The organism is Nonomuraea sp. GTA35, assembly GCF_041950525.1.
Taxonomy (GTDB): Bacteria; Actinomycetota; Actinomycetes; order Streptosporangiales; family Streptosporangiaceae; genus Nonomuraea.
Genome location: NZ_JBGNUV010000011.1, coordinates 337,393 through 393,953 on the forward strand (window position 1 = coordinate 337,393; position 56,561 = coordinate 393,953).

Consider the following 56,561-nt stretch of genomic DNA (forward strand, 5'->3'; position numbering starts at 1 on the left):
CGCGCCATGGTCGACTTCCCGGAGCCGGACTCGCCGACGAGGCCCACGATCTCGCCGTCGCCGACCTCCAGGCTGACGTCCTTCAGCACGGTGTGCGAGCCGTATCGCACGCGGACGTCGTGGAAGCCGAGCACGCTCACGCGGTCACCTCCTCGGTGCGGGCGGGAAGGGGCTGCCCGGCCTTGTGGCACGCCACCCGGTTGCCCGCCGTGTCGGCCTCCAGCACGGGCTCGACCGACCTGCAGCGGTCGTCGGCGAGCGGGCAGCGGGCCGCGAAGGCGCAGCCGGCCGGCACGTGCGCCGGATCGACCGGCAGCCCGGGGATGACGGCGAGCGGCCGGGTCAGGTCGGTCTCCATGTCCGGCACGGCCGCGACGAGCGCCCGCGTGTACGGGTGCCGGGCCAGCGTCCGCAGGCCCCGCGCGGGCAGCTCCTCGACGATGCGGCCGGCGTACATGACGAGGACCCGGTCGCACACGTCGGTCACGACCGAGACGTCGTGGCTGATGAGCAGGAGGGCGGCGCCGGTGTCGCGGCGCACCTCGGCGAGCAGGCCGAGGACCTGCTGCTGGACCGTGACGTCGAGCGCGGTGGTCGGCTCGTCGGCGATGATGAGCCGCGGCGTCCCCATGAGACCCATGCCGATCATGGCCCGCTGGCGCATGCCTCCGGAGAACTCGAAGGGGTGCTGCCTGGCGCGCCGCGCGGGCTCGCGGATCCTGACCGCGCGGAGCCGGTCGACCGCGCGGGCGAAGGCCGCCTTGCGGCTCAGCCCCTGGTGGAAGCGGCTCACCTCGGCCAGTTGCGGCCCCACCCGGTGCACCGGGTTGAAGGACGTCATCGGGTCCTGGAACACCACGGCCAGCGACGTGCCGAGGCGCTTGCGCAGGGACGCGGAGTCGGCGGCGGCCAGGAGATCCTCCCCGGCGAAGGCCAGGTGGCCCGCCTCGACGCGGATCGGCTCCTCGAGGAGCCCGGCCACCGCCAGGGCCGTCATCGACTTGCCCGAGCCGGACTCGCCGACGACGCCGACGGCTTCGCCGTCCCGGACGGCGAAGGTGACGCCGCGTACCGCGTGGATGGGGTTGCCCGCGCCGGCGATCGTCACCCGCAGGTCGTCCACCGACAGGATCGTGCCCTCGACCGGCGCTGTCACGGCGGGCCCTGTCACGGCGGGCCCTGTCACGGCGGGTGCGAGGGTCTGGCCGGCGGCGGTCCTGATCCGGCTCCGGCGGGCGGTGCCGGGGACGTCGCCGAGGCCGAAGGCGGCCGCCAGGGCCTCGCCCGTGAGGTTGAACGCCAGCCCGGCGACGATGACGGCGAAGCCGGGCCCGAGCGCGGCGAGGGGGTTGGTGTAGATGCCGTTGAGCCCGTCCTGCATGAGCTTGCCCCAGTCGTAGGAGGGGGCCTGGACGCCCAGTCCGAGGAACGAGAGCCCGGCGAACGACAGCAGCACCCCGCCGGCGCTCATCGTCGCGTTGACGATGAGCGGCTCGGCGATGTTCGGCAGCACGTGGCGGCGCAGGATGCGAAGCCGGCTCACGCCCGCGATCCGGGCCGCGGCGATGTAGTCCCGCTCCGAGATTCCGGCGATGAGCGTGTGGCACAGCCGCGCGAACGACGGCGCCCCGGCGAGCCCCACCGCGAACGCCGCGCCGCGCTCGCCGACGCCGAAGACGACGGCGAAGAAGAGCACGAGCAGCAGCCCGGGGAAGGCCACCAGCACGTTGACGGCCCACGTGACGAGGCGGCCCAGCCGCGGCCCGGCCAGCATCGGCGCGGCCCCCAGGACGAGGCCCAGCACGATGCTGATCGCCGTCGCCCCGAGCGCCAGCACGATCGAGAGCCGGGTGGCCACGAGTACCCGGGAGAACAGGTCCCGGCCGAGGTTGTCGGTGCCGATCCAGTGCTCGGCCGACGGGCCGGCGAGCAGGTTGCCCGTGTCGACGGCCGTCGCCCGGTCGCCCCACAGGATCGGCCCGAGCGCGGCCACCGACAGGACGATGACCAGCAGGCCGAACCCGGCCAGCCCTACGGGACGGCGCAGGAGGTGTGCCGCTCGCATCTCAGGCGGCTCCGATCGTCGAACGGGGGTCGAGCAGCGCGAGCAGCACGTCGACGAGGGTGTTGATGAGCAGCACCCCGACGCCGTAGACCAGGACGGTGCCCTGCACCAGGGGATAGTCCTTGGCGACGATCGAGGAGACGATCGTGGAACCCAGACCTGGCCAGGCGAAGACGTTCTCCACCAGCACCGTCCCGGCCACGAGGGAGCTCAGCAGCATGCCGCCGAGCGTCAGGCTCGCCGTCACGGCGTTCGGCAGGGCGTGCACGAGCTGCACCCGTACGGGGGTGAGCCGCTTGGCCCGCGCCGTCCGGATGTAGTCGGCCTCCATCACGGTGAGCATCTCGACGCGGACGACGCGCGAGAGCACCGCGGCGGGGCCGATCGCCAGCGCGAGCGTCGGGAGCACGTAGGAGCCGATGTCGTCGAGGCCCGCCACCGGGAAGAGCCTGGTCTGCACCGCCAGCAGGTAGACGAGGCCGACGGCGAGCAGGAAGTCGGGGATCGCGCTCAGCACGACGCTCGTCCCCGTGAACGCCAGCTCCGTGCGCCGGCCCTTCCCCCGCCGCGTGATGACCGCCATCACCACGCCCACCGGCACGGCGACGGCCAGCGACAGGACGAACGCGGCCACGGCGAGCTGCACCGTCGCCGGCAGCCGCTGGCCGATCATCTCGCCCACGGGCAGCCTGCTGGTGATCGAGACGCCCAGGTCGCCCTGGAGCAGGCGCCCGAGGAAGCCGGCGTACTGCTGCCAGAGCGGGTCGAGCAGGCCGAGCTCCTCCTTCGTGGCCTGCACCAGGTCCGCGGGGGCGGTCGGCCCGAGCGCGGCCCGCACCGGGTCGCCCGGGACCAGGTGGATCATCAGGAACGAGGCGGTCACCAGGACCCACAGGGCCAGCAGCAGCCGTCTCGTCCGCCGCAGCGCGAAGCGGAACCACGGGTGCGACCACAGCCCGGCCGCCCGGCCGCCGAGGCCGGGCGCGGCCGTCGTCGGGGTCTTCATCGTCAACCGAGCATCCGGATGCTGGTCGGGACGATGCTGCCGACGATGGAGAGCTTCGCGCCCTTGACGAACGTCGGGACCACGTTGTTGGCGAACGGCACTACGTCGGCCGCCTTGTAGAGCGCCTGCTCGGCGGCGAACCAGTCCTTGCAGCCCTCGGCGCCGTTCGCGCGCATCGCCTTGGTGGCGCTGGCGAGGTAGCCGGCGTTGTCGATGGAGGCGAAGTTCGTGCCCTTCGGGGCGGTGGTGCCGGAGACGAACGGCATGACCTGGTCGGGGGTGCTGACGTTGAGCGGCATCCAGACGATGTCCCAGGCGCCGGTGCCGAAGACGGCGCCGGACGCCTCGGTCTGGGTCTGCTGCTTGGCCGCGACCTCGATCCCGGCCGCCTTCCACGCCGCCACCGCCAGCTCGGCGGCGGCGCCTCCGCCGGTGCCGAGCGAGTTCGGGTAGATGAAGGTGAGCGAGAGCTTCTTGCCGTCCTTGGCGCGGATGCCGTCCGGGCCCTTCGTCCAGCCGGCGGCGTCGAGGGCGGCCCCGGCGGCGGCGACGTCGAAGGACGGCACGTGGCCGGTCACGGCGTCGCCTGCGCAGCCGAGCGGCTCCATGGCGGCCAGCTGGGTCGGGGGCGCGCCCTTGCCGGAGGTCAGCGCGACCTGGAGCTGCTTGAGGTCGAGCGCCTGGGTCAGCGCCATGCGCACGGCCGGGTCGGCGGTGGCGTGACCGTCGCCCTGGTTGTACCACTGCTCGCCGATCAGCGCCTGCATGCCCACGGATTCCAGGCCCGCCCCGGCCAGGCGGCCGGCGTCTGGGCCGGTGATCTGGACGGCGTTGATGGTGCCGGCCAGCAGCTCGTTGGCGGACGTGGTCTCATTCGCGACGATCTTGACGACCACCTTGGCCGGCATGCCCGCCTCGGCCGTGGTGGCGCCGCCGGGACCCCACGTGTAGCCCTTGCGCAGCTCGTAGGTGTACCGGGTCGACGGGACCGCCTCGGTGAGGACGTACGGGCCGGTGCCGTTCGTGCCGGCCTTGAGGGTGGAGCGGTCCTTCATGCCGGCGTCGCACACCATCGGCAGGTTCGCGAGCGCGGTCAGCACGAACGGGGCCGGCGCGGCGAGCTTGAGGGTGACCGTCGAACCCGAGGCGGAGGCGGTCGTCCCGGCCGGGATGAAGACCCCCAGGAACGGGCTCTTGTTGTCCGGGTTCACCACGTACGTGATGTTGTCGACCACCGTCTGCGCCGTGAACGCCGTGCCGTCGGCGCAGGTGACCCCGTCCTTCAGCCGGAGGGTGACCGTGGTGCCGTCGACGGTCCACGACGCGGCCAGCTGCGGCTGGATCGAGCCGTCCTTCGCGACGGCCACCAGGTTGTCGTAGGCGAACTGCGTCAGGCCGAACAGGGCGCTCGTCGCCGACCCCTGCGGGTCGAGGGCGCCCGGGTCAGAGGCCAGGTTGAGCGTGAAGGTCTTGCCGTTGGCGTAGGCGGCGGAGGCGCCCGAGCCGGCGGGGCCGGGCGCCTGGCTGCCGCAGGCGGCCAGGCCGACCGAACCGGTCAGTGCCAGGGCGAGCGCCGCGAGGGCCCTCGTACGGGTGGGGGTCATGCGTGGGTCCTTGTTTCCGGAGGGGGTGAGCGGGAGGTCTCAGGCGCGGGCGACCACACGGCCGTAATGGAGGTACTTCGCCAGGCCCGCGTCGTCGCGGCCGATGAAGGCGAAGACGAGGTGGATGCCGCGGACCGGCTCGAGCGAGATCAGCGAGTCGCCCTCGAAGGCCACGAGCCGGGTGCGCATCGGCTGATCGCCGATCTCGGCCATGATGTCCTTGGGCACCCGGTCGAGCCAGATCGCGCCGTCGGCGTCCTGGCTGACGGTGATGTCGTAGATCGTGTCGCGGTAGCGGCCCAGGTAGGGGGCCGGGTCGATCGCCCTGGGCTCGGCCGGCGGCACCGGGCGGCCCGGCAGGGTGACGCCGGTGAGCTCCTTGAGCAGGTGCGCCAGCACGTCGGCGAAGATGCCGAAGACGTCGCCGCCGTTGGTCAGCAGCGCGATCGCGACGCCGTGCTCGGGCGCGACCCGGAGGAAGGCGGCCTGGCCGATGGTCCCGCCGTCGTGGCCGATGACGGTGTGCCCGTCGTGCTCCTCGATCTCCCAGCCGAGCCCCCACGCGGTGCCCATGCCGGCGAGCCGGGGCAGTTTCACCTGCGGCTGCCACATGGCGGCCACGGTGCCGGGCCGGAGCACGGCGGAGCCGTCCGGCGCGGTGCCGCCGGCCAGGTGCATGGCGACGAAGGCGAGCAGGTCGCGCGGGGTCATGGCGAGCATCGAGCCGGCCGGGGCGTTGGAGCGGGCGAGCGCCCAGGTCGGCGCCGGAACCGTCGCGCCGTCCTCGCCCGGCACGTGGCCGACGGCGGCCCGGTGCAGGATCGCCTCGTACGGGCTCGGCGCGACGTGCGTGAGCCCGAGCGGCGCGACCAGCCGCTCGGCCAGCACCTCGTCGAACGGCTTGCCGCGCAGCACCTCGACCAGGCGGCCGAGCACCACGAAGCCGGTGTTGTTGTAGGAGAAGACCTCTCCTGGCGCGAAGAGCTGCGGGATGTCGTGGATCGAGGCGAGGTACTTCTCGATCGCGTCCTCGCCCCGGCCGGTGTCGGTGAAGATGTCGCCCTCGAAGCCCGCGACGTGGCACAGCAGCTGCCGGGTGGTGATCGCGGCGGCCGCGGCCTCGTCACCGACGCGGAACTCCGGCAGGTACGCGCGCAGCGGCGTGTCGAGGTCGACCAGGCCCTCGTCGACCAGCTGCATGACCAGCGCGCTGGTCCACAGCTTGGTGATCGAGCCGATCTGGAAGACCGAGCCGGTGGTCGCCTCGACGCCGGTGGCCCTGCTCAGGACACCACCGGCGGCGGTGAGCACCTGGCCCTGGGTGAGAACGGCGACCGAGGCGCCCGGCACCCCGCGCTCGGCCACGATCCGTGCGAAGTGTTCGTCAAGCCAGCTCTGCACACTTTCCGGCGACATCATGCCGCTGAGGCTAGAAGGCGACCCCTGCCGCCGTACTCAGCCGATCGGACAACCCGGCCCGGCGGAGGTTGTCCGATCCGACAACAGCACTCCAGGTCGCGTACCAGGGCCGGCGAGGCTCCGCATTCCGGCCGCGTCCACCCAGCGGGAGACGCTTCGGGGGCATGTCCAACCCGGAAATGGTGACAAGATGAGCTTCGACCGACATGAGCAGATCGCGCACGACGCCGATTTCTTCGGCACCCACGGCTTCTGCGTGTGGCGCGGGCTGCTGGGCCGGCCGAGGTCGAGGGCCTGCGCCGGGAGGTGGATGACGCGCTGGCCGCGAACCACGCTCTCCCGGCCGCCCCGGTCTCCACGCCACCGACGCGGAGGGCTTGATGACGGGCGATCGCACACCGCTGAGCCGGGAACTGCTCGCCGAGCGTCTCCTGCCCGCCGCGCTGTGCGACCTCTTCGGGCTGGACGCGGCCGGTGCGGACGTCACCCCGGTCGGCCGCGGGGCGATGGGACGGATCTGGCGCCTGACAGCCGGCGGTGCGGCCTACGCCGTCAAGGAGCATCTGTGGGGCGTGGACGAGCGGGCCGTGGCCCGCGGCGCGGCGTTCCAGCAGGCGGCGGCCGCCGCCGGGGTGCGCTCCCCGCGTAACGTCCCCACTTCGGGCGGTGGGTTGGTGGGGCACCTGCCGGCGGCCCTGGGCGGCAGCGGCGTCCGCCTCCATGACTGGCAGGAGGGCCCGGCGGCCCGCCCGGACGAGGCGGGAACCCCGGAACGCCTGGGGGAGCTGCTGGCGCGCCTGCACGGACTGGCCCTGGCGGCGCCGGACCCGCCGGACCCCTGGTACGAGACCGTCGAGGAGGTGGACTGGGACCGCCTGGCGGGCGCCGCGGCGGCGCGCCGGCCGTGGCAGGAGCAGCTCGCGGCCTCGCTGCCCGGCCTGCGGCGGCTGGCGTCGCTGGTGACGCCCTCGGATCCGGACGACCGGATCACGTGTCACCTGGATGTCCAGTGCTCCAACGTGGTGGTCACGGATCGCGGCTGGGTCCTGCTGGACTGGGACGACACCGGCGCCGGGTGCGCCGACCGGGAGCTGGCCAGGGCCCTGCTGGGCTGGTTCACCGCCGGCGGTGTCGACGGGGCCGCGATCGGCAGGACGATGGCCGCGTACCGCGCGGCGGGCGGAACCGCGGTACTGGACCCGGACCGCTCGTTCGCCATGCAGGCCGCGATCTGCGTCAACTTCGTCGCCGCGCAGGCGCGGCTCGCGCTGGACGACACCTACGCCGAGCACCACGCCGACGCCGAGGAGCGCCTCATGAACGTGCTGACGGCCTTGCCGGATGTCGCGACCTACGACGAGGTGGTGCGCTTCGCGGCGACGGGTGGCGGCCGGTTCGGCGGGCGACGGTAAGGAGCACCGATCCACCGGCTTTCGGCCGGTGCGGGCGAGTACGTCCTCAGAGTGAGCGGTATCAGGGCCGGCGGATGCTCCCTCTGCACACCCGGACAACCGCACAGGCGGTTGCGGTGGCAGGGGGAGACGATGTTCTCAGCGGTCGAGTACGCCAAGCGTTACGAGACGGTGCCCGACAAGCAGACGGTCGAGCAGTTACAGAAATTCGTGGACGTCTCCGGGCTGAGTGGGGACGAGCAGTTCGTGGTGGCGTTGCTGAACGCCGTCTCGGCGCCCGACTTCCCTCTCGCGGCCACGATGCGGGAGATCCGCAAGGCGCTCGCGGAGGCCGCGGAGATCCGGGAGCTGGGGGACTGGTGGAAGGAGAAGCTCGACGCCTATGTCGCGAACATCGGCGAGGAGCCGTTCGAGATCGCGACGTTCCTGCGGGAGTGCATGAGCGGCGGGCTCTCGCTCGATCACAAGGACGCGGTGGCGGGGCAGACGCTGCTCCTGCCCACGCCGCTCCTCCTCGTCCGGCAGCCGGTCTTCGAGGAGCGGGCGAACGTGGCCGGCCTGCTGGGCGGCTACCGGTACCAGACGGACGTGATCGAGGTCGGCATGGGGCTGTTCGAGATGGCCGCCGGGCTGCGGACGGAGAAGGACTTCAGGGGCGCCTCCAAGCTGGGCATCCTGCAGTTCGCCACGAGCGACCGGGTCGCCACCTACGAGGGCGTGACGGTCAGCAACAGGTTCACCAACGCCTTGGACACCAGTGATCGGCCCTGGTACAAGGGCGTGCACGCGCCGATCGCCCCAGGCGCGCCGACGGCCGTGGCGCCCAACGACGCGCCGCGATGGGGTCTTCCGAAGGTCTGGGCCAAGGGGCAGAAGCTTCGTGGCATCACCATCAGGGACACCTTCGTCACCCACGCCGTCGTGGAGGTCGCGCAGAACAAGTTCCACAAGTTCTTCACCTGCGAATGGGCCTTCACGGTCGACTACGACGCCTCGGACCCCGGCGCCGCCAGGGCGAGCTACCAGGTGACGGGACAACGGTTCGAGAGCGGTGAGATCGCGCTGAGCGGCCAGGAGCCGCTGACGGGCGGCTATCGGGATCAGGTCACGACGTAGGCAAGCAGGGGAGCGCGCAGGTCGCTCGTGGCTCAACCGCCATGGATTCGGCCCCGAACGGTCAACGGCCGTTCGGGGCCGATTCGGTTGGGCTGCTCAGCCGGCCGGCCAACCCGTCCGGGCACGTCCGAGCCCGTCCGTGCCGGTCTGAGTGCGTCTGAGCTCGTCCCGGCCCCTGTTGGACACCGGGAGCGCGGGTCTTCACTGGCGGTGACGCGGCGATCGGCCGCACGGACGAAAGGACCTGTCGTGATCGACAACGAGCGCAACGAGCCGTACGAAACCCCACAGCTGATCGAGATCGGCGAGTTCGGGCAGCTGACCCGCGGCTACGGAATGCTCAACATGGACGGGATCTACTACTACCCGGGCTGAGGCCACCGTGCCCATCGAGTCCCGCAGGGCCCGGTGCGGGTCCGCACAGCCATCACATCCCAGGAGAAAGGCATCAGTCATGATCGGTAACGAACCGTACGAACCCCCGCGGATGCTCGACATCGGACAGTTCGAAGAGCTGACCTGCGGTTCGGCGGGACCGCACCTGGACGCGTGGTTCTACTTCGGGTGAGACGAGGAGTCCGGTGCGTAAGCTGAGCGGTGGGGAGTTCGCGGTGCTGCCCGACAGCGCCGCGGGCGAAGCCCTCACTGAGACGTTGCACGGCGCAGTCGTGCTGAGCTACGCGTCCGGCCGTCCCTGTCTGCTGGCCGCCTCGCCAGGCGAGATCGTCACGGCGGAGGTCGGCCACGCGCGGCTGGCGGTGATCGGCACGTGTCCGGTCACCGCCGGCCGGCTGCGGCGGACGGCGGCGCGGCTCGGGTGCCTGGCGGACACCGATGCGGTGGCCGCGGCCCTGCCCGGCAGTTTCCATCTGGTCGCCGTCGTGGGCGGGCAGGTCCGGGTGCAGGGCACCGCCTCCGGCATGCGGCGGGTGTACTACGCGCGGACCGGCGGGGCGGTGGTCGCGTCCGGCCGGGCGGCGCTGCTTGCCGCGCTGACCGGGGCGGCGGTGGACGAGCAGGCTCTGGCGATGCGGTTGCTGATGATGGTGCCGCCCGCGCTGGCCGAACCGCTGTGGGAAGGGGTCGCCATGGTGCCGCCCGGCGAGGCGGCCCACATCGACGCGGACGGGGTACGGCTGCGCTCCTGGTGGCGGGCGCCGGAGCCGGAGGTGCCGCTGGAGGAGGGCGCTCCCGTGGTGAGGGCGGCCCTTGAGGAGGCCGTGGCGGCCCGGATCGGCGAGGGCGCGGTGGTGGCCAGCGACCTGTCCGGCGGGCTGGACTCCACACCGGTCAGCTTCCTCGCCGCCGCGACGGCCGGGCAGCGGTCGGCGAAGCTGATCACGCTCGCGCTGGCCATCGACGATCCCGAACATGACGACCCGCGGTGGGCGGCCCGGGCGCGGGCGCACCTGCCCGGCGAGCATGAGGTGGCCCGGTCCGGCAACCTGCCCAGGTGGTTCGCCGGAGCGGCCGAGGTCGTTCCCGGGCTGGACGAGCCGACGCGGTGGCTGCGCGCGCTGGCCCGCGATCTGGCGAGTTCGGCGCTGCTGGCCGGGCGAGGAGCGGCCGTGCGCCTGACCGGGCACGGCGGTGACGAGGTCACCCTGCTGCCCGCCTGCTACCTGCACGACCTGGCTCGCCGCCACCCTGCGGCGCTCTGGCCCCACCTGCGCGAGCAGCGGTCCCGAGCCCGCTGGCCGCTGTGGGCGAGCATCCGCGAGCTGGCCGACCGGCGTCCCTACGCCGCGTGGCTGGCCGATCAGGCGCGGACGCTCAGCGCGCCGCTGTCCCGTTTCCGGCCGGACTTCGGCTGGGAGCACCCGCTACGCCTGCCCGACTGGACGAGCGAGGCCGCCAAGGACGCGGTCCGCCGGCAGCTCGTCACGTGCTCGGCCGAGCCGTACTCTCCCCTGCGCGCCCAGCACCTGAGCCTGTCGAGCGTCCGTTCCATCGCCGCCTCCGTCGACGGCGCGCAGATCATGACGGGCCGCGTGGGCGCCACCGTACACGCCCCCTTCCTGGACGACCACGTCGTCGCCGCCTGCCTGGCCGTACGGCTGGACCAGCGGGCGGCGCCCGGCGCCTACAAGCCGCTCACCCGGGCCGCGATGCGCCCGGTCATGCCGGCCGAATGCCTCGAACGCACCACCAAGGGCGAGTTCTCGGCCGACATCTACCAGGGCCTGCGCCGCCACCGTGACCAGCTCCTGGCCCTGCTCGACGGTTCGCTGCTGGTGGAGCGCGGCCTGGCCGACGCCGCCGCCCTGCGGCGGGCCTGCGTACGCACCCCGGCGGAGGGCGGGCCGGGCGTGCTGGCGCTTGACGTCTTCATCGCCACCGAGAACTGGCTGCGAGCCCTGCTCGCCCACCCCGCACAGGAGGAGTCGTGCGTGTGAGCCTGCACCCCGGCGTCACTCTCACCCCGATCGACGAGGTCGCCGTGCTCCTGGACGAGCGCACCGGCCGCTACCGCCAGCTCAACGCCACCGCCACGCTCGTCCTGCGCAGCCTGCTGGCGGGACACGGCCCGGCCGGGGCCGCCCGCGAGCTCGTGCGAACCCATCCGGACGCGACGCCCACCGCCGAGGCGGACATCGCCGCGCTCGTCGAGCAGTTGCGTGCCGCGAACCTCATCGTCGAGACCGCCGACGGGGAGCAGGCGCGATGAGCGTGCCCATGGTGCCCGTCGACCGGCCCCGTCTCAGCCGGCACCGCCGTCTTCCGGCGCTGGCCGCGGTGGCCGTCGCGCACCTGATCGCCCGCCTGCCGCCGGGGCGGATCCGCGCGGTGCTGACGTTCGCCCGCCGCGGCGCCGTCCCGGCCACCGCCCTACAGGCCAGGGCCGCCCGGGACGCCGTCATCGCCGTCAGCCTCTCCTGCGCCGGGCAGGGCTGCCTGCCCCGCTCCATCGCCGCGGCCCTGCTGTGCCGCCTGCGCGGGACCTGGCCCACGTGGTGCGCCGGCGTACGCGTCCACCCGTTCGCCGCGCACGCCTGGATCGAGGCCGACGGTCGTCCCATCGGCGAGCCACCCGTTCACCACCATCGCACCATCGTCGTCGCCCCGGTCGGTGCCGAGGGGTGACGGCGTGATCCGCATCGCGTCGAGCGGGTGCCGGGGCCGATCGCTCCGGCCGCCGGCTCAGGCGACCCGGGACGAGCTCGCCGCCCAGGTGTTGCAAGCGCCAGGTTTGCCCGCCTTGTACCCCTTGTCGAGCCAGTAGCGGCGGTTCTCGGTCTTGCCCTGGAACCTGTTCTTCCAGAACTCCGGCACCTTGATGACGGGCTTCCAGTCCTTGACCTGGCGCCCCACCGCCTTGGCGGACACGCCGGAGAAGCAGTCGATCTGCAGGTAGTAGCGGCGGTTGTGCTCGTTCATGACCGCCTCGGACGCGCCGTTCTCCAGCGCCCACCACGCCCGCCCGATGCCGCTCTGCCCGGTCACCACCCCGCCCCACGTCCGCACGACGGACGTGAACACGGCCACGTCGTTCTTGGCCTTGATCCAGTCGTCGGCCAGCCGGACGCGGATCTGCGTGGCGCAGATCTCGGAGAAGGAGCCGGTCACGTCCATGCCGGTGGAGCAGGACTCCTTGTCGTCGGCGTCCTTGAACACCACCTTGACCGGGGAGAAGCCCTTGATGGCCGGCTTCCACGCCTTGTTCAGGCAGCCGACGAGGGTGGTGACGTACTTCCTGGTGGAGGCGCTGCTCGTGCCCTTGTTCAGCTTGCAGGCCACCTTGGGCAGCTTGGCCGCCTTGTAGAGGGCGTTGTGGGTCAGGTCGGGAGCGCCCTTGACCGGTTCGGCGAGCGCAGGGGCGGAGAGGAGGGCCAGGCCCATGGCCGCGCCGGCGGATAAACGCATGATCATAGAGCGGGATCCTAGGGGGTGACAGGGGATGCGGCGCTATCGGAGCGCGTTGTGCAACTGGACGCGGGAGGTGGCGCCCAGCTTGGCGTAGATCTTCGCCAGGTGCGCGCCCACCGTGCGGTGCGAGATGTAGAGGCGCTTGCCGATCTCCCTGTTCGTCAGCCCCTCGGCGGCCATCTGCGCGATCTGCAGCTCCTGCGCGGTGAGGAGCTCGCTGGTGGCGGCCTGCCGTTCGCTGCTGCGCTCGCCGGCGGCGCGCAGCTCCCGCCGGGCCCGCTCGCCCCACGGGGACGTGCCGAGGGCGTCGAAGGTGTCCCGGGCCGCGCGCAGGTGCTGCCGGGACTCCGCGGCGCGGCGCTGCCGGCGCAGCCACTCGCCGTAGGCCAGCTCGGTGCGTGCCCGCATGAAGGGCCGCCGCGTCAGGTCCGCGGCGAGCGCCGCGCGGAACAGGTCCTCGGCCTCGTCCTGCCCCGCGAGCACCGCCCTGGCCAGCCGCAGCCCGTCGTGCAGGGACGGTGACGTCGTGGTCCGCGCCGCCGCCTCCATCCGGGCGAGCACGCCGGCCGCGTCGCCGGGACGCTCGCCACGCCGGGCCGCGTCGGCGAGATCGGCGACCGTGTGGCAGCTCAGGGCGAGCTGGTACGCCGGATCGGTGACGTCGTGCATGCGCAGGAGCCGGGCGAGCGCCTGCGGGTAGTCGCCCGCGCCGAGCGCCGCGAGTGCCCGCGCGTGCTGGGCCGTGGCGAGCACGTTGCGGGCGCTGACCCGGGTGCCGAGCCGTTCCGCCTCGGCCGCCAGCTCGTCGGCCTGGTCGAACAGGCCGCGCAGCGCGGCGATCTTCGCCTGCGTGGCGAGGACGAGGCCGAGCAGGAACGGCTGGCCGGTCTCCTCCGCCAGCCTGCCCGCCTCCTCGGCCGCGGGCAGCGCCACCGTGAGGTCGGCGAGCTGCGCCGCCGCCCACGCCTGCGCCGCGAGCGCGCGGGCCAGCAGTTGCAGGCGGCCCTGCTCGCGCAGGCCGGCCAGCGACGCGGCGGACTGCGCGATGGCCACGTCGAAGGTGCCGACGAGCACCGCGACGCTGCCCACCAGCCGCGCCGTCCGCGGGTCGGGGACGGACCGCGCGAGCAGCCGCTGCGAGCGCTCGATGACCACCGCTCCGCGGGCGACGGGGGCCGCGTAACCGAGGATGGCGATCAGCCGCGCGTCCAGCGGATCGAGCGGGAGCCGCTCGGCCACCTCGACGATCCGGTTCCTGGCAGGCATGCCGGGCTCGGTCCAGAAGCAGCGCAGCGCGGCGCTCCAGAGGATCCGCACCGCGAGGTCGATGTCCCCGTCGGAGGCGACGGACTCGGCGAGGTCCGCGAGCGCCGAGGCGTCCATGCTCCCGCCGCGCAGGCCGTCGTCGAACGCGGCCCTGATCCAGGCCAGGCGCGCCCGCCGTTCCCGTGACAGCTCCAGCTTCCCCGCCTGGTCGAGAAGCCGGTCGACGATCTCCGGGTGGCCGAGCTCGACCGCGCCGTCCGCGGCGCGCAGCAGCCGGTCGGCCCGCCGGTCCGGATCCACGCTCAGCCGCGCGGCCTGCTCCAGAGCGGCGACGACCGCGGCGCCGCTGCCACGGCGCTGTGCCCGGGCCGCGACCGCCTCCAGCGCGGTCGCGATCTCCTCGTCCGGCCGGTCGCTGGCGGCCGCGAGGTGCCACGTCCTCCGGTCCGGCCGGTCGGCCAGCACTCCGGCCAGGGTCCGGTGGATGTCGCGGCGCCGCGCGGCACCCGCGGCCTGGTGGACGGCGGAGCGGATGAGCGGGTGGTGGAACGCCGTCCGGCTCTCGTCGTCGCTGAGGAGGCGGGCCTCGACGGCGGGCGCGAGGTCGGCGGCCGTGACGGGCAGGCCCGTGAGCGCGCGCGTGGCGGCCAGCGCCTCGTGCGGGTCCGCGCTGTCGTTGAGCGCGGCGACCTCCAGCACGGCCCGCGTGGCCTCCGGGAGCGCGGCGAACCGCCGCGTGAACGCCTCCTCCAGCCTGGCCGTGAGCGGCAGCCACGGCCCGGTGAGGACGGCGGTGTCGCCGGTGCCGTCCACCGCGGCGGGCAGCTCGATCAGCGCCAGCGGGTTGCCCCGCGCCTCGGCGAGCAGCCGCCCGCGCACGGCGGCGGGCAGGTCGCCCGCGTGGGCGTCGAGCAGCGCGGCGGCGTCCTGCTCGGACAGCGGCGGGACGACCAGATCCGGCAGTCCAGCCCCGTCCAGCGGCGTCGCCATGCCGGTGCGGGCCGAGGCGAGCAGCAGGATCGGCTCGGACTCCAACCGCCGGCCGAGGAAGGCCAGCACCCCCGCGGTGGACGGGTCGAGCCAGTGCGCGTCCTCCACGATCAGCACGACCGGGCCGGCCTCGGCGGTCTCGGCGAGCAGGTTCAGCACGGCGAGGGCGACGAGATAGCCTTCCGGCGCGCTCGCCTCGACGATGCCGAGCGCCGCCCGCAGCGCCCTGCGCTGGCTGGGCGGCAGCACGTCGAACTGGTCGCGCACCGGCCGCAGGAGCTGGTGCAGCCCGGCGTACGGCAGGTGCGCCTCGGCCTCCACGCCGGCCGTGGTCAGGACGCGCAGGCCGGCCCCGCGCGCGGCCGCGGCGGCCTGCCTGAGCAGGGCCGACTTGCCGATGCCCGGCTCGCCCCGCAGCAGCAGTGACGCGCCGCCCTCGCCCACCGCGGCGATCAGCCCGTTGAGCCGGCCGATCTCCCGGTCCCGTCCGATGAGTCCCACGCTGCACAGGCTAACGACCCGCTCTGACCTCCTCTGATGCGGCCGGGCAGCCGCGCGATGGTCACATGACCGATGCGGCGCGGGCCGTGCGGCTCGTAGCGTCACTCTGATGACCGGCCGCTCGGGCATTCGGCATGGCCCGAGCAGGCGGAGAGGGAGGAACGCGATGCCCGCGACAACCGGCAGGACCACCGCGCCGGACGGTCTCGTGACGCCCCCTGCGGGTGCCGGCGGCAGGCCGCAGGAGCGCGGACGGGAAGCAGGCACGCGGCTCTACGGCCGCGACCCCGAGCTGCGGCTGCTGTCGGACCTGACCTCCCGCGGCCTGGCCGGGGCAGGGGGCGCCCTGCTGCTGCGCGGCGAGGCGGGCATCGGGAAGACCGCCCTGCTCGGCGCGGCCAGGGACGCCGCCGTCAGGCAGGGCGCCCGCGCCCTGTCGGCGGTCGGCGTGCAGTCGGAGGCGTCGGTCCCCTTCGCCGGGCTGCACCAGCTCCTCCGGCCGGTCCTCGACCGGGCCCCGGCCCTGATCCCCCGGCAGCGGCAGGCGCTGCTCGCGGCGTTCGGGATGGCCGAGGGCGTGGCGCCTGAGCTGTTCTCGGTCGGGCTGGCGTCGCTGGAGCTGATCAGCGGCCTGGCCGAGACGGCGCCGGTCGTCCTGGTCGTCGACGACGCCCAGTGGGTCGACGGGCCGAGCGGCGAGGTCCTGGCCTTCGTCGCCAGACGGCTGGACACCGAGCGGGCGGTCATGCTGCTCGCGGTGCGCGACGGGCACGACACCGTGCTGAACGACGCGGGCCTGCCCGAGCTGGCGCTGGCGCAGCTCGACGACGACGCGGCGGGCGCGCTGCTCGCCGCGCGCGCCCCGGGGCTCGCCCAGGCCGTCCGCGATCGGCTGCTGGCCGAGGCCGCCGGCAACCCGCTGGCGCTGGCCGAGCTGCCCGCGGCGCTGAGCGGGGACGGCGTCAGGCAGGCGTCGGCGCCGTGGCTGCCGATCACCCGCCGCCTGGAGCGCACGTTCCTCTCCCGCGCCGCCGGCCTGCCGGCCGCGGCCAGGACCATCCTGCTGATCGCCGCCGCCGACGACGAGGGCGACCTCGCCGAGATCCTCAGGGCCGCGGAGCTTCTGGACGGCACACCCCTCTCGGTCGGCTCGCTGGAGCCCGCCGTCCAGGCCCGGCTGATCGAGCTGGACGGCTACGACGTGCGTTTCCGCCACCCCCTCATCCGCTCCGCCCTCTACCAGGCCGCCACCCCGTCCAGGCGGCTGGCCGCGCACGCCGCGCTGGCGGCGGCGCTGGACGGCCACCAGGAACGCCGGGCCTGGCACCGCGCGGCCGCATCCCCCGGCCCTGACGACGACGCCGCGCTCGAGCTCGAGGCGGCCGCGCGCAAGGCACTCGCCAGGGGAGCGCCGCGCGCCGCCGCCGTGGCCCTGCGCCGGGCGGCGCAGCTGAGCGCCGCGGACGGGAGCCGGGGCCGCCTCCTGCTGCGTGCCGCGGAGATCGACTTCGAGCTCGGCGACGCGGCCGCCGCACGCCGGAAACTCGCCGAGGCCAGGTCGGCGAGGCTCGCGGAAGGGGAACGGCTCCGCCTCATCCTGTGGACGGAGGCCCTCAACGAGGAGAGCTGGTACAGCCCGGAGCGGGTGCGCGTCTTCGCCGACGTGGCGGACCAGCTCGCCGGCAGCGAGAGCGACGGCGCCGCGCTGGCGCTCAGGGCGTTGTGGCCGCTGTCCATCGGCTGCTGGTACGGCAACCCCGCCCAGGAGACCCGCGACCTCGTGGTCAAGACGGCGCGGCGCCTCGGGAGGGGCGACGGCGACCCCATGGTGCTGTCCATCGCCGCCTGCGCGGACCCGGTGAAGGAGGCGGCGTGGGTCCTCGGCGAGATGCCGGAGGTCGTCCCCGAGTCCGTCGCCGACCCCGCCGAGCAGCACGCGCTGGGCGCCTCGCTGACCGCCATCTGGGCCTTCGACCTCTCCTGGCCGTTCCTGTGCGCGTCCGTGGACGGCCTGCGCCGGCAGGGCCGGCTCGGGCTGCTCGGCGAGGCCCTCGCCTCCCAGGCGTGGGCGGCCGTCCACCTCGGCAAGCACCGGCTGGCGGAGAGCGCGGCGGACGAGGCCGCCCGGCTGTCGCGCGACACCGGACGGCCGCGCTGGGCGCTGGTGGCCGACCTGGCCCTGGCGACGCTGGCCAGCGAGCGCGGCGACCAGGAGCGCGCCAACGAGCTCATCCGGACGACGGAGGCGGAGCTGCTCTCGGTCGGCGCCCAGTCGATCCTCGGCTTCGCCCAGTTCGCCCGGGGGCGGCACGCCCTGGTCAACAACCAGCACGGCGACGCGTTCGAGCAGTTCGCCCGGGTCCTGGACCCGTCCGACGTGGCCTACCACCCGTACGTGGGCTACCTGGGGATCGCGGACCTGATCGAGGCGGCGGTCCGCACCGGGCGGGACGAGGAGGCGGAACGCCACCTCGCCGCGCTCGACGCCGTGGCGAAGCGGACGACCTCCCCGTTCCTGCGGGCCATGGCCGCCTACGCCCGCCCGCTCGTCGCCCCCGACGACGCGGCCGAGCCCCTCTACCAGCAGGCTCTGGACAGCGGGCTGTCGCGCTGGCCGTTGCACCGGGCGCGGCTCCTGCTGGCCTACGGCCGGTGGTTGCGGCGCCGGCGCCGCCTGCTGGAGTCCCGCCCGCCGCTGCGGGCCGCGATGGAGAGCTTCGACGCGCTCGGCATCGCGGCGTTCAGCGAGGACGCGCGGGCCGAGCTGCGCGCCGCGGGCGAGGCGGTCGGCCGGCCGGCGCCCGACACGCTGGACCGGCTCACCCCGCAGGAACTGCAGATCGCCAGGCTGGCCGCGAGCGGGATGACCAACCGGGAGATCGGCACGCAGCTCTTCCTGTCCCACCGGACCGTCGGCTTCCACCTCTCCCGGATCTTCCCGAAGCTCGGCATCACCTCCCGGGGCCAGCTCCGCCTGGCGGATCTCGGCGGCGACTGAGGCGCGCTAACCGGACGCGGCACCGGTGCCGAGGGCGGGCAGCAGCCGCAGGGCGTTGCTGGTCGTCAGCGCCCGCCAGGTGGTGCCGGGCGGTTGCGGCGCCTCGTCGATGGACGCGACCTGCGCGGCGGTGCCGGCGGGCGGCGTCCAGCAGTAGTCGCTGCCGTAGAGGATCCGCCGGCTGCCGAACGCGCTCACCAGGGCGGGAACCTGGTGGGGGAACGGCGTGCCCGCCAGGTCCCACCAGAGCCCCGCGAGCTGCTGCTGGACCGCCGGGACGTCGGGGCGGCCGTCCTGGAGTCCTTGGCCGTCCCTGCCCAGGAAGACGGTGCGGAAGAGCTCCATGCGGTCGGCGAGCAGCGGCAGGCTGCCGCCGCCGTGGGTGAAGATCCACCGGATCCGGGGCCAGCGGGTGAGGACCCCGTTGAACACCAGGTCGGCGGCGGCGCGCGCGGAATCGAAGACGAACTCCATCATCGGGCGCGGCCGCCGCGGGACCGGGTCGTGGCACGGCGACGTGGGATGCACGAACACGACCGCGCCGCGGCGGTCGAGCTCCGCCCACAGCGGCGCGAACCGGGCGGCGCCGAGATAGGCGCCGCCGGCGTTGCTCAGCACGGCCAGCCCGTGGCTGCCGAGCTCGTCGAGGGCGCGCGCGGCTTCGGCCAGGGCACCCTCGACATCCGGCAGGGGCAGGGAGGCGAAGTGCCCGAACCGTCCCGGGTGCCGGCGTGCCACCCGCGCGCCGGCGTCGTTGACCTCCCGGCAGAGCGCGCGGGCGGCCCGGTCGTCGCCGAAGTGCACGCCGGGCGAGGAGATCGACAGGATCGAGGTGGCCACGCCCCACTCGTCCATCAGTTCCAGGTGGGTCGCGGCGTCCCAGCGCGGCCAGCCGGGCATGCCGTCGGGCTGGAGGTGACCTGCCGCCCTGGCGGCGGCCACGTAGCCGTCCGTCACGAAGTGGGCGTGCACGTCGACGAGGCCCTCGGCAGGGGTCCGTTCGCTCACGATCGTTCTCTTTCCTTCTCTGGCCGCCGGCGGCGCGGGGCGGGCCCCCGAGGCGGTCCCGCGCCGCCGCGTGGCCTGCGGTCAGCGGGTGGAGAACCCGCCGTTGAGGAAGACGGTCTGGCCGTTGAGCCACCAGCCGTCGGTGAGCAGGAAACGCACCCACGGCACGACGTGCTCGACCTTCGTGAGCTCCCCGTGAGGCGTCTGCGTCCTGGAGTACTCGGCCTCGCCCGGCGCGGCCGCGTCCCAGAAGAACGACGTGTCCATCGGGCCGGGAGCCAGGTTGTTGACCGAGACGCGGCGGCCCGCCAGCTCCTTGGACAGCGCCCGGGTGAAGTGCTCCACGGGGGCCTTGCTGCCCGCGTACACCGAGTACCGGCCGGTGTAGGCGGCCAGCAGGGACGACACGAAGGTGAGGATCCGGCCGCCGTCCTCGATCCGCTTGGCAGTCTCGGCCATGACGAAGAACGCGGCCTTGGCGTTGACCGCGAAATGCGCGTCGTACTCGTCCTCGCCGACCTCGGTCATCGGGTTGCCCCTGGCGAGGCCCGCCGTGTTCACCGTGGCGTACAGGGCGCCGTGACGCTCGACGACCGCGTCGAGCACCCGGCGGATCTCGGCCACCGAGGTCAGGTCGGCCTCTATCGCGAACGCGTCCGCGCCCGCCGCGACGCACGCGGCCACGGTGTCCTCGGCCAGGCCCTTGTCGGCGCGGCGGTGGTAGTGCACGGCGAGGCTCGCCCCGGCGGCGGCGAGGTCACGTGAGATCGCCCCTCCGAGGTTCTTCGCGCCGCCGGTGACCAGGACGGTCTTGCCCCTCAGCGTGTTGTCGGGCATGGGATGTGTCCTTTCCTGCGTGTCGATCGGGGACCGCGGCCATCGTGGTCCGGCCGGTGCCGCGCCTTCTTCCGTCACCTGACCTGTCCGCCCGCAGGTCGGGTGACGGCCCTGGGCGCCGCGCCGCTGACCGGTAACCGGCCAGGTCATCTGGCAGAAGAGGGCTCGAAGCCGCCGGGAACACGATGGACGCGTTCCGAGCGAGGACCGTCCCGCCGCGGCGGGCGGCGCAGAAAGGCGACCCATGAACGATCAACAGCAGGGCAACCCGGCGGCAGGCGACCGGGTGGCGGTGGTGACGGGCGGATCAGGCGGCATCGGCCAGGCCGTGTGCCGGCGCCTGGCCGACGACGGGTACGCCGTCGTGATCGGCTACGCCGGCCGGCCGGCGGAGGCCGAGGCACTGGCCAAGACGATCATCGACGGGGGCGGGCGCGCCGTGGCCGCCCGCGCCGACGTCGGGGACGAGGACGAGGTCGCCGCGCTGTTCGGGACGGCCGTGTCGGCCTTCGGCGGCGTCGACGTCGTGGTCAACACGGCCGGCATCATGGTGCTCGCACCGGTCGCCGAGCTCGACCTCGCGGTCCTGGACCGCATGCACCGCATCAACATCCGCGGCACCTTCGTCGTCGGCCGGGAGGCGGCCCGCCGGGTCAGGTCCGGCGGCGCGATCATCAACTTCTCCTCGTCGATGGTGAAGATCGCCCTGCCCTCCTACGCGGCCTACGCCGCCAGCAAGGGCGCGGTGGACGCGCTGACGCTGATCCTGGCCAGGGAGCTGCGCGGCCGGGACATCACCGTCAACGCGGTGGCCCCAGGGCCGACCGCCACCCCGCTGTTCCTCGACGGCAAGGACCAGGCGTCGATCGATCGCCTGGCCGGGATGGCGCCCCTGGAGCGCCTCGGCGTCCCCGCCGACATCGCCGAGGTCGTGGCGTTCCTGGCCGGGCCGGCCCGCTGGGTCAACGGCCAGGTGCTGTACGCCAACGGCGGCGTCGTCTGACGCCCGCCGACGCAATCCGACGAGACATCACAGGAGCAGGAAGATGACGTCCAAGAAGATCATCATTGTCAGCGGCGCCTCCAGCGGCTTCGGCGCCATGACCGTCCGCGGCCTGGCCGACGCCGGCCATGTCGTCTACGCCGGCATGCGCGACATCACCGGCCGCAACACCGCCGCGGCGCGCGAGGCCGCCGAGTACTCGCGGGCCCACGGGGTGGACCTGCGGCCCATCGAGATGGACGTGTCCAGCCAGGAGTCCGTCGACGCCGCCGTGGCCGCCGTCGTGACCGAGCACGGCCGGATCGACGTCGTGGTGCACAACGCCGGGCACATGGTCCTCGGGCCGCTGGAGGCGTTCACGCCCGAGCAGCTCGCCAGCGTCTACGACACCAACGCCGTCTCCACGCAGCGGCTCAACCGTGCGGTGCTGCCGCACCTGCGCGGGCAGCGGGACGGGCTGGTGGTCTGGGTGGGCTCCAGCAGCACGAGGGGCGGCACCCCGCCGTACCTGGGCCCGTACTTCGCGGCCAAGGCCGCCGAGGACTCCCTCGCCGTCTCGTACGCGGCCGAGCTGGCCCGGTTCGGCATCGACACCGTCATCGTCGTCCCCGGTTCGTTCACCACCGGCACCAACCACTTCGCCAACGCCGGCCACCCGGCCGGCCACGACGTGGCGGCGGCCTACGAGGAGCTCTACGGCGACCTGATGGCCCAGGTCGCGGCCAAGCTCGCCGACCTGGCCCCGGCGGACGCCGACCCGTCGGAGGTGGCCCGCGTCATCGTCCGGGTGGTCGGCACCCCGAAGGGGCGGCGGCCGTTCCGGGTGCACATCGACCCCGCCGACGACGGCGCCGAGACCGTCAACCGGGTCGGCGACCTGGTCCGGCGCGAGTTCTACCGGCGGGTCGAGCTGGAGGACCTGCTCGGCCCCGCTCTCTCCTAGGAGGACCTGCTCATGTCTCACCATCTCGACACGCCGCTCGCGGCGCAGAACGGCCAGCTGTTCATCGACGACCTGTACGTGTTCGCCGGGCCGGGCAGCACGGTGTTCGTCATGGACGTCAACTCCGACATCACCGGCGTCTACGCACGCCCCGGCTTCCACCCCGAGGCGCGCTACGAGTTCAAGGTGCACCTCGACGGCGCCGCCTTCGAGGACCTGACCTACCGGATCTCCTTCGGCGCGCCGGACCGGGACGGGCGGCAGGCGCTGCGCCTGCACGAGCTGACCGGCGCCGCCGCGCGGGAGGACACGGCCCCCGGGGAGCCGGTGCTGGAGGGCAGGACCGGGGAACCGTGCGCCGCCAACGGCATCCGGTTGTGGGCGGGGCGGGCCGCCGACCCGTTCTACATCGACCTGTCGTTGCTGGCCCTCGTGAACGGCGCCGTCGCCGGGGGCACCGTCCCCGACCTGGCCGCCTGGAACCCGCAGGACGCGCAGAACAGCTTCGCCGGCACGACCGTGGAGTCCATCGTGCTGGAGGTGCCGCACTCCCATCCGCTCCTGCGCCCGGGCGCGCGGACCGGGGTGTGGTGCGCGACCAAGCTCGCCACCGACGCCGGCGGCTGGCGCCAGATCAACCGGGCCGGGTACCCGATGATGTGGCCGATCTTCTGGCCGGGCGACACGGACTTCACCAACCCGGCCAACACCCGGCACCCGTCGCAGGACTTCCCCGCCGACGGCGAGCACCTCGCCGGGCTCGTCGCCGCCGTCGCCGCCGGAGCCACCGGCGACCCCGGAGGCTACGGCCGGACCGTGGCCAGGGAGCTGTTCCCCGACGTCCTGCCGTACGTGGTCGGCACGCCCGCGACGTTCGGCTTCGCCGCGCGGAACGGCCGGCCGCCGGCCGACAACGCGCCCGAGGTCATGCTGTCCCTCGTCACCGGCACCGCCGTGCCCTCGGGCCTCACGCCGGCCGTCGCCGCGGGGCAGCGCGCCGGCGCCTTCCCCTACGTCATCCCGGCCTGAACCGAAGCCGTCCGCGCCCCCTGCTGCCGCCACCAGTTCTGCCGCGCCTTCGGCTGCCGAGGCACGGATGCTACGAGGAAGGAGGTCGTCCACCCCGGGGAAAGCGGCCGCGATCGTCGCCGCTTTCCCTTCTGGGGGGTGGCAGGATGCTCTGCCGTTGACGCCAGCGATGAGCCGTTCGTGACGGTCAGCCGGCCAAGAGCATGATCAGCGCCTGTCGCCACGGGCTACCCCGCTCCCGGGGCTCCAGCTCGGCGGGTCGCGCAGGCGCATGCCGGCACGGACCGGGGGCAGTTCGGTCGTGATCTTCCTTGTTGATCGGCAACGAAGACGGCGTTCCATCCGTTATCGCCGCGAATGTGCGCGATCATCTCGTTACAATGCCGACTCCGCTGAAGGATGGGGGTCCGCATGGCGCTGGAGATCAGGTTCCTCGGCCCGTGGCAGGTGCTGGCCGCTGACGAACCGGTCCGGCTCGCCGGGCAACGACGCATCGGTGTGCTGGCCAGACTCGCCCTGAACGCCGGGAAGGTCGTACTCGCCGAGCGGATCCTCACCGACATCTGGGAAGACAGCTCCACGGCGACCCCGGCCAAACAACTCCACATCGTGATCTCCAAACTACGCCGAACCCTCGGAACCCATGCCACCGAAGAGATCATCCAGACCGTGCCCGGCGGCTACCGGCTCGCGCTCGAACCGGACCACATCGACGCGCACCTGTTCCTGCGCCTGGCCGAACGCGCCCGCGTCGGCCAGAGGCAGGGGGCCGCGGCCACCGCGGACACCCTGTTCCGCGCAGCCCTGCAGCTGTGGCGAGGCGAGCCGCTGGCCGAACTGACCGCCCCCTGGGCGCGCATCGAGGCCACCCGCCTGGAAGAAGAGCACTTGGCCGTCCTGGAGGACCACGCCGATCTCCGCCTCGCCGCAGGGGACCACCACGCGGTGGCCGCCGACCTGGCCGTGCACGTGCGTGCCCACCCGCTGCGCGAACGCCCCGCCGCCCAGCTCATCCTCGCCCTGTACCGCGCCGGTCGCCCATCCGAGGCGCTCGCCGCCTACCAGGACACCCGCCGGGTGATGATCGCCGAACTCGGCATCGAACCCGGCGCCGAACTACGCAGCCTGCACCAGGCCGTCCTGGTCAAGGACCCCGTCCTCGACCTGACCTCCCCGGCCCAGCAGGTCACGGTCAGCAAGCCGTACCTGCCGGCCGAACTGCCCGCCGACACCGACGCCTTCACCGCCCGTACCGCCGAGATCGACCGCCTGCGCACCGCGCTCGCCCCCGCCGGCAACCCTGCTCACAGCCCCGCCGGCAGCCCCGCTCACGGGCCCGCCATCACCGTGATCGACGGACCCGGCGGCATCGGCAAATCCGCCCTGGCCATTCACGTCGCCCACGCCATGGCCGCCCGGTTCACCGACGGCGTCCTCTACATCGACCTGCACGGCGCCACCGAAGGCCTCCGGCCGCTGACGCCGCTCGAGGCGCTCGGCCGGCTCCTGCGCTCGCTCGGGCTGGACGGCCCCGCCATACCGGCCACGGTCGGCGAGGCCGCGGCCCGCTACCGGTCCTTGACGTCGGCGCGGAACGTGCTGATCATCCTCGACAACGCCCTCGACACCCGCCAGATCCGCCCGCTCATTCCCGCCGGGCCGAGGTGTGCGGTCGTCATCACGAGCCGGCAGGCCCTCACCTCGATCGACGGGGCGAGCCACCTGAACCTGCCCGGGCTCGACCCGTCCGAATCCACCGCGCTGCTGGCCAGAATCGCCGGCCCCGGCCGGGTCCACGCCGAGCCCGAGGCCGCCGGGCGGATCGTCCGGCTCTGCGGGGGACTGCCCCTCGCCCTGCGCATCGCGGCGGCGCGTCTGGCCGCCCGCCCCGACTGGACACTGTCCTACCTCGCCGACAGGCTCGCCGACGCCACCCGCCGCCTGGACACGCTGGAGCACGCCGACCTGGCCGTACGCGCCGGCATCGCGGTCAGCCACCGCCACCTGAGCGAAGAGCCGAGCGGCCAGGACGCCGCGCACGTCCTGCCGCTCCTCGGCCTGCTCGACACGCCGACCCACACCCCGGCCGCCACGGCGGCGCTGGCCGACTGGCCCGAGGCACGAGCGGAGGCGGCTCTCGAACGGCTCCTCGACGCCCGGCTGCTGGAATCCGCGGGGCACGGCCGGTATCGCTTTCACGATCTGATCCGCTTGTACGCCCGCGAGCTGCCCACGGCGGGGCGTGCGGCCGCACTCCGCCGCGGGCTTCACCACTACCTGGCCACGGCCAACACCGCTACCGGACTCGTGCACGTCCGGCTCGAGGAGCCCGCCTACGCGGCCGAGCGGCCCGGTGTCGCGCTCGCCGACGCGCGGGAGGCCGGCGAATGGACCGAGGCCGAGCGTGACAACCTGCTGGCCGTGGCCCGCCAGGCCACCGACCCGGGCACCACCGTCGGGCTGGCGATCGGTCTGCACTGGCCGTTCAACTACCGCGGCTGGGTCACGCAACTGGCCGACGTCCATCGCAACGCGGCCGAGGTGGCCGCGCGGTGCGGCGACTGGGCCGGGCAGGCGCAGGCGGAGAGCTTCCTGGGCTGGATCCTTCGCGACCAGGGACGCTACGAGCAGGCGATCGGCCACCTGGAACGAGCCGTGGCGTGCTGGGACAAGACCGCCCTGCCGCATCGGAAGATGAGCTCCTTGAACAAGCTCGGCGTCGTCCACACCATGATCGGGCAGCTCGACCTGGCCGTCGAGAACCTGGCACGCGCCCTGGACCTCGCCGAGAAGGCCGAAGATCGTTACGCCCGGGGCGCCGTCCTCAACAACCGGGTGCACGTGCTCTACCGGCAGGGTCGGTTCGAGGAGGCCATCGAGCAGGCCCAGGCGGCCGTCGTGGCATGGGACGGCGTCGGCATCCTGTACGGGGAGGGGGTGTCCCGCGCGACCTTGGCCCGCGCCTTCATGCACGCCGGCCGTCTCACCGAGGCGGCCGACATCTACCAGGTGGCGCTGACGCTCATGCGCGAAGCCGGCTACCGCGCCGGCTACGCCGTGACCGCCTGGTGGTCCGCCCAGACCCAACACGCCCTGGGGCGGCACGCCGAAGCTCGACAGGACTGGCGCAACTGCTTCGAAACCCTCCTGGAGTCGCGCCTCCTGACCCAGGAGGACGTGGACGGACTACTCAGGCAGTCCGTTCCGGACATGCCGGGACCGATCAGGAACATGCTGTAGGACCAGTCATGGGGGAGTGTTCTGCTCGGGCGCGCCGCCCAGCACGTGACGGCGTCGTCACGGCTCAGGTCTCGATGCCGTGCCGGAGCATCTGCCAGATCCGCTCGGCGGCCTCCGTGCGCTCGGTCTGATCGGGAAGCTCGGCGAGAAGCAGGGCCAGCATGCCGATGGCGAGAAGCAGATCGTGGGTCGTCACCTCCGCCCGCACGCGGCCCGCGCGCTGGGCTTCGGCGAGCCCGCCCTCCAGCAGTCGCTGCACGCGTTCGCGCAGCTCGATGATGCGCGGGTCGGGCTGCGGGGGCATGGTGACCAGGCGGACGAACGTGGTCGAGGCGATGGCCTGCTCGGTGACCAGGGCCAGCACCTCGTCGAGGGTGGTGCCGGGCTTGGCGGCCAGCGCCTCCAGCTCGCCGATGCTGTCTTCGAAGACGGCCAGGGCGAGGCTGAGGCGGTCGGGGAAGTGGCGGTAGAGGCTGCCCTGCCCGACCCCGGCCGCCCGCGCGACGTCGGTGAGCGAGGTGTCGTATCCGGAGGCGGCGAAGGCGTCGCGTGCCGCCGCGATCAACGCGGCCCGGTTGTGCGCTGCGGCTTTCGGGCCTCGGTTGGGTCGACGGGCGGCAGTCACAACGGTTAGGGTACCAACCGGACGTATGAGTCCGGTTGTCTGAGGCTCCGTGCGCCCGGCAAGGCAGGCGTCTGGATGCGGCGCGCGCGTGTGCCGTGAAACGTCACCGATGTCCTCCTGTCACGCCCCGATCGAAAGGACACCCCTTGACCATGACCTTCGACGACCGCGTCGCCCTCGTCACGGGCGCCGGCTCCGGCATCGGCAGGGCGATGGCCGTGGCCTTCGCCAAGGCGGGCGCCCGCGTGGTGGTCTGCGACATCGATGCCGACAGCGCCGGACGCACCGCCTCCGACCTCGGCGGCGCCGCCGTCGCCGCCACCGCCGACATCGGGGACGAGGCCTCGGTCGCCGCGCTGGTCGAGACGGCGATCGGCACGTACGGGCGGATCGACGTGCTGTGCAACAACGCCGGGATCATGGACACCATGGCCCTGCCCGCCGACATCCCCGTCGAGCAGTGGGAGCGTGTCCTGCGGATCAACCTGACCGGCACGTTCCTGGTCACTCACGCGGTCCTGCCGCACATGCTGCGCCAGGGCGGCGGCGCGATCGTCAACACCGCCTCCGAGGCGGGCATCCGCGGCGGCGCGGCAGGGGCCGCCTACACCGCCTCCAAGCACGGCGTCGTCGGCCTGACCAAGAGCGTGGCCTGGGCCTACGCCAAGGACGGCATCCGCTGCAACGCCATCCTGCCCGGCCCCACCATGACCAACATCGCCAACGGCGCGTCCTTCGACCCGACCGGCTCGGCGCGCCTCGGCCCCGTGCTCGCCCTCGGCGAGCGCCTCGCCCAGCCCGAGCAGATGGCCGACGCCGCCCTCTACCTCGCCTCCGACGCGGCCTCGTTCGTCAACGGCGCGATCGTCCCGGTCGACGGCGGCTGGTCAGCGGCCTGAGAAACGGTCAGCTGCCCGAGAAACGGTCAGCGGCCTGAGAAGACGCCGGGGCCGGTTCAGCGCCTGCCCCGGCGTGGCACAGGCCGGGAGCTCTCCTCGTCGATGAAGGTCGTCTCGATGAGAGAGCACCATCGCAACCCCCCTATGGAAGGCGTATGGTCCGACGATCGGTCACCGGTAGGTGCCGGTCGGTAGATGTGGTCACCCTCGAAATTCCGTAGCGAGAGGATCACATCGATGAGGCGTGGCAAGACTGCCGGCCTGGCCGCCGGGGTGGCCTGCGCGATGCTGGCATTCGGCGTACCGGCACCCGCTGCCGCCGAGCCGGTCAAGCTGGGGGACGTCCAGCAGGCGATCAGTGGCCTGGCGAGGATCGATGGCGTGGTGGGGGCCATCGGTGAGGTGTACGTCGACGGCAAGCGGATGGGCAGGGGGACGGCGGGCTCGCGCCTGCTCGGCGGCAAGGGCGGGCGTATCCCCTCGGGTTCGCGTTACCGCATCGCGTCCCAGACCAAGCTGATGGAGGCCGTGGTCGTTCTGCAACTGGTCGGGGAGGGCAAGCTCAGCCTGGACGACAAGCTCGGTGACGTCCTGCCCGGGGTGTATGGGGACGGGGCCGAGAAGATCGCCGTGCGGGATCTGATCCGGCACACCTCCGGCATCCCCGACTTCGCCGAGAGCGGGAAGTTCGACGTCTTCGACTTCACCACCGCCTACAAGCCGATCGACCTGGTGCGGGCCGCACGTGCTCTGCCGCAGGGTGAGCTCGGGAAGTACCGCTACTCCACCACCAACTACGTGCTCCTCGGCATGATCATCGAGAAGGTGACCGGCCACGACCGGGCCGCCGAGTTCCAGCGGCGCCTGTTCGCCCCGCTCGGCATGAAGCACACCTATCTGGCCACCAAGGTGTCCGACCGGATCAGGGGCCCGCACGGGCACGGCTACCACCCCGACGCCCAGGGCAGGCCGCGCGACGTCGACCGGCTCAACGCCACCAGCGCCCCCGAAGGGGCCATCTCCACCGCGCACGACGTCAGCGCCTTCTACCGCGCGCTCAGCCACGGCAAGCTGGTTCCCGAGGACCTGCAGCGACAGCTGCCACGGCCGTTCCCCAACCTGTGCGGCGGGACGGTCTCCTCGGCCTCCGGCGGCCTGCCCGGCATCAGCTCCACCACCTTCTCCTCGACCGACGGCCGGATCCAGTTCGCGATCGCCGCCACCTTGAAGATCGACAACGAGAAGGCGATGGCCGTCGGCGACGCCACCACCAAGGCCGCCGAAGCCGTGCTCTGCCCCGGCCGATGACCGGAGCCCTCCGGCGGCCACGCCTCACGCGGCCCGCCGGTGGCCTTGGCGAATCTCCCCTCTGCCCCGACCAGGAAAGAAGCGTTGTCGTGAAACGTTGGACCAGGGTGCGCCTCGGCGTGCTGAGCTGCGCGATGCTGGGCGCTGCCCTACCGGGCACCGCCACGGCCGACCAGGCCGATCCGGCCGTCGACTGGAAGGCCTGCCCGTCCTACTCCGATGCGGCGATCGCCGGCATGGGCTATCCCCAGGAGCAGGCAGCGGCGTTCCGCACCCTGCTGGAGCGGCTGGAATGCGGGACCGTGAGCGTCCCGCTGGACTACGGCGACCCTGACGGCCGGCAGATCACCATCGCGGTCACCCGGCTGGCCGCCACGCACCAGGAGCACCGGCTCGGCGCGCTCGCGGTCGCCCCGGGCGGGCCGGGCCAGCCCGGCTACCTCGACCCGCTCCGGGTCACGCTCAACAACCAGGAGAGCGCGAGGCTGAACGAGCGGTTCGACCTCATCGGCTTCGACCCCCGCGGCGTGAACTACAGCACCAAGGTCGACTGCGCGGGCTCGGGCCAGATCGGCGGCAGCGCCGGGCCGCTGACGAAGGCGGCGGCCAAGCGGAACTACGACGCCGAGGCCGCCGGCAACAGGGCCTGCGGGCGGGCCGATCCCGCCTTCCTCGGCCGGCTCACCACCGTGAACGTGGCCCGCGACCTCAACGCGGTGCGGGCCGCGCTGGGCGAGCCGAAGCTCAACCTGCTCGGCGTGTCCTACGGCACCTGGCTCGGCGCGGTCTACCGCAGCCTCTTCCCCGACCGGACCGGCCGCGTCTTCCTCGACAGCGTGGCCGGCCCGGGCAACAGCCTGGCCAAGCACGAGGAGACACGCGTGCGGGCCCGAGTGGCCGCAGGCGGGCAGGGCGCTCGCCGAGTTGCGGGATGCGAGCGGCAGCACCGCGCCGCCCGCCGTCAAGCAGCTCTTCGGCGCCCGGCAGCCCGCGCCCGTCCCCGGCGCGACGGAGTGGGTCAACATGACGATGAACCGCGCGGTCAAGTGCAACGAGGACCACAGCCGGCTCAGCTTCTCCGCCGCCTGGAAGGCCTACCAGAAGCTGCTCAAGAGCAATCCGGTGACCGGCCGGGCCTCCTACTTCGGCGCCGGCTGCGCGGGCTGGCCGCTGCCGGCACAGACGACCCGGCTGCGCCACGGCGAGGGGTCGCTGGTCCTGGCCGGGCACCGTTACGAGTTCATGTCCGCCTACGAGTACGCCGCCCGGATGCAGGCCGAGATCGGCGGCAGGATCTACACCGTCGACGACGACGCGCACTCCTCAGCCCTGCGCGAATGCGCCGCCGACCTGGTCGCCTACTTCACCACCGGCCGCATCGACCCGGGCTGCCCCGGCGCCAGGGTGCCGACGCCGTGATCCGCCACGCCTACGTCGCGGCGGCCCGGACGCCGAGGACGACGAGCGCGGCCCCGGCCACCCTGCCGACCGCACGCTTGAAGCGGGCCTGGCGAACGAGGTGTGCCCCTTGGTGGATGAGGGCCGTCCAGGTCAGCAGCCACACCGCCATCAGCAGGGCGTGGGCGGTGGCCAGGGTGAGGATCTGCCCGCCGACGGGACGGCCGGAGAGGACGAACTGCGGGACCAGGGTCAGGTAGATGGAGGCGGCCCTCGGGTTGAGCACGTTCGCGAGCAGGGACTGGGTGTAGACGGAGCCGGTCCGTTTCGGCTGGTCCGTGAGCGTGGGAGACGGGGGCAGGGTGGCGGAGCGCCAGGTCCACAGGCCCAGGCCGACGAGGTAGGCCGCGCCGAGGAGTTTGACGGCGGTGAAGGCCTGGCTGGAGTGCATGACCAGTGCCGACAGGCCGGCGGCGGCCAGGGTCGCGTGCGCGTACAGGCCGGTGACCGTACCCAGGAGGACCGGGAGAGCCTGGCGGCGGCCGCCGGCCGTGACGTGCTGGATCAGCAGGGTCAGGCTGGCGCCGGGAGTGGCGATGATGGGCAGGATCGCCAGCAGGAACGCGGCGACCCCGTACGGGTGGATCATGCCGGGAGCACGACGCGGTAGTGCGTGGTGAGGCGGCGGTCGCCGTCCAGGACGTGGAAGGCGAGGCCGGGCGGTTGCTCGCGGTCGGCGGGCTGGTCGCCCTCCCACGGCAGGCGCAGGGTCCAGGTGACGGCCGGTCCGACGATCAGGGGGCGGCCGGCGAACGTGGAGGCGGCGGCGGTGTGCGCGTGGCCGGTGAGCACCGCCACGACCTGAGGATGGGCGTGGAGCAGCGCGGCGAGGGCGTCAGGCTCTCGCAGCCGCCCGGAGTCGGGCAGCGGGTGGTGGAGCTCGACGGGCGGCTGGTGGAAGGCGATCAGGGCGGGCGTCTCCGGGGCGAGCCCGTCGAGGGTGGTGTGCATCCAGGCGAGGGTTCCGGGGTCCAGGCGGCCCTCGTCGTGGCCGGGGATGGTGGAGTCGCACATCAGGATGGCGGTGCCGGCGATGTGGTGGACCTGGTTGATGGGGTCGGTGCCGGGTGGCCGGCGCAGCAGTGCCTTGCGGTAGGCGGAGCGGATGTCGTGGTTGCCGGGGCAGGTGAGCACGGGGAAGGGTGCGGCCAGGATTCCGGCGGCCTGCTCGTACTCGGCCTCCTCGCCGTGGTCGGCGATGTCGCCGGTGACCAGCAGGGCGTCGACGGGGCGGGGCAGCGCGCGCAGGTGGTCCATGACCTGGGTGGCGCGCCGGGTCGCCCGGTCGGTGCCGGTTCGCGCAGGCGGTCAGCCCGGCACCGCCGAGCAGGGCCGACGCCGGCCGGCTGATGCCCGCCGAGCAGGCGCTGGCGCGGCTCAACGCGGCGGCCGCCCGCGAGGCGATCGTCCCGCAGCTCGACTGGCCGGCCGGCGGGACGCCGTGGGCGGGGGTGCTGTCGGCCGAGCGCGACGCGAACGTCCGGCTGGTCGCGGCGCTGGCGCGGGCCGCCATCGACTTCCTGAGCGGGCCCCGGCGGGAGCGGTTGCGGGCCTGCAACGCGCCGCGTTGCGTGCGCTACTTCGTGCAGAGCCACGGGCGGCAGGAGTGGTGCAAGCCGTCATGCGGCAACCGCGCCCGGGCGGCACGCCACTACCAGCGTCACAGCGCCACGGCCGCGCACGACCTGTCCGGATCCTCACAACCGCTGTGAGCCGATCGGCCGGGCGCCGAGCAGCAGCGGCTCGCGGGAGGCCGGACGGCCGAGCGGGTCCCTGGCCGGAGCGGCCGCCACGACCCCGGCAGCACGCTCCGGCTCATTCCCGCGCAGCGGGAGCCATGGAGATGTTCCAGAAGTCGGCGTAGCGGCCGCCGTGGCCGAGCAGTTCGTCATGGCTGCCTTCCTCCACGATCCGCCCGCCGTCGAGGAAGATGACGCGGTCGGCGCGGTGGACGGTACGCATGCGATGGGCCACCATCACCACCGTCCGGCCGGCCATCAGGCGCTCGATGCCCTCGTGGACGGCCGCCTCGTTGACCGGGTCCAGCGCCGAGGTCACCTCGTCGAGCAGCACGATGGGAGCGTTCTTCAGCAGCGCCCGCGCGATCGAGACCCGCTGGCGCTCACCACCGGACAGCAGCGCGCCGCCCTCGCCGACGTTCGCCGCCCATCCGCCGGGCAGGCGCTCGATCACCTCGTCCAGCCGTGCCGCGGCAGCCGCGGCCCGTACGTCGGCCTCGTCGGCGTGGGGACGGCCCAGGCGCACGTTCTCCTCGATGGTGCCGTCGAAGAGGTAGACGTCCTGGAAGACGATGGCGATCCGCGCCATCAACGCCTCGGTGCTGATCGCGCGCACGTCCACGCCTCCCACGCGCACCGCGCCGGCGTCCACGTCGTAGAAGCGCGCCAGCAGCTGCAGCAGCGTGCTCTTGCCCGCCCCGGACGGCCCGACGACCGCCAGCCGCTGTCCCTCCGGGACGGTGAACGACACCTCGTCGAACACCGTGCGCTCGCCGTGCCGGAAGGTGACGGTGTCGAACTCCAGGCCGTGGTGCGCCGGCTGGATCGGCTCGCGAGGTTCCCGCAGCGGCTCGGTGCGCAGCACCGTCTCGAGCCTGGCCAGCTCCGCACGCGCGCCGCGGAGCTTGCCGCCGATGTCCGACAGCGACAGCAGCGGGTCGGCGCAGCGGGCGGCCAGCACCAGGATCGCCAGGATCTCCGCCGCGCTGATGTCCCCGCCGAGCGCGAGGTGGGCGCCCAGGACCAGGAGCCCGGTGAAGACCGCCTGCACGGTGAGCGTCAGCCCCACGGCGCCGGGCAGCGTCGCCAGCACGGTACGGCGGGAGGCGCGCTGGACGTCCAGCAGCGAGTCGTCGAGCAGCTGGAAGCGTTCGCCGGTCCGGCCGCCGGCTCGCAGCACCGGCTGGGCCTGGAGGAATTCGATGACGCGCCCGCCGGCCTCCTGGTCGCGCTCGTGACGCTCGGCGTCGGCGGCGGCCGTCGCGCGTGCCGTCCAGGCCTGGATCGCCGCCACGACGGGTGCGGCGAGCAACGCGGCCAGCCCCATCCGCCAGTTGAAGGCGGTCATCACGGCCACGATGGTCAGCGGCGTGACCAGTGCGGAGATGAACGGTGCCAGCAGATGCGCGGCCACGCCCATGGCTTGCAGGAGGCCGCGGCCGGCCAGGACGGACACCTCGCCGATACGACCGGCGTCGTACCAGCCGAGGGGGAGGCGGGCCAGGTGCTCGCCGAGCCGGTGATACATGCCGCGCAACATGGTGGTCCCGACCCGCATGCCGGACAAGTCGCTGATGTAGCGCAGCACGGCGTAGAGGACGACCGCGGCCCCGAACGCGACCAGCCAGGGCACGGCGTCCGCGGGCGTGCTGCCGAGCAGCGCCCGCAGCACCGGGACCAGCAGCGCGTAGGACAGACCTTCGACCACCGCGGTGATCGTCATCAGGATCACGGTGCGGCGCATCGCCCGGGCGTACTCGTCTCCGAGCACGCGCAGCAACATTCGGATCATCGGGGCTCGTCTCCTCGCAGTACGCCACCGTGGGTCTCGGTCTCGGCGGATCGGTGGGATCGCCAGAACTCGGCGAACCTTCCGCCTTGTGTCAGCAGGTCGGCGGGCCTGCCGCGTTCGACGATCGCCCCGTCCTCCAGCACCACGACGGTGTCGGCGTCGGCGACCGTCTCCAGCCGGTGGGCGATGACGACGATCGTGCGGTCGCGGCTCAGCGTCGCCAGGGCCCGGCGGACCGCCTGTTCGGTCTGCGGGTCGGCGAAGGAGGTCGCCTCGTCCAGCACCAGAACGGGCGCGTCGGCCAGCAGCGCGCGGGCGATCGAGATCCGCTGCGCCTCGCCTCCGGACAGCTTGGCCTCCTCACCGAGCACCGTGTCGTATCCGCGTGGCAGCTGGAGGATGCGGTCGTGGATGCCGGCCAGCCGGGCAGCGCGGACCACGTCGTCGCGGCCGGCTCGCGGCACGGCCAGCGCGATGTTGTCGGCGACCGAGGCGCGCAGCAGACGGACGTCCTGGAAGACGAAGGACACCTGCCGATACAGCTCCCGGCTGCCGATCTCGCGCAGATCGACGCCGCCGAGAAGGACCGAGCCGTGGGTGGGGTCGAAGAACCGCGGCAGCAGCTGGACCAGCGTGGACTTGCCGCTTCCCGACGGCCCGACGATCGCGGTGACCGTCCCCGGCTCCAGCACCAGGTCGATGCCGCGCAGCACCTCGTGCTCGGCCCCGTGATCGACCTCGTAGGCGAAGCGGACGTCACGCAGTTCCACCCGGTGCCCCTGCGGCGGACGCGGGCGGGCGGGCTCGGGCAGCGGCCGGACCGCGAGCACGTCCTTGATCCGGCCGACCGCGCGTCCGGCGCTCTGCAGATCGTCGAAGCCGTGGCCGAGCGCCGCCACCGGAGCGGTCAGTCCCAGCCCGAGCAGCAGGAACGGCAGCAGATCCGCCGGGGCCAGGCCACCGGACGTGATCAGCGCCGCGCCACCGGCCAGCACGGTGAGCAGCACGAACGGCGGCGACAGCGCCAGCTGCATCCCGGCGGCGATCACGGACATGCCGCGCACCCAGCGGGAGAAGATGCTGACGAAGTCGTCGGCGGCCGTCAGGAACGAGCGGTGGGCGCGCTCGCCTCCGCCGAACGCCTTGACCACCGAGATGCCCTGCACGAACTCGACGACCGAGCTGGAGATCCGTCCCATGGCCGCGTCGTAGTCCTGCTGCTCGCGCGTCCTGGCGGGCAGCATCAGCAGCGGGACCAGCGCCATCGCCAGCACCACCGGGATCAGCGTGATCAGCGTGAGCCGCCAGTCGACGGTGAACAAGTAGATCAGCGACACCAGCGGCACCACGAACGCGGCGACGAGCTCGCCGGGCGCGTGGGCGATGAACGGGTGCACGGCGCTCACGTCCTCGCCCACCACCTTGGCCAGCTCGCCGGTGCGGCGCCGGGAGAACCAGCCGATCGGGACGCGTCCCAGCGACGCGGCCAGCTGCCGGCGGAACGTCAGTTGCACCCGGCTGTCGAGAACATGCCCGATGCCCGACGACGCGGCGGTGAACAGCAGCCGGACGAGCAGGCCGGCCGCACCCGCGATCACCGTGGTCCGGACGTGCGCGTGGTCGATCGGGCCGGGCGACAGCAGGGTACGGCCCAGCTCGACGACCGCCAGCAGCGGCGCCAGACCCGCGAGCGCCCCGACGACCTGCAGGATCACCACGGCCGCGAAACTCCGCACGTGAGGGCGCAGCAGCCGTGTCATGCTCTGCCCCGCCGCGGGATCGGCATCCGGCTGCTCGATCGTCTGAGCGAGGTCGGTGGTCGTGGTCATCGTTCTCCGGTCTTCGTCGATCTCGTCACGACCCGGCCCGTGGCCGGACCGATGGCAGGTGAGGGGGCGGTGGATGAAGGGGCAGGATGCGAGCGGGCCGGCGTGGGCTTCCAGGCTCCGGTCCGCATCTCCAGGCGGCGGCCTCGCGGCAGGGTGACGGCCATGATGGTGCTGGGGATGTCCAGCTCGATGCGGTGCCACCGCCCGCGCGGGACGATGGCGGCGGTTCCGGCCGTCAGCCTGATCTCTTCCTCCTGCTGCCCCGGCTGCTCGGGGCGGAGGTAGAGGCGGATCTTCCCGATGAGGCAGGAGATGATCTCCTCGGCCTCGGGATGGATCTCCCAGTGGTCGGCGTGGACGTCGGCGCCGGTCTTCGCGTGGAAGGCCGTCAGCTGCCAGCCGTCCTGGCCGGAGTCCGTGAATCTTCTCCCGGCGTGGATCTCGCCGCCCTGGCGCAGGTGGATGGATGACTCGAAGAGATCGATCGGGGTGACGGTCATGCCGCGACGACCTTCCTGCGATGAGTTTCAGCCGTCGGGTCGGGATCGCCTGCGACCCGTGGAAGGTGCCGGGCCGCGCTCGCCCCTGGAGCCTGTCGTGCGCATGCTGGACATCGTGGCGTCCAGCTCTCCGTGGTCCCGTCGGGAATGGTCATGAGCCCAACTGTCGCCGCTGGTGCGCGCCGGTGGATTGGACAAATGTTCCCCTCGCTCGGCTCCCCTAGCATGGGAGCATGCGGTCCACTGTGCGCGAACGTGACGATGCCCTGGTGTGGGACGCCGCATCGTCAGTGCGGCGCAGCAGGGTGACGGGTGTCACCATGGCCGGCTTCCGTGACCGGGGCACGGATCCGGAGGGTCACCGGCTGATTCCGCACCCGGCCGTGACGCTGGCTCTGGACGTGGGGGCCGGCCCGCCCGTCGTCGAGGACGTCGCCGGTCGGCGGCACCAGGGGAGTCTTGTCGCCGGGCTCGGGCTCGGCGGCGCGATGTGGGTGCGAGGCCAGGACATCGCTTGTGTTCAGGTGCGCCTGTCGCCCGTGGTCGCCCGCGCGATTCTGGGCGTCGGCCCGGCCGAGCTGGACGGCCGCGTGGTGACGCTGGACGACCTGTGGGGCAGGCAGGCGTCACGGATCAGCGAGCGACTGGGCGAGGTCTCCTCCTGGCAGGATCGCTTCGCGCTGATCGAGGCGTTGCTCGCCCGTCGGCGCGAGGCGGGGGCGCCGGTCGAGCCTGAGGTGGCCTGGGCCTGGCACCGGATCGTGGCCGGCCGCGGCCTGGTCCGGGTGGAGCTGCTGGCGGCCGAGCTCGGCTGGAGCCGCAAGCGCCTGTGGCGGCGATTCCACGCGCAGATCGGCCTGCCGCCCAAGCGCGCCGCGAAGCTGGTCCGCTTCGACCATGCCGTCCACCGCCTGGCCGCGGGGCATGACGCGGCCGGGGTCGCGGCGGACGGCGGCTACGCCGACCAGTCCCACCTGCATCGGGACGTCATGGAGTTCGCCGGGGTGACCCCCGCGGCCGTGGCCCACGAGCCTTTTCTGGCGGTTGACGACGTCGCCTGGCCCAGCCACGGAACACCCGGCCGGCCCGGCGCCGCCGATCGAGCGCACGTGGCGTGACCGCCCCGGACTTCGGTCCGGCCCTCGTTCTCCAAGTGATCAGCGACAATATGATCATGACGCGTGGCACTGTGAAGTTCTTCAAGGCCGAAAAGGGGTGGGGAGCGATTTCCTCTCCTGCGCTCCCGGCCGATCGTGATGCGTTCGTGCACTTCAGCGATATCGTGGGGAGCGGATACCGGGTTCTGGAGGCAGGCGAGGAGGTCGAGTTCGACCTCGTCGAACGCTCGCAGGACAGCTTCGACTACGTGGCCGAGAACGTCCGCAGACTGTGATGCACCAGGCCGTGCAGGAGATCGTCCCAGAAGTGACACATGCCTGTCTGGCCGGAAGAGGCCACCCGGACGGGCGGGCCGGGTCCACCGTTCGGGCGCACCATCACGTCATGCAGCCAAACCGGGACGAGTTCCTCGCCCAGAGGACGAAAGAACTACGCCAGGAGATCGAGCGCATCCAGCAGGTCGCGCAGGAGTTGCTCACCGCGCAGGAGTCACACGATGCGCTCGCCGACCAGGCGGACGCCGTTCAGACATCCGCCGACACGGGCAATCCGATGATCCTCGGCGTGCTGAACGCCGCCAACGCCCCGACGACGCTCTCCAGCACCGCGTCGTCCGCCCTGAACGTCGCCACGACCGCCCCGAGCGCATGGGCGGTGACGGGACAGGGCCCCGGCGCCGGCGTCGCGGGCTTCGCGACCGCCCCAGGCGCCTTCGCCGGCGTGTACGCGGTCAGCACATACGGAGCCGGATGCTGGTCCTTCAGCAACCAGGGCAGCGGCGTCCACGCGTACAGCGCGAACGGCACGGGCGTGACCGCCCAGGGCGTCAACGGCCCCGGCCTGCTGGCCACGAGCCAGAACGGCACCGCGATCCTGGCCTCCACCAGCAGTAACAGCGGGGCAGGCGTGGTGGCTGACAACGCCTCCGGGTCGGAATCAGGATTCGCCGTCATCGCGCTCGGGCAGTCGGGCGTGGGTCTTTACGCGTCGGGCACGAGGGCCTCGATCCAGCTTCGTCCCACCGCCACGAACGGCCCGCCTGCCTCGGGGTTCCACGAGACCGGGGAGATCATGCTGGACGCCCAGGTCGATCTCTACCTCTGCAAGGCGAGCGGCACGCCAGGGACGTGGAGCCGCATCGGGTGACCGTCCGCGAGCGGGCGGGCTCCCGAGTCTCCGCACACGCCCCATGCGCCCAACGCGTTCCCCGCGACGACCCGCCCTGCCCCTGGCGCGCCTGCGCGGACCGTGCCTTGGGTGGGCGGGCACTCGCGGAGCGCGCGTCGTAGGCCCGCTGCCGGGCGCCGATGTCGTCGGCGTGTTCGACCGCCCAGGTGTAGAGGTGCGAGAACGGCTCGCGCAGCGACTCGCCGAGTGGCGTCCGCGAGTACTCCACCCCCACGGGCGAGCTCGGCAGATCGCTCCGGCCTGAAGGCGCGTGCGTCGGCGCCGCCGCCACCGGTCAACAGCCGTCCGGCAGTGACGAGGCCGGGCGGAGGTGATGCTCCGCCCGGCCTGTGTCATCGGGCGAGCGGCGTCAATGCGATCTTGTCCACGTCGGGGGCGTACCTGGAGCGGAGCAGGATGTCGGGGAAGGTGTCGGAGATGTAGGTGCCGCCGTCGAAGTTCGGCAGCTCTTGGGAGCCGAAGGTGACGGTGTTGGCTCCCTTCCTGAGCTGGATCGGGATGGTCTGCTCCCAGAAGTTGCCGGCGTGGAAGGTGTGCGGGAACCAGGCCCGCCGGGGCTGGGCGCCGTTGACGGAGATCTCGGCGTGGCGGGCCAGCGGGTCCGGGTTGTAGTGGGACGCGGGGGACTGCTCGGGGTTGGAGTAGCGGACGGTCATGGCGTAGGTGCCCGGCCCGGGGGCGGTGACGTCGAAGGTGAGGGTGTTGGCGTTGCCCGGCTTGCCGCCGATGTCGGTGACCGCCTTGCCGCCGCCGGCCAGCGGGTGCGTGGTGACCTCGGCGGTGCCGGCGAGGCGGGCGGACTCGGCCTCGTACCAGGTGGGCTTGAGCGTGCCGTCGGTGTCGGCGACGCGGAGGCGGTCCAGGCGTAGCGTGCCGGACTGGCCGGTGAGGGTGATCTTGTTGATGCCGCCGGACAGGAACGCCTTGACCTTGGTGCCGGCGTTGACGCCGGTGAGGCGGTGGCCGTTGACGTCGAGCCAGGCCCGGCCGCCGCCGAGGGTGTCGAGGCTGAGGGTGGATTCGCCGTCGCCGGGGGAGTAGACCCAGAAGGTCGCGCTCTGGTCCTTGCCGATGGCGGTGTGCCCCGGGCCGGAGACCTTCTTGCGGGTGTAGTCGGTGCGGGCGCCGTCGAGGGTGGCGTACTCGGCCTCGTAGATCGTCTCGGCCGCCGCCGGGTTGGCGAGGGAGAGGTCGATCTTGTCGATGATGGCGTCGCCCTCGGTGGCGCGGGTGCCGTCGAGGCTGCGCGCGGCCAGGGTGAGCACGTGGTCGCCCTTGGTCAGCGTGACCTTCGTGTCGGCGTGGTCCCAGACCACCCACTTGTAGCCCAGGGGCAGGTGCAGCTCCTGCTCGGCGCCGCCGTCCACGCGGAGGAAGACGTTGGTGGGACCCTGTTCGCGGACGGCGTCGGAGGTGTTGAGGGAGTTGGCGAAGACCGACAGGTCGTAGGCGCCGTCCCGCGGCACGGAGACCTTGAAGTCGAGTGCCAGGGTCGAGCCGGTGCGCAGGCCGCCGACGTTGTAGCCGCCCGAGGTGTAGAACTTGGCGACGTCCGAGGGTGAGCCCTCGGGGCCGTTGCGGTGGTAGGGCGCGCCGGTGTGGCTCGCGTCCTCGGCCTCGTACGTGCCCCGCCACAGCTTGGTCGCCTGGGCGGGGGAGGTCGCGTCCTCACCCGGCGTGAGGATGATCTGGTACGCCGACGCCTCCTTGAGGCGGGGCAGGGCGTCGCCGAAGGCGAAGGTCACGGAGCCGTCCCGCACCGGCCGGTCCAGCTCGGCGAGGACCTCGGGCTGGGCGGAGTCGCCGAGCTGCCCGGTCCACGGGATCTCCTGGACCAGTGCGTGCACGGTGGTGCCGAACAGCTCGGTGTCGATGTTGTCGAACCGGACGCCGGCCTTGCCCGCCGCGCCGCCGAACAGGGCGCGGGCCTGCGCCTTGGCCCTGTCGAGGGTGGCGACGCCCTGGAGGGTGTAGCTGACGTCCGGGCGCGGCGGGGTGACCTTGACCGTGCTGCCGCTCAGCTGGCCGTAGGCGTTGAGCAGCCACCACTGGCCGTTGCCGCGGCTCGCCTGCACGGCGGAGTCGGACAGGTTGCCGTCGATGTTCCAGTACGCGATGTCGGCGTCCACCTTCGACTCCTCGATGGCCGAGATCCACTGGATCATCTGGCCGGGAACCGAGGTGTGGTAGTTGTAGGCGTACTCGTTGAGGTTGATCGGCAGCCGCCGGTCGCCGAGGACGGCGCGCTCCCAGCCGCGGTACTTGGCCACGTTCGTACGGATGCGCGCCGGGTCGCCGAGCTCGTGCCAGGTGATGACGTCGGGGACGGTCCTGCTCGCGGCCGTGTGCCGCAGGAAGCCCTCCACCTGCGCGTACAGCACGCTCGTGTTGGGGCCCGCGATGCGGGCGTCCGGCATCTTGCCCTTGATGAGCGCGTAGATCTCGTCCCAGGCCTTGAAGTAGTGCTGCGGGTCGCTGAGCCAGCTGATCCGGTTGTAGCTCCACTGGCCGGTGCCGAACATGTTGCCTTCGGGTTCGTTGAACGGAACGAAGACGATGTTGTCCTGATATTTCGGGTCGAGCTTGAGGACCTGGTCGACCTGCTTGGCGATCTTGGCCTTGAAGTCGTCCAGCCGGGCCTCGGGGGTGTCGCCGGGCCACTGGTAGGGGAAGCCGCGGTAGATGTCGGTCATGTAGATGTACACGTCGCCGCCCGTGGCGTCGGCCAGCGGCTTGACCACCTCCAGGGCGTCGGCGCCCGGGTGCTGGGGGCCGTCCTGCGCCTTGGTGGAGACGGTGCGCAGGTTGATGCCTTCGAGGAGGTTGCGGTTCGGGACGCCTTCGCCGTAGACGCCGTACAGGGTGCCGGACGCGCCGCCGTGGAAGAGACCGGTCTCGGTGCCGAGGTCGATGGAGAGGTCGTTGCCGATCACCTTGATCGTGGCCTGGACGGCGGTGCCGTGCGCGGTGCCCTTGACGGTGAACTGCCCGGGCTGGGCGTACCGGCCGGGATCGACGGCGTCCCAGGTGATGGGCACGCGGCGGCGGATGCCGTCGGAGAACTGCGCCTGGGCGGTCCCCGGCAGGTCCGGCGCGATCTCGGGGTACGTCGTGACCTCGAAGGTGGTCTGCTCGACCGCGGTGATCGTGGCCAGGTGCTCGCCGGCCAGGCCCGCGACCTGCTCGGTGGTCATGGCGGCGTCGTACACGCGGAAGTCGTCCAGGTCGCCGGCCAGGAACGGGTGCCCGCCCCAGAACGGCTTGCCCAGGAAGCCGGAGGTGGTGTTGCCGTCGGCGTGCATGACCGCGGCCAGGTCGAGCTGGGCGGTGGTGCTGCCGATGGCGGCGCCGTTGGCGTAGTAGGTAATGGTCTTGCCGTCGATCGTGGTGACGAGGTTGACCCACCGGCCGGTCGGCAGCTTCTGGGCGCCGGGCACGCCCACCTCGGAGTTGCCGTTGACCGGCTTGATGGAGGAGCGGGTGGTGGCCTCGCCGGCGTAGGACGGGGTGACGAAGGTGGCGGTGCCGGCGTCCTTGCCGAGGTTGTAGACCCATTGGAAGTCGGGCCCGCCCGACCAGTTGAGCCAGGTCGAGATCGTCATGGCGTGGCGGTCGCGGAACAGGCCGTTGGGGATGGACACGTAGGGGGCGGTGGCGGAGCCGGTCGGGCCGCCGGGCAGGGACAGCGCCTGGGTGCCGTCCGCGCCGGTGGCCGTGCCGGTGGAGGCGGGGTTGACCAGGGTGCCGTCGAGCCCGGAGGAGGAGCGGTCGGTGACGGTGCCGCCGGACAGGTCGCCTTCGAAGTCGTAGTGCAGGACGAGGTTCGGGACGGCCGCGGCGCCGGCCGGTAAGGCGGCTGCCGGGACGGCGGTCAGTGCGAGGGCGGAGGCGAGGGCGGCGTGCCGCAGGCGTACGCGGGCCCGCCGGGACCAGGGTTGAGACATGCGCGTTCCCGTTCAGGGAGGGGGGACGAATCCGGTCGAATCGATTCGACTGGACGATAAGCGTCCCGTCGGGTGGCGGTCAAGAGCCGGAAACCTCCGCGACACGCCCCCGAGAGGTCGTCAGGCGCGGGGGCGGGCGGGGCCGGTCGTGCTGCGGAGCGAGACGGGCGGCGCGAGCAGGAGATGGCGGTGCGGGGTGGCGGGGTCGGCGATGCGCTGGATCAGCAGCTCCACGGCGCGGGCCCCCATCTCGTCGGCCGGGACGTCGGCGGCGGTGAGCGGCGGATGCACGCTCTCGGCCCAGTGCTGGGCCGCCACGCCGGCGATGGAGAAGTCACCGGGCACGCTCAGCCCCGCCTCGGCCAGCCCCCGGTACAGGCCGGCGACGGCGGCCTCGTTGATGGTGGCGACGGCGGTCAGCTCCGGGTGCTCGGCGAGGAGCTGCTGGAGGCAGGTCTGCCCGGCCTGGGCGTCGTCGGCGCAGCAGACCCGCACGCCCCGCAGGCCGCGCTCGGCCACGGCGCGGTCGAAGCCGGCCTGCGCGCGGTGGCCGGGGCCGTACCCGGCCGCGACCAGTTCGGCGTTGCGGTTGACCAGCGCCAGGTGCCGGTGACCGAGGTCGGCCAGGTGGTGCACGCACTTGGCGATGAGCGTCTCGTAGTCGACGTCCACCCAGGACATCTCCTCCGGGCGGCGGGTGCGGCCGATGCCCACGAACGGCACGCCGCTGTGCAGCAGCCGGGCGACCCGGTCGTCCTCCAGCCGGATCTCCATCAGGATGACGCCGTCCACGCGCCGGCCGCTGACCACCCGTTCGAAGGAGCGGTCGTGCTCCCCGCCCGATGGCGACAGCAGGACGTCCAGGTCGGCGCGGGCGGCGGCGTCGACCACGCTGGCCACGAAACCGAGCTGCATGTCGGTCAGGCGCTGGCTGGCCGGTGGTATGACCAGGCCGATCGTGCGGGTGCGGCCCTCCTTCAGCGCCCTGGCCGAGGCGTTGGGCCGGTAGTCCAGCTCGTCGATGACCGCCTGGATGCGGCGTTTGGTCTCCTCCGACACCGGGCGCTTGCCGGTGAGCGCGTAGGAGACCGTGCTGCGCGACACGCCCGCCCGCTTGGCGATCTCTCCGATGTTCACCGTGCTCCTCGTCCGAACCTGCCGGTCGCGGACCATCGTATGTCGAATCGGTTCTGGCCGTGGTACGCAGGCCTGTCCCGGGCCGGCGACCTGCCTTCTCGCGCGCGTTCGGCGCAACATCTCCGCATCCTTGCGCTCCTGCTCATTGACGCGGGCGGGGGAGCGGGCCTATGTTCGGGCGAACCGATTCGACGAATCGATTCGACTTCGTCTCGAAACAGCCGCGTAACGCCTGTCAGCGGAGGTCAGCTCAATGAGATCAGCGGCAAGGAGCCGGCGTGCGGCCGGCGCGAGTCTGGCGGTCGTGGCCGCAGTGGGCGGGCTGGTGGCCTGCTCGTCGACGTCCGGTGGCAGTGACGCCGGCACCGCGAGCGCCGGGCAGGCCGCGGGCGGCGGAACCTACACGATCTGGGACCCGTACCCGCAGTACGACAAGAGCTCGGAGTGGGTCAAGCTGCTGGACAAGTGCGGCACCGACGCCGGGGTCAAGGTCGAGCGCACCGGCTACGACACCAGCGACCTGACCAACAAGGCGCTGCTGGCCGCCCAGCAGGGCAACTCGCCGGACGTGCTGATCGTGGACAACCCGGTGGTCTCGACGCTGGCCGAGGCCGGCGTGCTGACCACGACCGAGGAGAACAAGCTTGACGCGTCGGCGATCGCGCCGAACCTGCTGGCCGCCGGGCAGAGCGGCGGCAAGACCTACGGCATCCCGATCGGCGCCAACACCCTCGCCCTGTACTACAACAAGGACGTCCTGAAGACGGCCGGCGTGGACATCGCCTCGGTCAAGGACTGGGCGTCGCTGACGGCGGCGCTGGAGAAGGTGAAGGCGGCCGGCAAGAAGGGCATCACGTTCTCCGCGATCGGCACCGAGGAAGGCAGCTTCCAGTTCCTGCCCTGGTTCTGGGGCTCCGGCGCGAACCTCACCAAGCTCGACTCCCCCGAGGGCGTCTCGGCCGTGACGCTGTGGAGCGACTGGCTGAAGAAGGGCTACGCCCCCAACTCGGTCATCAACAACACCCAGACCACCAGCTGGCAGGAGTTCGCCACCGGCGACTTCGCCTTCGCCGAGAACGGCACCTGGCAGCTCGCCAACGCCAAGAAGGCCGGCTTCCCGTACGGGATCATCCCGATCCCCGGCAGGACCGGCGGTACCGCGCCCGCGCCGACGGGCGGCGAGTTCGTCAGCGTGCCCGTGCAGGCGGACACCGGCCGCTACGCCACCTCCCAGAAGCTGGTCGCCTGCCTGACCAGCACCGGCAACTCGCTCGCCACCACCACGACCCTGTCCTACATCGCCCCGACGGAGGCCGTGCAGGCCGAGCAGGTGGCGGCCACCCCTGACCTGCGGGTGTGGGTCGACGCGGTCAAGGCGGCCAAGGGCCGTACCAGCGACGACCTGGGCACCAAGTACCCGAAGATCTCCGAGCCGATGTGGGGCGCGGTGCAGGCCGCGCTGAGCGGCTCGAAGTCCCCGCAGGAAGCCATGGCAGCGGCACAGTCCGCCGCGGCCCAGTAGCGGCATGAGCGACATCACACGAACGGCGGTGCGGCCCGCCCCGGCCCGGAGCCGGGCCCGCCCGGCGAGCCGCACCCGATCCGGGCAGTGGGCGGCGTGGGCGTTCCTCGCCCCGGTCGTCGTCTACCTGCTGCTCTTCTACGCCTACCCGCTGTTCCGCAACGTCGAGCTGAGCCTGCGCAGCTACACGGTGCGCTCGTTCGTCCAGGGCGGCGCGCCCTTCGCGGGATTCGACAACTACGCCAAGGTCTTCGGCGACGCCACCTTCGGTCCCGCGCTCTGGCACACCGTCGTCTTCACGCTCGTGTCGCTGGCCTTCCAGTTCACGATCGGGCTGGCGCTGGCGTTGTTCTTCGTCAAGAACTTCCGGCTGTCGGCGACGCTCCGGGCGCTGTTCCTGGTGCCGTGGCTGCTGCCGCTCATCGTGTCGGCCTCGACCTGGTCGTGGATGCTCAACAGCGACTCCGGCGTGGTCAACGCCGCGCTGGGCTGGCTCGGGATCGGGCCGGTCAACTGGCTGACCTCGCCCGACTGGGCGCTGTGGTCGGTGATCATCGCCAACATCTGGATCGGCATCCCGTTCAACCTCGTGGTGCTGTACTCCGGGCTGCAGGCGATCCCCGCGGCCGTGTACGAGGCCGCCGCGATCGACGGGGCGAACGGCCGGCAGCGCTTCTGGAAGGTGACGTTCCCGCTGCTGCGCCCGGTGTCGGCGATCACGCTGCTGCTCGGCCTGGTCTACACGCTGAAGGTGTTCGACATCATCTGGATCATGACCAAGGGCGGCCCCAGCGGAGCCTCCACCACGTTCGCCACCTGGTCCTACCGGCTCGGCTTCGGCAACCTCGTACCCTCCTTCGGGCCCGGCGCCGCCGTCGGCAACCTGCTCATCGTGATGGCGCTGGCCTTCGGGCTCGTCTACATCCGCGTGCAGCGAAGGCAGGCCCTGGCATGAGGCACTGGAAGAGCGCGGTCGGCCTGATCCTGACCGCCGTGATGCTGTTCCCCGTCTACTGGATGATCAACGTGTCGTTCACCCGCGACACCGACATGCGCAAGAGCCCGCCCCACTGGTTCCCCGTCAACGGCACCCTGGACGGCTACCGGGCGGTGCTCGACCAGCAGCTCCCCTACCTCGGCACCAGCCTGATCGTCGGGCTCGGCACCGTGGCACTGACCCTGCTGGTCGCGGCGCCGGCGGCGTACTCGCTGGCCAAGCTGCGCCCGCGCGGCGGCGGGGTGCTGAGCTTCGTGCTGCTGGTGGCGCAGATGATCCCGGGGATCATCATGGCGATGGGCTTCTACGCCATCTTCCTCACCACCGGCCTGCTCAACACCGTCCCCGGCCTCATCGTCGCGGACTCCACCCTCGCCGTGCCGTTCGCGGTGCTCATCCTGACCACGTTCATGTCCGGTATCCCGGACGAGCTGCTGCAGGCCGCCCGCACCGACGGCGCCGGAGTCGTGCGGACGTTCCTGTCGATCGTGCTGCCCGTCTCCCGCAACTCGCTCATCACGGTGTCGCTGTTCGCGTTCCTGTGGGCCTGGTCGGACTTCATCTTCGCCTCCACCCTCGACCAGGGCGGCGACCACCAGCCGATCACCCTCGGCATCTACCACTACATCGGCAACAACAACCAGGAGTGGAACGCCATCATGGCCACCGCCGTGATCGCCTCCGTCCCCGCCACCGTCCTGCTCGTGATCGCCCAGCGCTACGTCGCCGCCGGCGTCACCGCCGGAGCCGTCAAAGACTGAGAAGGGACCCTCATTTCATGACCGCCGCCGCTTCCGGCCCGGTGTTCTCCCTGCGGGACATCCCGTTCAGCCATCGCGGATCATGGTTCGGCTTCTCGCCCGTCGTGGCGGAGAAGACCTACGCCGCGGACGTGCACCTGGTCTCCCACCAGACCGGCATGCACCCGATCCTGAAGCTGATCCCCACGGCCACCGCCGTGATCACGGCCACCCCGCACCAGCTCACCTGGGCCGGCGAGCAGGGCCGGATCGACCTGGCCTACGAGAACGCCGACACGGTACGCGTGCGCGGCCGCGGCCTCGGGCTCCGCCTGCTGGCCGCCGACGCGGTGCTGACGCCGTTCAGCGGCCCGTACCTCTACCGGGACCCCGTGGACGGCTCGTTCGTCTTCACCGTCTACCAGACCGGACGCCGCTACCGCATCACCCTCCTCGCCGGGCAGGCCGACCATCTCGGCACGCAGGCGCTCGGCACCGCCGAACGCGGCCTCGTCCTCGACGGCGAGTGGGAGATCGCCGTCGAGGAGTACGAGACCGCCCGCGCCCCCTACACCAGCACCGGCCCCTTCGAGCAGGTGGTCAAGGCCGCGCGGGCGGACTTCGACGCGTTCGTGGCGGCGGTCGCTCCCTGGCGCGGCGCGCGCACGCCCGCCGCCGAGCTGGCCGCCTACGTCCTGTGGTCGGCCACCGTGCGGCCGGCAGGGTTCGTCACCCGCCCGGCCGTGCTCATGTCCAAGCACTGGATGGACAAGGTGTGGAGCTGGGACCACTGCTTCAACGCCATCGCCCTCGCCGACGGGCTGCCCGAGCTGGCCTGGGACCAGTACCGCCTGCCCTTCGACCACCAGGACGCCGCCGGCGCGCTGCCCGACTCCGTCACCCACTCCGAGATCCTCCACAACTTCGTCAAACCACCCATCCATGGCTGGGCCCTGCGCCACCTCCCTCCGGCGCCGGACATCCACGAGCTGCTGGAACGCTGGACCACCTTCTGGCTGGAGGCCCGCCGCGCCCCCGGCCGTGAGCTGCCGCACTACCAGCACGGCAACGACAGCGGCTGGGACAACGCCACCACCTTCGACCCCGAGCGCGTCGTCGAGACCGCCGACCTGGCCGCCTTCCTCGTCCTCCAGATGCGTGAACTCGCCCGCCTCGCTCCCGGCCCGGACGCCGCCGCCCGGTGGAGCGAGCGGGCCGACCGGATGCGCGACGCGCTCCTCGCCGAGCTGTGGGACGGCGAACGGTTCGTCGCCCGCGGCGCGCACTCGGGCCGCACCTGGTCCAGCTCCAGCCTGCTCGACCTCATGCCGATCGTGCTGGGGGAGGAGCTGCCGGAGCCGGTCCGGGCCGCCCTGGCCGCACGGATCGAGCGGCACCTGACCGCGTTCGGGCTGGCGACCGAGCTGCCCGGCTCACCGCACTACCAGGACGACGGCTACTGGCGCGGCCCCATCTGGGCGCCCTCGACCGTCCTGATCGAGGACGGGTTGCGCCGCGCCGGATACCCGGACCTGGCCGACGAGATCAGCGCCCGATTCCGCGCCTTGTGCGAGAAATCGGGATTCGCCGAGAACTTCGACGCCCGTACGGGGGAGGGACTGCGCGACCGCGCCTACACCTGGACCGCCAGCGCCTACCTCATCCTCGCCGCCGCCCACGAGCGGCGGAAAGCGGCGGCCACCCACGAGCGGCGGGACGCAGCCGCCGCGGTCAGCGGCCCCACAGCCGCCACGTCTGGTTGAGCGGGCCGGCCTGGCCCGCCGGGTTGCAGGTCCACTGGTGGACGGGCGCCTGGGGCGCGGTGGAGATGGTGCTCACGTCGACGCACTTGCCGCTGTGGCGGGCGACGAGCTGGTAGTCACGGGGATCGTTGCCCGCGTAGGTGACCTTGCGAGGCGTGAACTGCTGGTTCTGCGCCCCGCTGAGGCACGTCCACTGGCGTACCGGGGCGCCGTCGGCCGTCGAGCTCCCGCTCACCTCAAGGCACTTCCCGCTCTGCTGGTTGACCAGCGTGTACGTGTTCGCCACGCCGGCGACCGGCCGGAAGTTCCACAGCTGCTGATCGCCGCCCTCGCAGTAGAACTGCTGCTGCACGTTGCCGTCCGCCGTGCTCAGGCCGGTGTTGTCCAGGCACTGCTGAGAGTGCTGGGCGACGGCGACCGACTGGAAACCGCCGTCGGAGGGCGGCAGCAGCGTGATGGTGAACGTCTCGTCGGCGTTGGTATGCGGCAGGTTCAGCGTGACGGCGTTGCCGGACAGCGTCAGGACCGTGTTCTGGACGGTGACCGGCCCCTGGACGGCTCCGCCGCCGTTGTACGGGATGCGCTGCACGACCGCCCGGACCTGGTTGTTCTGCACGAGGCCGCTGGTGGTGTCGAGCCGCCGGAGGCCGACGGCGATGTTGCCGGTCGTCCCGCCGCCGCCCACCAGGACCTTGGCGGTTCCGGACGCCTTGGTGGCGAAGGCGTCGTAGGCCGGGCTCGGCGTCGTCGAGACGACTTGGCCGGTCTGGGAGGCGTAGAAGCGGTAGACCCACCATTCGCCCTTGGGCAGGTGCTGGCCCGCGGAGTTCCGTACGAGCAGGTTGCCCAGATCGTTGTGCAGGTTGCCGGCGCTCGCCCAGTTCGCGCGCAGCCCGTCGGCGCCCGCGCGTTCCAGCCGGGCGATGTACCACGACCCGTCGCCCGGGTTCTGCTCGTTGCTGGCGCCGTACTCGTTGATCTGGTATGGACGCGGGTGCGGGATGCCGCGCGCGTCGAGCGTGGCGTCGGCGGCGGCCACGTTGGCCACCGGGTCGCCGGGAAGCGAGTGCCAGCTGACGATGTCGGGGATCACCGTGTTGGCGCGGACGAAGTCAAGGTAGGCGTTCCACCAGGCGTGCGTGGTGGAGGGCACGCACGCGCAACTGGGGCCGACGATCAGGTGGCCGGGGAAGGCCGCGCGGATGCGCTGGTAGCTGCGTCGCCACAGCTCGAAGTACTGCGCCTGCGGGCGGTTCCAGAACAGGCCGAGGTTCGGCTCGTTCCAGATGTCCCACTGCACCGTGATCCCGGCGGCCCGCACGTCGTTGATCAGCCGGGTGAGGAAGGCGTCGTAGTCGGACCAGTCGCCGTTGTCGCCGGGGAAACGCGAGATCGGATAGCCGTCCGCTCCCCACAGGTCGTGCGGGAGGATGATGAACTGGCCGCCGAGCGCGATCGTCCGCCGGGCCTGGGCCAGCGTCGCGTTCCACCGGCGCTCGTAGGAGCCCGACACCCAGCCGCCGGGCGAGCCCAGCTGCGCGCCGCCGGCCCTCATGTACCGGAACCTCACGTCACGGAAGAAGTGATCCGCCGGTCCCGACGCGTTCTCCGTCATGCCGTAGATCCAGCCGGACGCGCGGTGGCTCGGTGCCCCGCCGGATGAGGCGAAGTCGACGCTGATGGATTCGTCCGCGGCGTGCGCCGGCACGGGGACGGCCGGGAGGAGGACGGTGAAGAGCATCGCGGCCAGGACTGCCGCGAGGAGTGGGTGGCGTCTGGTGGGCGGGCGTTGGGTGATCGTCATCGTGCGTGGCTCCTTCGGGGAGTCGCGGCCCCGCGCAGGAGAGATCGCAGTCTCCTGCGAGTGAGTGCGCCGACTGGTGACCCAGACATCGGTGAATCGATTCCGCTCATTGGCGTGGCGTCGCAGCCAAGCTCCGGGGCCTGACTGCTGAGAGGTGGTGAAGACGCTAGCGAATCGATTCGATCGGATCGTAGATCTCCCGCTGGAGGCTGTCAATGCACGCGTTCGCCGCTTGTCTCCAGGCGGAGCACGATCTGAAGTACGGCCGCGCGAACGGCCGGCTCCACGAAGGCGCTGTCCGTGCCCACGTCGTCTTTGGACGACGGCAGGCTCGGTCCGGCACCGCGACTGGTGGCCACACATATGACCGCGTCCGGCAGCGACGGACACTGAGGCTCCAAGGCCGGGACACGCATGACCCTGGTCTCAATCGGCGACGAGCCGGACCTGGTCCGCTTGCTCGCGCTGGCGGCGCAGCTCGTAGGTGCCGGGCGCGATGCCGGTGAAGGCGTGCTCGGGGTGCGCGAGGTAGGCGGTCGCGCCCTCCTCGACGGTCAGCACGCCGAGTACCAGCGTACGGCCGGACCGGTCAGGGGTGAAGAACGCCTTGCCGGTCGCGACCAGGAGGTGGGTGTTGGCCTGGGCCTGGCCGCGGACGACCGGGACGCCGGAGGCGGGGATGGGGGTACGGGCCGGCTCCCGGGTGACCGGCACGACGGCGACGTCGCCCTGGAACTGCAGGCCGGACAGGACGGGGATCTCCGCCTGCCGGTCGAGGTGCTCGTCGACGGTGACGCCGAAGGTGGCGATGGCCTGCTCGATGGTGGGCATATCTTCTCGGGCTCCTTGAAGGTCAGGACCGGCGCTGTGCCTGGGCGTACTGGGCGGGGGTGAGGCCGTAGGTCCAGGCGGCGGCCTCGATGGGGTCGGTGCAGTCGGCGGGGACGGTGAGGCCGAAGCGGCGGCGGGTGCCGTCCCGTTCGACGGTGCCGTTGGTGCACAGCAGGACGCGCACGCTCGTGGGATAGACGCCCTCGGGCACGTCGTGCAGGGTGAGCGTCTGGCCGGGGTTGCCGGGGTCGGGCGCGGCCGGCCCGATCTGGGCGAGGCGGGCCTCGACGACGAAGCGGTCCCAGCCGCGGCGTTCGATGGCGCAGCGGCGGATCTCGGCGTTCGGCTCGCGGATGATCTCGTCGGCGGTGAGGGAGTCGTCGATGACGGCCCGGGGGACGTGGGTGCCGTGCCAGAAGTACAGCCCGAACCCGTCGCCCCAGGTGACCGCGGGGCCGTCGGCGCGGTGCAGCCGGCGCCTGGCCACCTCGCCCTCGCCGGGCTGTTCCTCGTGCAGCCCGTCCGGAGGCGGGCAGAACAGTACGAAGTTGCGGAACGGCCACCACCACCAGACGGCCGGGGTGGACCGGTGGCCCGCCAGGCGGGCCGGCCACAGCCGGCGGATCTCGCCGCGGATCGTGTCCTGCCGCGGGCCGCCCACCGCCGCCTCCACCGCCGCCCGCACGGTCGCCTCCGCGGCCTCGGTGATGCCGGAGAGCGGGTCGCGCGGCACCGGTTTCGTCGTCGGGGCGATCTCGGCGTGCAGAGCGGTCGCCGCCGCGCCGTGCACAGGATCGTCCCGCACGCCGTCCGCCGCAGCCTGGACGGCGTCGCGTACGGCCAGCCCGATCGTCTCACCGGCCGTGCTGTCCACGGCGCGGTACACCGAGTCCAGGACCCGCCTGTTGCGGTGGCCGGTGGCCAGGCAGGCGGCGATCGGCGCGGCGAGAGCGCCGGCGAGGGGTGAGGGCACCCGCACGACCCGCTCAGGGAACGGGACCCCGATCTGCCGGTAGCAGGCGCGGGCGGCGTGCTCGAACGCCCGCCTGCCTTCGCCGGGGACGTCCTGCCGGCCCTCGGCGGGGGCGTCCTGCTCGTCGGCCGCCGGAGGGACCGAAGCCGGTGTGCTCACAGGGGAACCTCCATGCCGGCGGCCTGGCTCCGCCTCAGGACGCCGCAACGTCTACCGTGCCGCGCGGAGCTGTCCACGCTCGTGATCATGCGTCCGATCGGGCGGAACGTCTGCGAACAAGGTCATTTCGGCGATAGCTTAGCGGAGCTTTGTCTTGACATGTCAAGGAAGATCCGTACATTCGTTCGAATGGAAGTCTTGGTCATGGAGGAAGCGTTACGGGCTCGCCCCGACGACTTCGCCGCCTGGCACGCGTACAGCGACCGGTTGCTGGAGCAGGGCGACGCCAGGGGCACGCTGATCCGGCTCGAGCAGCGCCTGGCACGCACCCGCCCAGCCGACCGGCCGGCCGTGGAGCGCGAGATCGCCGGCCTCGTCGCCGAGCACGAGGAGCGATGGGACGACGGGCTGCCCGGCAGGGCCCTGGTGCGGTCACGCCGGTACGGCTTCGCCACGGAGGTGACCGTCGAGTGGTCGGACGACGTCCGCGAGGTCGTGCAGCAGGTGCTGCGCGCCCCGTTCGTCACCACGCTGAGGATCACCCCGAACGCGGCGGCCGACGAGGACGAGGACTGGGACGACGAGGACTGGGACGACGACGAGGACGCGTACCTGGACGTGGATCGCGGCGAGCCGCGCCCGGGCAGCCTTGACCTGCGGGCTCTGGCGGGGCTGGACCTCGGCCGGCTCACCGAGCTCGACCTGTCCTACCTGAGCGTCGGCTTCGACGGCGCCGAACTCCTCGCCACCTTGTTCGTGTCGGACCGGTTGCGGGCACTCGACCTGCGGTACTGCCGCGTCGCCGACACCGGCCTGGCGGCGCTCGCGGCCTGCCCGCAGCTCGGCGGGCTGCGCCGCCTGCACCTGCAGCGCAACAGGGTGACCGCCGAGGGCGTACGGTGCCTGCACCGGTTCACCGAGCTGACCGAGCTCGACCTGCGCTACAACGACCTCGGCGAGGCGGGCGCGCAGGCCCTGCTCGCCGCCCCCTTCGCCGGATCCCTCACCCGGCTGTGGCTGTACGACTCCGATGTGGGCCAGGACGGCGTGCGGAAACTGGCGCAGGCCGCGAACCTTCCGCCGGGGCTGCGGAGCATGTGGAGGTGCGTGTGAGCATCGAACTTCGGGACCGGTTCTTCGCCCTGTCGGCCGGGGACGCCCCCGCCGAGGAGGTCGCCCGGTATCGGGCGGAGGTGGACGCCACCGATGCCGGACCGGCCGCGACGGTGGACGGGCTGGAGGTCTGCTGGCATCCGTCGGCACGGTTCAAGGCCGTGCGCTTCGTCGACGCCGAGCACCTCGACGAGCGGGTGCGGGAGCTGTTCGCCCGGCCCAGCGCGGAGGCGCCGTACCTGGCGGCCGTGTTCGCCGATCCGCACGAGCTGTCGTTCCGCACCTTCGAGAACATCGTCCCGCTGGACCGTCTTCTTGAGGCCGTGCCGCTGGAGATGGAGCTGACCGACCCGGCGGAGCACGCGCAAGGGGTCTTGTCGTTCTCGCTGCGCCTGCCGGAGCAGGCCCGCGAGCGGCTGACCCGGCTGGACGGCATGAACCTCTACGTGCCGCCACTGAATGCCGCCTCCCGGGGCGGCCGGCGGTTCATCTTCCACTCGGCGCTGCTGGCCGAGGCGCTGACCGCGGCGGTGGCCGACGCGTTGCCGCCGCCGGTGGCCGAGGGGTTCTCGCACGTGAACCCGGTGTTCCGGTGCAACGCCTTCGAGCCCGGTGACGCCAACTTCCACCTGCACAGGGACACGCCGTACTACGACGCGGCGCGGCGGCACATCTCCCGCTACACGCTGCTGCTGTACCTGACCGGCGGCACCGGCTCGCCGGCGCTGGACCTGGTCGGCGGTGCCGCGCTCGGCGAGATCGCCCCCTTCACATGCGTGATCTTCGATCAGCGGTACGAGCACGAGGGCGCCCCCTACCACGACGGCCGCAAGGTGTTCCTGCGTTCCGAGCTGATCTTCACCTCGGACGAGGTCACCGAGGCGCAGGAGATCGGCGCGCTGTTCAGCAAGGCGTGCTACCTGACGGGGGAGAGCGTGTTCGCGCCGGAGCTGGCCCGGCACGCCGACGCGTACTACAACCAGGTGGCGGCCGCCCACTGGGGCGGCGGCACGGGCGAGGGCCCGGCCCGCGAGACGTTCGTGCACAAGGAGTTCCGCGGGGTGCACTTCGTGGCCAACGGCTACGACTTCTGGTTCCCGAAGACCGACGCGCTGTCGGCGGCGGAGTGTGCGGCCATCACCCTGCTGGACTACTTCAACTGCAAACTCGGTGACACCGCGTTCCGCGCGCAGTGCCGGACCGAGGTGATCGAGGCCGGCGACGCCGGTTGGATCCCCGGATTCCTGCGGGACAAGCACGGCGGCTCGGTGATGACGCGGGTGGACAAGTCCGCGTTCTTCCCCGAGCCCGAGCAGCCCGATGCGATGTGCTGCCCGTTCCACTCGTCCGGGCATTTCGACCCCACCCGCTTCGACGACGTCATCAAGCTCTACACCGACGCGCAGTCCTTCGCCCAGGCGCACATCCTGCCCGCGCCGATCCTCATGCTCGGCGAGGACGTGGCCCTCGACCCGGACCGGTTCGTCGTCCAGGACGGCCTCATCCACGTGCTCGGCAAGAACGCCCTCACACCGGTGAACTTCGCCGCCTGCTGGAACGACGAGTCCATCCCCGAGGACTACGTGACCGTCGCGGCCAAGGTCGGCGTGGCGCAGTTCCTCGTACCGCCGATCATCTACAACGAGTCCGGCGGCTGCCGCCACCTCAGGTTCGACTTCTTCCGCAACTCCTGGATGGTCGACCACCGGCGGGCCACCATCCCCATCCCCAGGATCACCGAGCTGAGCTGGGCCGATCCCTCGGACAGCCACGCCTGGCGGCGGGAGGTGGACGACTCCCTCATCGACGACGACCACCCGTTGGAGGCGAGCGACCTGTGGGACGATGAGGAGGACGACTGGGACGAGGATGAGGACTCCTAGGACAGCGAGCCGTACCGACTTCAGCGCCGCTCGGCGGGTGCCGTCGAGGTGAAGGCGCCACGGGTCAACGACCGGCGCGCCGGCCCGGAGACGGGCGACCGCCGCAGGCTTCCTCGCCCTACCGGGAGAGGCGGCAATGGACCGAGGCACCCGCGGCGAGCTCATCAGCCGGCTGGTCGAGGCGATCAGGTCCGTCACGGCCGCGCACCCGCTGCGGGTCGCCATCGACGGGCCGCCCGCCGCCGGCAAGACCACGCTGGCCGACGAGCTCGCCGTCGTCCTGCGCGCGCAGGACCGTGACGTCATCCGCGCGACGATCGACGACTTCCTCTTCCCCCGCGCACACCGCTACCGGCGCGGCCGGTACTCGGCCGAAGGCTGCTACTTCGACGCCCACGACCGCGCCGCGCTGTGCCGCGTCCTGCTGGATCCGCTGGGCCCAGGCGGAGACCGAAGGTTCCAGCACGCGGTCTACGACAGAGACACCGACACCCCGTCGTCCCCGCCGGCCAGGACCGCCTCCGCAGACGCCGTACTGCTCTTCGACGGCGTCTTCCTCCTGCGCCCAGAGCTCATCGACCGGTGGGACCTGCGCATCTTCGTGTCCGTCCCCTTCGAGCGGACGGTGGATCGCGCCCGGGACCGAGACGCAGAGCTGACCGGATCCACCGCCGACACCGCCGACATCGAACGGTCCTGGCGCAACCGCTACATCCCCTCCCAGCAGCTCTACTTCGCCACAGCCCGCCCGACCGACCACGCCGACATCATCGTGTACAACGATCGCCTCCAGCGGCCGGCCTGGGAAGTCCGACCACACTCATCGATAGACGGGATCTGACGACTGCTCCCTGCGGATCACGGTAGATCGGGCCGTCGGCCCGCATGATGCCCCTTGATGTCCGGCTTTTATCTTCGACGACTTCTCGCGTGC

At 72.4% G+C, this 56,561-nt stretch carries 46 protein-coding genes and 2 pseudogenes (1 of these 48 running past the window's edge); 28 read left to right on the forward strand and 20 right to left on the reverse strand.

Features of this window, described 5'->3' with window-relative positions; genetic code table 11:
• The 5 genes in view from ACBJ32_RS40535 to ACBJ32_RS40555 are tightly spaced (at most 39 nt apart) and all read right to left on the reverse strand, a layout consistent with a single transcriptional unit that may run on beyond the window.
• On the reverse strand, positions 1-140 hold the 5' portion of the coding sequence (locus tag ACBJ32_RS40535) for an ABC transporter ATP-binding protein (RefSeq protein WP_375131301.1). Its footprint begins 649 nt before the window's first position; only the first 140 of its 789 coding nucleotides appear in the window; the start codon lies at positions 138-140; its stop codon lies off the left edge, out of view.
• A complete protein-coding gene (locus ACBJ32_RS40540) occupies positions 137-2,065 on the reverse strand; it encodes a dipeptide/oligopeptide/nickel ABC transporter permease/ATP-binding protein (RefSeq protein ID WP_375131302.1) in 1,929 nt (642 codons plus the stop codon). The genes ACBJ32_RS40535 and ACBJ32_RS40540 overlap by 4 nt, the downstream gene beginning before the upstream one ends.
• Position 2,066: 1 nt before the next feature.
• Positions 2,067-3,071, reverse strand: coding sequence for an ABC transporter permease (locus tag ACBJ32_RS40545; protein WP_375131303.1), 1,005 nt, complete (start codon positions 3,069-3,071; stop codon positions 2,067-2,069).
• A gap of 2 nt (positions 3,072-3,073) precedes the next feature.
• Complete coding sequence (locus ACBJ32_RS40550; protein ID WP_375131304.1) at positions 3,074-4,675, reverse strand: ABC transporter substrate-binding protein; 1,602 nt, start codon at positions 4,673-4,675, stop codon at positions 3,074-3,076.
• 39 nt (positions 4,676-4,714) lie between these two features.
• Complete coding sequence (locus tag ACBJ32_RS40555; RefSeq protein ID WP_375131305.1) at positions 4,715-6,094, reverse strand: serine hydrolase domain-containing protein; 1,380 nt, start codon at positions 6,092-6,094, stop codon at positions 4,715-4,717.
• A gap of 380 nt (positions 6,095-6,474) precedes the next feature.
• On the opposite strand from ACBJ32_RS40555, the gene ACBJ32_RS40560 reads away from it, so the two are divergent.
• The 7 genes from ACBJ32_RS40560 to ACBJ32_RS40590 all read left to right on the forward strand — a co-directional run bounded on the left by ACBJ32_RS40560 (position 6,475) and on the right by ACBJ32_RS40590 (position 11,706).
• Positions 6,475-7,506 (forward strand): hypothetical protein, encoded by a 1,032-nt coding sequence (locus tag ACBJ32_RS40560; RefSeq protein WP_375131306.1) that lies wholly within the window; start codon positions 6,475-6,477, stop codon positions 7,504-7,506.
• A 132-nt stretch (positions 7,507-7,638) separates the two neighbouring features.
• The gene (locus ACBJ32_RS40565) at positions 7,639-8,622 is read left to right on the forward strand and encodes a hypothetical protein (protein ID WP_375131307.1); all 984 of its coding nucleotides are present in this window, start codon (positions 7,639-7,641) and stop codon (positions 8,620-8,622) included.
• Positions 8,623-8,871: 249 nt separating this feature from the next.
• The gene (locus tag ACBJ32_RS40570; protein ID WP_357885509.1) at positions 8,872-8,997 is read left to right on the forward strand and encodes a lasso RiPP family leader peptide-containing protein; all 126 of its coding nucleotides are present in this window, start codon (positions 8,872-8,874) and stop codon (positions 8,995-8,997) included.
• A 79-nt stretch (positions 8,998-9,076) separates the two neighbouring features.
• On the forward strand, positions 9,077-9,190 hold the full coding sequence (locus ACBJ32_RS40575) for a lasso RiPP family leader peptide-containing protein (RefSeq protein ID WP_375131308.1): 114 nt from the start codon (positions 9,077-9,079) through the stop codon (positions 9,188-9,190).
• Positions 9,191-9,203: 13 nt separating this feature from the next.
• On the forward strand, positions 9,204-11,018 hold the full coding sequence (locus ACBJ32_RS40580) for an asparagine synthase-related protein (protein WP_375131309.1): 1,815 nt from the start codon (positions 9,204-9,206) through the stop codon (positions 11,016-11,018).
• Complete coding sequence (locus tag ACBJ32_RS40585) at positions 11,009-11,290, forward strand: lasso peptide biosynthesis PqqD family chaperone (RefSeq protein ID WP_375131310.1); 282 nt, start codon at positions 11,009-11,011, stop codon at positions 11,288-11,290. Before ACBJ32_RS40580 ends, ACBJ32_RS40585 begins: the two co-directional genes overlap by 10 nt.
• Positions 11,287-11,706: a lasso peptide biosynthesis B2 protein gene (locus ACBJ32_RS40590; protein WP_375131311.1), complete on the forward strand. Its 420-nt coding sequence runs from the start codon at positions 11,287-11,289 to the stop codon at positions 11,704-11,706. Before ACBJ32_RS40585 ends, ACBJ32_RS40590 begins: the two co-directional genes overlap by 4 nt.
• Positions 11,707-11,763: 57 nt before the next feature.
• Here ACBJ32_RS40590 and ACBJ32_RS40595 read toward each other — a convergent pair whose 3' ends face one another.
• Positions 11,764-12,492 (reverse strand): hypothetical protein, encoded by a 729-nt coding sequence (locus ACBJ32_RS40595; protein WP_375131312.1) that lies wholly within the window; start codon positions 12,490-12,492, stop codon positions 11,764-11,766.
• A gap of 36 nt (positions 12,493-12,528) precedes the next feature.
• Positions 12,529-15,246 carry an AAA family ATPase gene (locus ACBJ32_RS40600; protein WP_375131313.1) on the reverse strand — a complete coding sequence of 906 codons (2,718 nt, stop codon included), beginning with the start codon at positions 15,244-15,246 and terminating at the stop codon, positions 12,529-12,531.
• 166 nt (positions 15,247-15,412) lie between these two features.
• Here ACBJ32_RS40600 and ACBJ32_RS40605 point away from each other — a divergent pair, with 166 nt between their 5' ends.
• Positions 15,413-18,244 carry an AAA family ATPase gene (locus ACBJ32_RS40605; protein WP_375131314.1) on the forward strand — a complete coding sequence of 944 codons (2,832 nt, stop codon included), beginning with the start codon at positions 15,413-15,415 and terminating at the stop codon, positions 18,242-18,244.
• A gap of 6 nt (positions 18,245-18,250) precedes the next feature.
• Here ACBJ32_RS40605 and ACBJ32_RS40610 read toward each other — a convergent pair whose 3' ends face one another.
• Together ACBJ32_RS40610 and ACBJ32_RS40615 are read right to left on the reverse strand one after the other, a co-directional pair.
• Entirely contained in the window at positions 18,251-19,252 is a 1,002-nt protein-coding gene (locus ACBJ32_RS40610; protein ID WP_375131315.1) for an amidohydrolase family protein, read from the reverse strand.
• A gap of 81 nt (positions 19,253-19,333) precedes the next feature.
• A complete protein-coding gene (locus ACBJ32_RS40615; protein WP_375131316.1) occupies positions 19,334-20,089 on the reverse strand; it encodes an SDR family oxidoreductase in 756 nt (251 codons plus the stop codon).
• A gap of 244 nt (positions 20,090-20,333) precedes the next feature.
• Here ACBJ32_RS40615 and ACBJ32_RS40620 point away from each other — a divergent pair, with 244 nt between their 5' ends.
• The 4 genes from ACBJ32_RS40620 to ACBJ32_RS40635 all read left to right on the forward strand — a co-directional run bounded on the left by ACBJ32_RS40620 (position 20,334) and on the right by ACBJ32_RS40635 (position 26,304).
• Positions 20,334-21,092 carry an SDR family oxidoreductase gene (locus tag ACBJ32_RS40620; protein WP_375131317.1) on the forward strand — a complete coding sequence of 253 codons (759 nt, stop codon included), beginning with the start codon at positions 20,334-20,336 and terminating at the stop codon, positions 21,090-21,092.
• Positions 21,093-21,135: 43 nt separating this feature from the next.
• The gene (locus ACBJ32_RS40625; protein ID WP_375131318.1) at positions 21,136-22,035 is read left to right on the forward strand and encodes an SDR family oxidoreductase; all 900 of its coding nucleotides are present in this window, start codon (positions 21,136-21,138) and stop codon (positions 22,033-22,035) included.
• A 12-nt stretch (positions 22,036-22,047) separates the two neighbouring features.
• Positions 22,048-23,064 carry a DUF4331 family protein gene (locus tag ACBJ32_RS40630; protein WP_375131319.1) on the forward strand — a complete coding sequence of 339 codons (1,017 nt, stop codon included), beginning with the start codon at positions 22,048-22,050 and terminating at the stop codon, positions 23,062-23,064.
• A gap of 411 nt (positions 23,065-23,475) precedes the next feature.
• Entirely contained in the window at positions 23,476-26,304 is a 2,829-nt protein-coding gene (locus ACBJ32_RS40635; protein ID WP_375131320.1) for a BTAD domain-containing putative transcriptional regulator, read from the forward strand.
• A gap of 64 nt (positions 26,305-26,368) precedes the next feature.
• Here ACBJ32_RS40635 and ACBJ32_RS40640 read toward each other — a convergent pair whose 3' ends face one another.
• Positions 26,369-26,929 carry a TetR/AcrR family transcriptional regulator gene (locus tag ACBJ32_RS40640; RefSeq protein ID WP_375131321.1) on the reverse strand — a complete coding sequence of 187 codons (561 nt, stop codon included), beginning with the start codon at positions 26,927-26,929 and terminating at the stop codon, positions 26,369-26,371.
• 152 nt (positions 26,930-27,081) lie between these two features.
• On the opposite strand from ACBJ32_RS40640, the gene ACBJ32_RS40645 reads away from it, so the two are divergent.
• The 4 genes and pseudogenes from ACBJ32_RS40645 to ACBJ32_RS40660 all read left to right on the forward strand — a co-directional run bounded on the left by ACBJ32_RS40645 (position 27,082) and on the right by ACBJ32_RS40660 (position 30,555).
• Positions 27,082-27,828: an SDR family NAD(P)-dependent oxidoreductase gene (locus ACBJ32_RS40645; protein ID WP_375131371.1), complete on the forward strand. Its 747-nt coding sequence runs from the start codon at positions 27,082-27,084 to the stop codon at positions 27,826-27,828.
• Between the two features lie 237 nt (positions 27,829-28,065).
• Entirely contained in the window at positions 28,066-29,136 is a 1,071-nt protein-coding gene (locus ACBJ32_RS40650) for a serine hydrolase domain-containing protein (RefSeq protein ID WP_375131322.1), read from the forward strand.
• 236 nt (positions 29,137-29,372) lie between these two features.
• Positions 29,373-30,077 (forward strand): annotated as a pseudogene (locus ACBJ32_RS40655) (alpha/beta fold hydrolase); the annotation flags it as partial.
• Positions 30,061-30,555 (forward strand): alpha/beta hydrolase, encoded by a 495-nt coding sequence (locus ACBJ32_RS40660; RefSeq protein ID WP_375131375.1) that lies wholly within the window; start codon positions 30,061-30,063, stop codon positions 30,553-30,555. The pseudogene ACBJ32_RS40655 and the gene ACBJ32_RS40660, both read left to right, overlap by 17 nt.
• 10 nt (positions 30,556-30,565) lie before the next feature.
• On the opposite strand, the gene ACBJ32_RS40665 is transcribed toward ACBJ32_RS40660, so the two are convergent.
• Together ACBJ32_RS40665 and ACBJ32_RS40670 are read right to left on the reverse strand one after the other, a co-directional pair.
• Positions 30,566-31,183, reverse strand: coding sequence for a LysE family translocator (locus ACBJ32_RS40665; RefSeq protein WP_375131323.1), 618 nt, complete (start codon positions 31,181-31,183; stop codon positions 30,566-30,568).
• Positions 31,180-31,851, reverse strand: a complete 672-nt coding sequence (locus ACBJ32_RS40670) for a metallophosphoesterase (RefSeq protein WP_375131324.1) — start codon at positions 31,849-31,851, stop codon at positions 31,180-31,182. Before ACBJ32_RS40670 ends, ACBJ32_RS40665 begins: the two co-directional genes overlap by 4 nt.
• An 86-nt stretch (positions 31,852-31,937) precedes the next feature.
• Between ACBJ32_RS40670 and ACBJ32_RS40675 the strand changes: the two are divergent.
• Positions 31,938-32,114 (forward strand): annotated as a pseudogene (locus tag ACBJ32_RS40675) (ABATE domain-containing protein); the annotation flags it as partial.
• 24 nt (positions 32,115-32,138) lie between these two features.
• The gene (locus ACBJ32_RS40680; RefSeq protein WP_375131372.1) at positions 32,139-32,306 is read left to right on the forward strand and encodes a CGNR zinc finger domain-containing protein; all 168 of its coding nucleotides are present in this window, start codon (positions 32,139-32,141) and stop codon (positions 32,304-32,306) included.
• 103 nt (positions 32,307-32,409) lie between these two features.
• On the opposite strand, the gene ACBJ32_RS40685 is transcribed toward ACBJ32_RS40680, so the two are convergent.
• The 3 genes from ACBJ32_RS40685 to ACBJ32_RS40695 are packed head-to-tail and all read right to left on the reverse strand — an operon-like array spanning position 32,410 to position 36,454.
• Positions 32,410-34,125 (reverse strand): ABC transporter ATP-binding protein, encoded by a 1,716-nt coding sequence (locus tag ACBJ32_RS40685; protein WP_375131325.1) that lies wholly within the window; start codon positions 34,123-34,125, stop codon positions 32,410-32,412.
• The gene (locus ACBJ32_RS40690) at positions 34,122-35,954 is read right to left on the reverse strand and encodes an ABC transporter ATP-binding protein (protein ID WP_375131326.1); all 1,833 of its coding nucleotides are present in this window, start codon (positions 35,952-35,954) and stop codon (positions 34,122-34,124) included. Before ACBJ32_RS40690 ends, ACBJ32_RS40685 begins: the two co-directional genes overlap by 4 nt.
• Positions 35,951-36,454: a cupin gene (locus ACBJ32_RS40695; protein ID WP_375131327.1), complete on the reverse strand. Its 504-nt coding sequence runs from the start codon at positions 36,452-36,454 to the stop codon at positions 35,951-35,953. The genes ACBJ32_RS40690 and ACBJ32_RS40695 overlap by 4 nt, the downstream gene beginning before the upstream one ends.
• A gap of 233 nt (positions 36,455-36,687) precedes the next feature.
• On the opposite strand from ACBJ32_RS40695, the gene ACBJ32_RS40700 reads away from it, so the two are divergent.
• From ACBJ32_RS40700 to ACBJ32_RS40710, 3 genes are all read left to right on the forward strand, one after another.
• Complete coding sequence (locus ACBJ32_RS40700; RefSeq protein WP_375131328.1) at positions 36,688-37,572, forward strand: helix-turn-helix domain-containing protein; 885 nt, start codon at positions 36,688-36,690, stop codon at positions 37,570-37,572.
• The gene (locus tag ACBJ32_RS40705) at positions 37,569-37,847 is read left to right on the forward strand and encodes a cold-shock protein (RefSeq protein ID WP_375131329.1); all 279 of its coding nucleotides are present in this window, start codon (positions 37,569-37,571) and stop codon (positions 37,845-37,847) included. The genes ACBJ32_RS40700 and ACBJ32_RS40705 overlap by 4 nt, the downstream gene beginning before the upstream one ends.
• A 110-nt stretch (positions 37,848-37,957) precedes the next feature.
• Positions 37,958-38,719 carry a hypothetical protein gene (locus ACBJ32_RS40710; protein WP_375131330.1) on the forward strand — a complete coding sequence of 254 codons (762 nt, stop codon included), beginning with the start codon at positions 37,958-37,960 and terminating at the stop codon, positions 38,717-38,719.
• A 374-nt stretch (positions 38,720-39,093) separates the two neighbouring features.
• On the opposite strand, the gene ACBJ32_RS40715 is transcribed toward ACBJ32_RS40710, so the two are convergent.
• Both ACBJ32_RS40715 and ACBJ32_RS40720 read right to left on the reverse strand, forming a co-directional pair.
• Positions 39,094-42,705: a LamG-like jellyroll fold domain-containing protein gene (locus ACBJ32_RS40715; RefSeq protein ID WP_375131331.1), complete on the reverse strand. Its 3,612-nt coding sequence runs from the start codon at positions 42,703-42,705 to the stop codon at positions 39,094-39,096.
• Between the two features lie 120 nt (positions 42,706-42,825).
• Complete coding sequence (locus ACBJ32_RS40720) at positions 42,826-43,842, reverse strand: LacI family DNA-binding transcriptional regulator (RefSeq protein WP_375131332.1); 1,017 nt, start codon at positions 43,840-43,842, stop codon at positions 42,826-42,828.
• A gap of 304 nt (positions 43,843-44,146) precedes the next feature.
• On the opposite strand from ACBJ32_RS40720, the gene ACBJ32_RS40725 reads away from it, so the two are divergent.
• Genes ACBJ32_RS40725 through ACBJ32_RS40740 form a run of 4 tightly spaced genes read left to right on the forward strand, consistent with a single transcriptional unit; the run spans position 44,147 to position 48,864 of the window.
• Entirely contained in the window at positions 44,147-45,364 is a 1,218-nt protein-coding gene (locus ACBJ32_RS40725) for an extracellular solute-binding protein (RefSeq protein ID WP_375131333.1), read from the forward strand.
• A 4-nt stretch (positions 45,365-45,368) separates the two neighbouring features.
• The gene (locus tag ACBJ32_RS40730; RefSeq protein ID WP_375131334.1) at positions 45,369-46,319 is read left to right on the forward strand and encodes a carbohydrate ABC transporter permease; all 951 of its coding nucleotides are present in this window, start codon (positions 45,369-45,371) and stop codon (positions 46,317-46,319) included.
• Complete coding sequence (locus ACBJ32_RS40735) at positions 46,316-47,122, forward strand: carbohydrate ABC transporter permease (protein ID WP_375131335.1); 807 nt, start codon at positions 46,316-46,318, stop codon at positions 47,120-47,122. Before ACBJ32_RS40730 ends, ACBJ32_RS40735 begins: the two co-directional genes overlap by 4 nt.
• 17 nt (positions 47,123-47,139) lie before the next feature.
• Positions 47,140-48,864, forward strand: a complete 1,725-nt coding sequence (locus ACBJ32_RS40740; RefSeq protein WP_375131336.1) for an amylo-alpha-1,6-glucosidase — start codon at positions 47,140-47,142, stop codon at positions 48,862-48,864.
• On the opposite strand, the gene ACBJ32_RS40745 is transcribed toward ACBJ32_RS40740, so the two are convergent.
• The 3 genes from ACBJ32_RS40745 to ACBJ32_RS40755 all read right to left on the reverse strand — a co-directional run bounded on the left by ACBJ32_RS40745 (position 48,833) and on the right by ACBJ32_RS40755 (position 52,631).
• Entirely contained in the window at positions 48,833-50,668 is a 1,836-nt protein-coding gene (locus ACBJ32_RS40745; RefSeq protein WP_375131337.1) for an RICIN domain-containing protein, read from the reverse strand. The two genes, ACBJ32_RS40740 and ACBJ32_RS40745, sit on opposite strands and share 32 nt — an antisense overlap.
• Positions 50,669-51,094: 426 nt before the next feature.
• Positions 51,095-51,499 carry a hypothetical protein gene (locus ACBJ32_RS40750; RefSeq protein ID WP_357891210.1) on the reverse strand — a complete coding sequence of 135 codons (405 nt, stop codon included), beginning with the start codon at positions 51,497-51,499 and terminating at the stop codon, positions 51,095-51,097.
• Positions 51,500-51,521: 22 nt separating this feature from the next.
• Positions 51,522-52,631, reverse strand: coding sequence for a DUF6745 domain-containing protein (locus ACBJ32_RS40755; RefSeq protein WP_375131338.1), 1,110 nt, complete (start codon positions 52,629-52,631; stop codon positions 51,522-51,524).
• 189 nt (positions 52,632-52,820) lie between these two features.
• Between ACBJ32_RS40755 and ACBJ32_RS40760 the strand changes: the two genes are divergently transcribed.
• The 3 genes from ACBJ32_RS40760 (at position 52,821) to ACBJ32_RS40770 (ending at position 56,468) form a co-directional block, all read left to right on the forward strand.
• Entirely contained in the window at positions 52,821-53,744 is a 924-nt protein-coding gene (locus ACBJ32_RS40760; RefSeq protein ID WP_375131340.1) for a hypothetical protein, read from the forward strand.
• Positions 53,741-55,627 (forward strand): hypothetical protein, encoded by a 1,887-nt coding sequence (locus tag ACBJ32_RS40765; RefSeq protein ID WP_375131341.1) that lies wholly within the window; start codon positions 53,741-53,743, stop codon positions 55,625-55,627. The genes ACBJ32_RS40760 and ACBJ32_RS40765 overlap by 4 nt, the downstream gene beginning before the upstream one ends.
• A gap of 136 nt (positions 55,628-55,763) precedes the next feature.
• Entirely contained in the window at positions 55,764-56,468 is a 705-nt protein-coding gene (locus ACBJ32_RS40770) for a cytidylate kinase family protein (protein WP_375131342.1), read from the forward strand.
• The last annotated feature ends 93 nt before the right edge of the window (positions 56,469-56,561 follow it).

What these genes read in the sequence shown, in the direction of transcription:
- ACBJ32_RS40760 (WP_375131340.1), top strand. Translation starts at nt 52,821, where the DNA reads ATGGAAGTCTTGGTCATGGAGGAAGCGTTACGGGCTCGCCCCGACGAC.
- ACBJ32_RS40750 (WP_357891210.1), bottom strand. Translation starts at nt 51,499, where the DNA reads ATGCCCACCATCGAGCAGGCCATCGCCACCTTCGGCGTCACCGTCGAC.
- ACBJ32_RS40650 (WP_375131322.1), top strand. Translation starts at nt 28,066, where the DNA reads ATGAGGCGTGGCAAGACTGCCGGCCTGGCCGCCGGGGTGGCCTGCGCG.
- ACBJ32_RS40540 (WP_375131302.1), bottom strand. Translation starts at nt 2,065, where the DNA reads ATGCGAGCGGCACACCTCCTGCGCCGTCCCGTAGGGCTGGCCGGGTTC.
- ACBJ32_RS40695 (WP_375131327.1), bottom strand. Translation starts at nt 36,454, where the DNA reads ATGACCGTCACCCCGATCGATCTCTTCGAGTCATCCATCCACCTGCGC.
- ACBJ32_RS40550 (WP_375131304.1), bottom strand. Translation starts at nt 4,675, where the DNA reads ATGACCCCCACCCGTACGAGGGCCCTCGCGGCGCTCGCCCTGGCACTG.
- ACBJ32_RS40620 (WP_375131317.1), top strand. Translation starts at nt 20,334, where the DNA reads ATGAACGATCAACAGCAGGGCAACCCGGCGGCAGGCGACCGGGTGGCG.
- ACBJ32_RS40665 (WP_375131323.1), bottom strand. Translation starts at nt 31,183, where the DNA reads ATGATCCACCCGTACGGGGTCGCCGCGTTCCTGCTGGCGATCCTGCCC.
- ACBJ32_RS40740 (WP_375131336.1), top strand. Translation starts at nt 47,140, where the DNA reads ATGACCGCCGCCGCTTCCGGCCCGGTGTTCTCCCTGCGGGACATCCCG.
- ACBJ32_RS40735 (WP_375131335.1), top strand. Translation starts at nt 46,316, where the DNA reads ATGAGGCACTGGAAGAGCGCGGTCGGCCTGATCCTGACCGCCGTGATG.
- ACBJ32_RS40710 (WP_375131330.1), top strand. Translation starts at nt 37,958, where the DNA reads ATGCAGCCAAACCGGGACGAGTTCCTCGCCCAGAGGACGAAAGAACTA.
- ACBJ32_RS40545 (WP_375131303.1), bottom strand. Translation starts at nt 3,071, where the DNA reads ATGAAGACCCCGACGACGGCCGCGCCCGGCCTCGGCGGCCGGGCGGCC.
- ACBJ32_RS40770 (WP_375131342.1), top strand. Translation starts at nt 55,764, where the DNA reads ATGGACCGAGGCACCCGCGGCGAGCTCATCAGCCGGCTGGTCGAGGCG.
- ACBJ32_RS40645 (WP_375131371.1), top strand. Translation starts at nt 27,082, where the DNA reads ATGACCTTCGACGACCGCGTCGCCCTCGTCACGGGCGCCGGCTCCGGC.
- ACBJ32_RS40575 (WP_375131308.1), top strand. Translation starts at nt 9,077, where the DNA reads ATGATCGGTAACGAACCGTACGAACCCCCGCGGATGCTCGACATCGGA.
- ACBJ32_RS40635 (WP_375131320.1), top strand. Translation starts at nt 23,476, where the DNA reads ATGGCGCTGGAGATCAGGTTCCTCGGCCCGTGGCAGGTGCTGGCCGCT.
- ACBJ32_RS40745 (WP_375131337.1), bottom strand. Translation starts at nt 50,668, where the DNA reads ATGACGATCACCCAACGCCCGCCCACCAGACGCCACCCACTCCTCGCG.
- ACBJ32_RS40625 (WP_375131318.1), top strand. Translation starts at nt 21,136, where the DNA reads ATGACGTCCAAGAAGATCATCATTGTCAGCGGCGCCTCCAGCGGCTTC.
- ACBJ32_RS40590 (WP_375131311.1), top strand. Translation starts at nt 11,287, where the DNA reads ATGAGCGTGCCCATGGTGCCCGTCGACCGGCCCCGTCTCAGCCGGCAC.
- ACBJ32_RS40690 (WP_375131326.1), bottom strand. Translation starts at nt 35,954, where the DNA reads ATGACCACGACCACCGACCTCGCTCAGACGATCGAGCAGCCGGATGCC.
- ACBJ32_RS40595 (WP_375131312.1), bottom strand. Translation starts at nt 12,492, where the DNA reads ATGATCATGCGTTTATCCGCCGGCGCGGCCATGGGCCTGGCCCTCCTC.
- ACBJ32_RS40615 (WP_375131316.1), bottom strand. Translation starts at nt 20,089, where the DNA reads ATGCCCGACAACACGCTGAGGGGCAAGACCGTCCTGGTCACCGGCGGC.
- ACBJ32_RS40565 (WP_375131307.1), top strand. Translation starts at nt 7,639, where the DNA reads ATGTTCTCAGCGGTCGAGTACGCCAAGCGTTACGAGACGGTGCCCGAC.
- ACBJ32_RS40605 (WP_375131314.1), top strand. Translation starts at nt 15,413, where the DNA reads ATGCCCGCGACAACCGGCAGGACCACCGCGCCGGACGGTCTCGTGACG.
- ACBJ32_RS40670 (WP_375131324.1), bottom strand. Translation starts at nt 31,851, where the DNA reads ATGGACCACCTGCGCGCGCTGCCCCGCCCCGTCGACGCCCTGCTGGTC.
- ACBJ32_RS40685 (WP_375131325.1), bottom strand. Translation starts at nt 34,125, where the DNA reads ATGATCCGAATGTTGCTGCGCGTGCTCGGAGACGAGTACGCCCGGGCG.
- ACBJ32_RS40700 (WP_375131328.1), top strand. Translation starts at nt 36,688, where the DNA reads ATGCGGTCCACTGTGCGCGAACGTGACGATGCCCTGGTGTGGGACGCC.
- ACBJ32_RS40560 (WP_375131306.1), top strand. Translation starts at nt 6,475, where the DNA reads ATGACGGGCGATCGCACACCGCTGAGCCGGGAACTGCTCGCCGAGCGT.
- ACBJ32_RS40730 (WP_375131334.1), top strand. Translation starts at nt 45,369, where the DNA reads ATGAGCGACATCACACGAACGGCGGTGCGGCCCGCCCCGGCCCGGAGC.
- ACBJ32_RS40630 (WP_375131319.1), top strand. Translation starts at nt 22,048, where the DNA reads ATGTCTCACCATCTCGACACGCCGCTCGCGGCGCAGAACGGCCAGCTG.
- ACBJ32_RS40715 (WP_375131331.1), bottom strand. Translation starts at nt 42,705, where the DNA reads ATGTCTCAACCCTGGTCCCGGCGGGCCCGCGTACGCCTGCGGCACGCC.
- ACBJ32_RS40555 (WP_375131305.1), bottom strand. Translation starts at nt 6,094, where the DNA reads ATGATGTCGCCGGAAAGTGTGCAGAGCTGGCTTGACGAACACTTCGCA.